Source organism: Atlantibacter hermannii (genome assembly GCF_009907385.1).
GTDB lineage: Bacteria > Pseudomonadota > Gammaproteobacteria > Enterobacterales > Enterobacteriaceae > Atlantibacter > Atlantibacter hermannii_A.
Genome location: NZ_JAAATR010000012.1, coordinates 1 through 43443 on the forward strand (window position 1 = coordinate 1; position 43443 = coordinate 43443).

Below are 43443 nucleotides of genomic sequence, written 5' to 3' on the forward strand. Positions count from 1 at the left end.
CCCGGGCGAACGGAACAATTCCACTGAACGGAACAATTCCACTGAACAGAACCATTCCACCGAACGGAACCATTCCACTGAACGGAACAATTCCACTGAACGGAACAATTCCACTAAACGGAACCTTTCCACTATACAAAAAACTCCGCCCCGTTCCGGCGAACGGAACAATTCCCCCGCCCTCAGCGCCCCAAAAAAAAGCGCGGACTACGCCGCGCAAAGGATAACACAATCGTTTAAAACGTTATTTTCAGGCGGCTTTGCGGCCATACACCAGCCACGTCACCCCCACACAAACAATATAAAACACAAGGAACACTTTCATCGCGTCCGCCGGGGAGCCGGTCAACTCCAGCGAAGTGCCGAACGCTTTCGGGATAAAGAACCCGCCAATCGCGCCAATCGCCGAGATAAAGCCCAGCGCCGCCGCAGTGTCGGTGGCCGATTCGCGCATCGCCTGCTCCTCGCTGCCGCCCGCCGCTTTCACCCGCTCCATGGTCAGCTTGCGGAAAATCACCGAAATCATCTGGAAGGTCGAGCCACTGCCCAGACCGGCAGTTAAAAACAGCATCAGGAAAATGGCAAAGAACGCGATAAAACTGCCGCCCTGGCCCGCCGTCGGCAGGGTGGTAAACAGCAAGGCGCTGAAGATCGCCATCAGCACGAAGTTCACCAGCGTCACCCGAATACCGCCGAGCTTATCGGACAGCGCCCCGCCCGCCGAACGCGCCAGCGCGCCAATCAGCGGCCCAAAGAAGGCGAAATGGAGAATATTCACGTCCGGGAACTGGGTTTTGGTCAGCATCGCGAACCCGGCGGAGAAACCGATAAATGAGCCGAAAGTCGCCAGATACAAAAAACTCATGATCCACAGGTGCGCGCGCTTCAGTACCGGCAGTTGCGAGCGCAGCGACGCTTTCGACGCGGCCAGATCGTTCATGCCAAACCAGGCGGCAACGGTGAAAATCGCCAGCAGCGGCACCCAAATCCAGGCGGCGTTTTCCAGGTACAGCGTCGAGCCGTCCGGCTGTACCACACCGCCGCCGCCGAAGAAGGCAAAAATCGACATCGAAATCGCCAGCGGAGCCAGCAGCTGCATCACGCTGACCCCGAGGTTGCCGAAACCGCCGTTAATGCCCAGCGCGCCGCCCTGCTTCTGTTTAGGAAAGAAGAAGCTGATATTGGCCATACTGGAGGCGAAGTTCGCGCCCGCGAAACCGCACAGCAGAGAAATGATAATAAAGGTGCTGAACGGCGTGGTGCTGTCCTGCACCGCGAACCCTAACCACAGGCACGGGATAATCAGAATACCGGTGCTGAGCGCGGTCCAGCGGCGTCCGCCGAACAACGGCACCATAAACGCGTAAGGCACACGCAGCAGCGCGCCGGACACCGACGGCAGCGCCGTCAGCATAAACAGCTGATCGGTGGAGAAATGAAAACCCACTTTGTTCAGATTGACCGCCACGGCGCTAAAAATCATCCAGACGCAAAACGCCAGCAGCAGGCAGGGAACGGAAATCCACAAATTACGACGCGCAATGTGTTGCCCCTGCTGTTGCCAGAAGGCGGCATCTTCAGGACGCCAGTCGGTAATTAGCGGGCCTGATGTCGAAGTCGGCACGGAGGATTGGCTCATAGATACCTCAGAAACGTGAAATAACTGCCGCCACCTTAGGCGTTCGCGGTGCGTGTAAGTTGATGTAAATCAATGGATAAGCGGACGGTTTAGCGCGTCAAAATCCCCTGTTATCCTTAGGGAGTAGCAAGGATGACTCAAAAAAGTGTGGTTTTTCACTCCAGTGCGCCGGGTAAATCGTTCCGGTGTATGAATGCCCTACCCACCGGCAATAAAGGAGTACCCCCTTGTTGGTATGGGTATACTTAATACGATGTTTGAGAATAACGGCTTACTTACCTGTGCCCCTGTTTGTGCGACCCGTCAGGAAACTGAACGCCATGATAAAACGCCTGTGCGCCCCGCTTACCCTCGCCAACCAACTTGCGCTGGTGGTACTGATGCTTGCCCTGTTGGGATTAGCGGGCATGGCGGTATCGGCGTGGCTGATTCAGGGGATCCAGGGCAGCGCGCACGCCATCAACAAGGCCGGATCGCTGCGTATGCAGAGCTATCGCCTGCTGGCGGCGGTGCCGCTAAAAAGCGATGACCGCGCCCTGATGCGGGAAATTGAACAGACCGCCTGGGACCCGGAACTGCGCCATATCGCCCAGCGCGACGGTGGAGCTCAACGGCTTGACGCCCTGCACGCCTGGTGGCGCGATCAACTGGCACCGGCGCTGCTGGAGGCCAACACCCGCGAGGAGGTCAAACCCGCCGTGGCGCAGTTCGTCAGCCAGATAGACGCCCTGGTGAGCGGCCTTGACCGCACCACCGAACAGCGCATCAGCCGGGTCATTGTGTTGCACTGGACCATGGCGATCCTGACCACCCTGCTGCTGTTGCTGGCGGTGATCTGGCTGCGCAAGCGGCTGCTGCGCCCGTGGCGGGAACTCATGGTGATGGCGACCGCCATTGGCCAGCGCAACTTTTCCCATCGCGTGACGGCCAGCGGGCGCGATGAAATGGCGACACTTGGCCGCGCGCTGAACAGCATGAGCGACGAACTGGCGGAAAGCTACGCCGGGCTGGAAGCGCGGGTGAAAGAAAAAACCGCCGGGCTGGAGTACAAAAACCAGATCCTGACCTTCTTATGGGACGCGAGCCGCCGGATGCACAGCCCGCTGCCGCTGTGCGAGCGCTTAGCCCCGGTGCTGGCGCGCCTGCAACAGCTGACTCCGCTGCGGGATATCGAACTGCGGATTTACGAGACCGGCGATGATGATAACTATCAGGAGTTCGCCTGGCAGCCGGACACGCGCTGCGATGAAAAAGGCTGCACCCTGTGCCCGCGTGAACGACTGAAAGGGGAAGTCAGCGACGCCACCCTGCAATGGCGGCTGGCGGACGGCCTGACCCGCTACGGCCTGCTGCTGGCGCGGCTGCCGGAAAAATCAGCGCTCAATCAGGATCAACAGCACCTGATCGATACCCTGGTGGAACAAATCACCTCGTCGCTGGCGCTGGAACGTCAGCAGGATCGCCAGCAGCAATTGATCGTGATGGAAGAGCGCGCCGCCATCGCCCGGGAACTGCATGATTCCATCGCCCAGTCCCTGTCGTGTATGAAAATGCAGGTCAGCTGCCTGCAAATGCAGGGCGACGCCCTGCCGGCGCAGAGCCAGTCGCTACTGGCGCAAATCCGCAACGAACTGAACAGCTCCTGGCGGCAGTTGCGCGAGCTGCTCACCACCTTCCGCCTGCAACTGACCGAGCCGGGCCTGCGTCCGGCGCTGGAAGGCAGCTGTCAGGAATTCAGCGCCCGGCTGGGCTTCCCGGTGACGCTGAACTATCATCTGCCGCCGCGTCGGGTCCCGGCGCATCAGGCCATTCACCTGGTGCAAATCACCCGTGAAGCGTTGAGCAATGCGCTGAAGCACGCGGGCGCGAGCGAAATTAGCGTTACCGCCACCCTGAACAATCATCAGGTCAGGCTGGTGATTGCCGATAACGGCTGCGGCGTGCCGGAACACGCCGAACGTACCAACCACTATGGTTTAATCATTATGCGTGACCGCGCCCAAAGCCTGCGCGGTGACTGTCAGGTCCGGCGGCGGGAAACCGGAGGCACCGAAGTGGTGGTGACCTTTATCCCCGACACGCCCCAATTATCTGCCCGAGGAGAAGTCCATGAGTAATCAGGAACCGGCAACGATTCTGTTAATTGACGATCATCCGATGCTGCGTACCGGCGTGAAACAGCTGATCAGCATGGCGACGGACATTACTGTCGTTGGCGAGGCCGGGAGCGGCGAACAGGGTATCGATATGGCGGAATCGCTCGACCCCGATCTGATTCTGCTGGATCTCAACATGCCCGGTATGAACGGTCTGGAAACCCTCGACCGCCTGCGTGAAAAAGCGCTTTCCGGCCGGGTGGTGGTATTTAGCGTTTCCAATCATGAAGAAGACGTGGTGACGGCGCTCAAGCGCGGCGCGGACGGTTATTTGCTCAAAGATATGGAGCCGGAAGAGTTGCTGAAAGCGCTGCATCAGGCGGCGGCGGGCGAGATGGTATTAAGCGAGGCCTTAACGCCGGTGCTGGCCGCCAGCCTGCGCGCCAACCGCGCCACCTCGGATCGCGACGTCACCCAGTTGACCCCGCGCGAGCGCGATATCCTCAAACATATCGCCCAGGGCCTGCCGAATAAAATGATCGCCCGCCGTCTCGATATCACCGAAAGCACCGTAAAAGTGCATGTGAAGCACCTGCTGAAGAAAATGAAGCTTAAATCCCGCGTCGAAGCGGCGGTGTGGGTGCATCAGGAACGTATTTTCTGATCACTCGTCCGGCAGCAGCGGATACGTGCGGCTGTCGTCGTTGAGTTCCACCGGCGGCGAGAGTTGCAAAGTAATCAGGTTCGACGTCACGCGCTGCCCTTTGTTGTCCTCCACGATGACCGACAACTGCCAGCGGTTCGCGGCGTCAGGCTGGCTGTTCCAGGCAGGCAGAATAAGGGTCCAGCCGTCGGTGCTGTTTTCTCCGGGCGGTGCGGTCAGGCTCAGCGCCTGCGTGTCGCCCTGCCAGGTCAGCCGTTTGATGCCGTGCACGCTGCGCACCTGGAGTTTTAACGCCACGGTTTCGCCGGGGCTGAGGACCCAGGGCGGCGTCGCCAGATATACCGACAGGGTTTTACGCTGGCGGTATTCCACCACTGGCAGATGATTGCGCACCACGCCGTCGTAGCGGCTGCCGCGCAGCGAGGTGGCGCTGGCGACTTCGCTGGCGGAGAGCTGTTTGCTGAGCGGCACTCCGAAGCGGTAATTAAGCTTCAGACCAAGGTTATTCTGGCTCACCCCGCTCTCTCCCTGCTTGTGCTGGGCGTCGATGGTCACCAGCGGCACCGGCGTATAGCTCACCCCCACCTTCACCGCCAGCGGATCGTGATAGCCGGTGCCGTTATCAAACAGATCCACCCGATCGCCAAAGTAGCGTTCAAAACTGACGCGGGTATTGATGTGCCGGTAAAACGGCAAGCGCGCCTGGGCGGTGAGATCGTAACCCTGGGCGAAGCGCTGAGCCTGCACCGCGCTGCTGTCGCGCCAGCTGCCGAGCGGCTGATAGTAATTGGCGGAAAAGCGCAGATTCTCGCCCCAGGCTTCCGCGCCTACGCTGGCGCGCTGCAAATGATCGTCGAACCGGCTGTCGTAGAAGGTGTTATAGCCCAGCAGCCAGTCGCCGGTGCGCCAGCGCTGGCCGAGGCCCGCGTTGCCGATCAGCCCTTCGCTCTGTTGCGTTAATCCCAGCTGGCTCCAGGTCAGCCCGGCGTCGCGGTCGATAAGCGGCGTGAACAGCGAACCGCGCGTGCCGGTAAACTCCCCTTCGTCGTTGACCTGCACATCCACTTCCGCCTGGCCCCAGGGCGAGAGCAGCGATTGCGCCTCGCGCGCCACCCGTTCACTGACGGCTTCCCGGAACTGGTCGAAAGCATAGGCGCGCGCCTGTTCGCTGATCCCCAGCCCGTTATCGGTCTGGCTGGCCTCGCCGAAGGATTTCGCCAGCTCGGCGAGATGTTTCTCGCCGCTGTTGCCGGTGGGCGTCATGCCGAGATCCGGCAGAGTATCCTGATGGTTATCGAATGGATTGCCGGTTTGCCGGGTATCGCGGCCCTGAACGGCCTGCGCGCCTCCGGTAACCAGGAAGCTGAAAAGCAGAGGGGTGAAGAGTGATTTATACAACGCCATCGGGTAATGATAGCTAAGCTTTGCGCATCGCTGAACCACGAATCGGTTAAGCGTGGCGTTTTTCGCCGCAGCGGGCCTCATTTCCAGATTATCCTCAAACGCTTTCCCCCCGCCTGCGCTACGCTTAATACATCTTCCCGTGTGAGATCCCCCGATGAAAAAGTCACTGCTTTCAGCGCTCTGTTTGCTGTCAGGGCTGGCGATGCCCGTCGCTTATGCCGACAGTCTGTTTATCCTCCAGTCGCCGGATTTCGCCGATAATGCGCTGATGGAAAAAAAATTCGCCGGTAATGCGAAAGACAACCCCAACTGCACCGGCGAAAACGCCTCTCCGGCGCTGGTCTGGAGCCACGCCCCCACCGGCACCAAAAGCTACGCGCTGATCATGCATGACCCCGAAGGCGCGAAAGGCCTCGGCGTCACCCATCTGGTGGCCTACAACATTCCCTCTTCCACCACCGGCTTTGCCGCCAATGCGCTGGTGAAAGAAGAAGGCTTTACCGGCGGGAAAAACAGCCCCGGCACCACCACCTGGTACGGCCCCTGCCCGCCGCCCGGCACCGGGGCGCACCATTACACCTTTACCCTGATCGCCACCGATCGGGATCCCAATCTGAAAGCGGGCATGACCAAAGAAGAACTGCTGGCCGCGCTGAAAGGCCATGCGCTGGCCGCCACCGGCTTAGTGGGCCGCTTTGGTCAGTGACGACGCGATCAGCGCCCGCAGTTCCGGCAGGCAGGAACCGCACTGAGTACCGCAACCTGACTGCTTGCCGAGCGCGGCGGGCGTGTCGCACCCCGCCGCGATAGCCGCGCAAATCGCGGCTTCGCTCACCCCCATACAACTGCATACCGTGCGCCCGCGCGGCGTTGGCTGCGCGCCGCCCCCCGCCAGCAGCTGGTGACGCCGCGCCGGATCGGTGACCGGCGCGTCAAAGCTGGCGACAAGGGTTTGCTCATCCAGCGCGACTTCATGGCGGCTAAGGAACAGCGCCAGTTGCAAAGCCGCGCCCTGCCAGGCCAGCAGATGGACGAAGGTGTCGCCCTGGGCGTACTGCAACTGCCAGCCTTCGCGCCCGGCGAGGGTTTCAATCCAGCCGACGTCTCCGGTGCTCGCCGCCAGTTTCCAGCCCGCGGCCTGCCGCCACCACATCATTGACTGAGGGATCGCCAGTGGGTATCGGCTAAACAGCGATCCCTGCCACGGCGCGTTTATCCGCTGGAGGCGCACCGCCGTTTGTTTGCTCTCGGGTTGCCCGGAGTGCGGATCGACCACCGACGCCACCAGCGTGTTGACCCGGCTCTGGCTGGCGAAGTGATTATTCCAGTGCATCGGCATAAACAGCTCGCCAGGGCGCTGCCCGGCGCTGATGCGGGCAAAGCCCAGCGCCCAGCCGCGCGGCGAAGAGAGCCGCAGCAGGGACTGCTCGCCAATGCCCAGGTGCGCCGCATCGTCGGGGTGGATCAGCACCCAGGGCAGCGGCTGGTGCTGCATCAGGCGCGGCACCGCGCCAGTGCGGGTCATGGTGTGCCACTGATCGCGTATCCGCCCGGTGTTGAGCAACAGCGGATAGTGCGCGGTGGTTTGCGCCTGAGCGTTTTGCGGATCCACCGCAATCAACTGCAATCGGCCCGAGGGATGCCAGCCCTGCCCCGTTTCCAGTAATCGCGCGGTGCCGCGCGGCGCGTCGGCGGTCACCGGCCACTGGATCGGCGCCAGGTTGTCCCACTGCTCAGCATTCAGCGATGCCAGCCCGCTGATATCAAATGCGCGGCTGCCGTGGTTTTCAAAGCCCGACAGCCGGGCGTGTTCGCTGAATACCTCTGCCGGGTGCTGCCAGCTAAAGGCCTCGCTAAAACCCAAGCGCTGCGCCACCCGGGCGACGATCCACCAGTCAGGCCGGGTCTCGCCCGGCGCGGGCATAAACGTCCGCTGACGCGAAATCCGCCGCTCCGAGTTGGTGACGGTGCCGTTTTTCTCGCCCCATGCCTGGGCGGGAAAACGGATATCGGTAAACGCCAGGGTATCGCTGTGCGTGGAGACTTCTGAGACGATCACCAGCGGGCAGCGACGCAGCGCCTCGCGCACCCGGTCGCTGTCGGGCAGCGACACCGCCGGGTTGGTGCCCATGATCCACACCGCTTTCACCTCGCCGTGATACATCGCCTCAAACAGCTCCACCGCCATCAGCCCCGGCGTTTCGGCAATCCGCTCGCTGCCCCAGAAGCGCCCCAGCCGGGCGATATCCTGCGGGTTAAACCCCATATGGCAGGCCAGCTGGTTCGCCAGCCCGCCCACTTCACGCCCGCCCATGGCATTTGGTTGCCCGGTCAGCGAAAAGGGGCCACAGCCTTCGCGGCCAAATTTCCCGCTCGCCAGGTGGACGTTAATAATCGCGTTGCATTTGTCGCTGCCGCTGGACGACTGGTTGATGCCCATGGTGTAGAGCGTCACGGCGCGATCGGCGCTGATGAACCAGTCGTAAAAACGCGCCAGCTCGTCACGCGGCAGATCGCAAAACGTCGCGCAGCGATCCAGCGGCCATGCCGCCGCCGCGTCCACCGCCAGCTGTTGCCCGTCGAAGGTATCCGGCGGGATTTGCTGCGCCAGCAGATTCAGCAGCCCGTTAAACAGCCCGGCGTCGGTGCCGGGCTTCAGCGCCAGATGCAGGTCGGCGATATCGCAGGTGGCGGTTTTGCGCGGGTCGATCACCACCACTTTCATGGCTGGCCGCTGCGCTTTTGCCGCCGCCAGCCGTTGATACAGCACCGGATGCGCCCAGGCGGCGTTTGATCCCACCAGCACCACCAGATCGCTGGTTTCGATATCCTGATAATTGCCCGGCACCGCGTCCGCACCGAACGCGCGCTTGTAGCCCACCACCGCCGACGACATGCACAGCCGGGAGTTGGTATCGATACTGGCGCTGCCGATAAAGCCCTTCATCAGCTTATTGGCGGCATAATAGTCTTCGGTCAGCAGCTGGCCCGAAGCATAAAACGCCACCGCCTGCGGGCCATGCTGCTGGATAATTTCCGCCAGCTGTCCGGCGGCGGCATCCAGCGCGCGATCCCAGGAGACGATTTGCCCGTCGACTTCCGGCGCCAGCAGCCGCCCGTCTAACCCGAGCGTTTCACCCAGTGCCGCGCCTTTCACGCACAGCCGCCCAAAATTAGCGGGATGATCCGGGTCCCCCGCGACGCTGACGCTGCCGTCCGGGGCTTGGGTCACCACCACGCCGCAGCCGACCCCGCAGTATGGGCAGGTGGTTTTAACGCTCATGATGCCTCCGCGCGCAGGATCAGCGCCTGGCTGCTGACCCACACTTTGTCAGCCTCGATTTTCACCGGCCAGGCGCGCACCGCCAGCTGGCTGCTGCCCTGAAAACAGCCGTCGCGCAGGCGAATTTTCTGTTTGTAGAGGGGGGAAATCACTACCGGCTCCCCGGCCACATCACCCAGCAGGCCGCGCGACAGCACGTTGGCGTCGCTGTCCGGCTCGCGGTTATCCAGGGCGTATACCGCGTCATTAAAGCGGAACAGCGCAATCTGCAATGTACCCAGCCGCGCGCCAATGCCCGCATCCGCCGGGATCTCATCGAGGCGGCACACTTCCTGCCACAGGCGCGACGTCGGCGCGGCCTCCTGCTGCTGCGGTACGCTCACCAGCTGCGGCTGATCGCGCAGCATCTGGCGCTGCACCGCTTCGTCCGGCATCTCGCTGTTGACGAAGCTTTTGAACAGCGCCAGCCGATCCGGGCTGTTGAGCGTGGTTTGCCATTCGCACTGGTAGCTTTCAATCACCTGGGCCATTTCGCGCTCCAGTTCGTCGCAGATGCCGAGGCTGTCGTGCAAAATCACCGCCTGTAGGTAGGCCAGCCCGCCCTCCAGGTTGTCCATCCAGGTGCTGGTGCGCTGGAGCCGGTCGGCGGTGCGGATATAGAACATCAGAAAACGATCCACGGTACGCAGCAGCGTGGCGGTATCCAGATCGCTGGCGAACAGATCGGCATGGCGCGGTTTCATGCCGCCGTTGCCGCACACGTACAGGTTCCAGCCCTTTTCGGTGGCGATGACGCCGACGTCTTTGCCCTGGGCTTCGGCGCATTCCCGGGTGCAACCGGAGACCGCCATTTTGATTTTGTGCGGCGCGCGCAGTCCCTTGTAGCGGTGCTCCAGTTCGACCGCCAGCCCGGTGGAATCCTGCACGCCGTAGCGGCACCAGGTGGAGCCGACGCAGGATTTCACGGTGCGCAGGGATTTACCGTAGGCGTGGCCGGTTTCAAACCCGGCGTCCACCAGCTCGCGCCAGATCGGCGGCAGTTGCTCCAGCCGCGCGCCAAACAGGTCGATACGCTGGCCGCCGGTAACTTTGCTGTACAGGTTATAGCGTTTGGCGATCTCGCCGATGGCGATCAGCCCGTCAGGCGTCACTTCCCCGGCGGGCATGCGCGGCACAATCGAATAGGTGCCGTCTTTCTGGATATTGGCGAAGTAGCGGTCGTTGGTGTCCTGCAACGGCAGATGGCCGGGCTTGAGCAAATACTCATTCCAGCACGACGCCAGCACCGATCCCACCAGTGGCTTGCAGATTTCACAGCCGTGACCGCGCCCGTAGCGGCTAATCAGCTGGTTAAAGCTGCGGATAGGGTTAACCCGCACCAGGTGATAGATCTCCTGGCGGGAATACGCGAAGTGTTCGCAGATGTCTTTTTTGACCTCCACGCCCTGCTGTTCCAGCTGATAATCCAGCACCTGTTTCACCAGCGCGCTACAGCCGCCGCAGCCGGTGGCGGCTTTGGTGCAGGTTTTCAGGGCATCAAGGCTGGTTGCGCCGTCGCTGACCGCCTGGCAGATCCGGGCTTTGCTGATGTTATGGCAGGAGCAGATTTGCGCGCTGTCGGGCAACGCCGCCACGCCGGGCCCTTTCACGGCGTTCGGCGAACTGGCGGGCAGGATCAGGGTTTCCGGCCGGGCGGGCAGCGCCATGTCGTTAAGCATCATCTGCAACAGCGTGGCGTAGTCGCTGCTGTCGCCCACCAGCACGCCGCCCAGCAGGCGTTTGTTATCCGCGCTGACCACGATTTTCTTGTAGGTTTGCGCCGGGCCGTTGGTCCACTGATAGCTCTGCGCCCCCGGCGTCGCGCCGTGGGCATCGCCGAACGACGCCACTTCCACGCCCAGCAGCTTGAGTTTAGTGCTCATATCCGCGCCGCTGAACAGCGCGTTTTCGCCGTTAAGCGTCGCCGCCGCCACCCGCGCCATCTGATAGCCAGGGGCGACCAGCCCGAAGATTTTGCCCTGCCACAGGGCGCATTCGCCGATGGCGCTGATGCGCGGATCGCTGGTCTGACAGCGGTCGTCAATCACGATACCGCCGCGCTCGCCCAGCGCCAGCCCCGCCTGGCGCGCCAGCGCATCCTGAGGGCGGATGCCTGCCGAAAACACCACCAGATCGGTTTCCAGGCTCTGCTCATCGGCAAAATGCAGCGCCAGGCCAGTTTCCGTGGCGCGGATCTCTTTGGTGGATTTGCTGGTATGCACGCTGACGCCGAGGGCGCTGATTTTCTCGCGCAGCATCGCGGCGCCGGGGGCGTCGAGCTGCACCGCCATCAGGTTGGGCGCGAATTCCACCACGTGAGTCTCCAGCCCCAGCTGTTTCAGGGCGTTGGCGGCTTCGAGGCCCAGCAGCCCACCGCCGATCACCACGCCGCGCGTGGCGGTTTTCGCCCGCTCGCGGATAGCGTCCAGGTCATCCAGAGTGCGGTAAACAAAACAGCCCGGCAGCTGATGGCCCGGCACCGGCGGCACAAACGGCCAGGAGCCGGTAGCCAGCACCAGCCGGTCCCAGCAGGTTTCCCGGCCTTCGGCATCGCGCACCACCTGGCGTTCGCGGTCGATATCGACAATTTTGCAGCCGGTGCGCAATTCGATGCCGCTGGCGGCAAAGAAATCCCCTTCCACCATGGAAAGCGAGTCGGCGCTACGTCCGGCGAAATACTCCGACAGATGCACCCGATCGTAAGCCGCGTGACGCTCCTCGCCAAACACGATGATGTGGTACTGCTGATGCAGCCCGGCGTTGACGCACTGCTCAAGGAAATGGTGGCCCACCATGCCGTGGCCGATAACCACTAATGTCGCTTTGCTCATTTCATCACTTCCTGCAGCCAGCGGCTGCGGTTGGTCAATATCAAAAAGCAGCCCGGCGTGGAGGTCAACCGGCTGCCGGAACTGGTTCATCAGGCGCGGCGCGGCGTGGGTGTCGCCCATCAGCAGCAGCGCCGAGAGTTTGCCGTCGCGCAGCAGCAAGCGCCGGTAGTGGCCGCTGAGCGGGTCATAGCTGGTCAGCGCCTGGCAATCCGGCGTGGGGTTGATGTCGCCCGCGCTGAACAGATCGATACCGGTGACTTTTAAGCGGGTGCCGCGCGGCTGGTAGTGAAAATCGCCCTGCGGATGGCCCGCCAGCCGGGCCGCCAGCACATCCGCCTGGGCCAGGCAGGGAGCCACTAATCCCCACAAGGCGCCGTTAAATTCGCAGCATTCGCCGATGGCGCTGATCCCCGGCAGCGCGGTTCGCAGCTGGCCATCCACCAGGATCCCCCGATTGCAGGGCACGCCCGCCTGGCTGGCGAGCTGGCTATTGGGCCTGACGCCGGTGGCGATAATCACGCGCGAAGCCGGGAGCGCATCGCCGTTGCTGAGCGTGACGTGATGCTCGCCGATGTCGGTCAACGTCTGGCCCAACACGCAGCGGATACCGCGCGCCTCCAGACGTTCCGCCAGCAGACCGGCTGCCCGATCATCCAGCTGTTGTTCCATCAGCCGGGCAGCCAGATGCACCAGCGTCACCGGCATACCGCGCTGGGCCAGCGCCGCCGCGGCTTCCACGCCCAGCAACCCACCGCCGAGCACCACCGCCGGGCCGTCATGGCGCAAAATCGCCTCCACATCTTTTTGGGTGCGAAACGCGTGGACGTGCGGCTGCTGATGGCCGTTAATCGGCGGGATAAACGGCACAGATCCCGTAGCGAATACCAGTTCATCCCAGCGCAGTTGCTGGCGCGGGGTGGTGACGGTGCGGTGATCGACGTCCACCGCCAGCACCTGTTCATTGCTCAGCACGGTGACGCCGTGGGCCTGATACCACGCCAGCGGATGCAGGGTGGTATCAGCTGCGCTTTTCTCCCCGCCGAGCACCGGCGACAGCAGGATGCGGTTATAGGCTACGCCCGGCTCGTCGCCAATCAGCGTAATGGCGTAACGCGTCGGGGCCAGTTGCAGCAGTTGCTCCACCAGCCGGACCGCCGCCATGCCGTTGCCGACAATCACCAGTTGCGTCGTCATCAGGCTCTCCTCACGCCGCTTTGGGCTGCTTTTCATACAGGAAATGGAAGATTTGATGGCGCAGCTGGTGATAGTGCGGATCGTCCGCCAGTTGCACCCGGTTGCGTGGTCGTGACAACGTCACATCAAGGATTTCCCCTACCGTCGCCGCCGGACCGTTGGTCATCATCAGCACCCGGTCGCACAGCAGCACCGCTTCATCGACATCGTGAGTGATCAGCACGATGGTGGTATTGAGCGCCTGCTGGATGCGCATCACCACATCCTGAAGGTGCGCGCGGGTTAAGGCATCGAGCGCGCCGAACGGCTCATCCATCAGCAACACTTTCGGCTTCATCGCCAGCGCCCGGGCAATGCCGATGCGCTGCTTCATGCCGCCGGAAATCTCGCCGGGACGTTTATCGCGGGCGTGGCCCATCTGCACCTGTTCGAGGTTGTGCATGATCCATTCATTGCGCTCGGCGCGGCTCAGGGTGCGGGCAAAGATGTGGTCCACCGCCAGCGCCACGTTCTGGTAGCAGGTCAGCCACGGCAGCAGGGAATGGTTCTGGAACACCACCGCGCGCTCCGGGCCTGGCCCGGCGATTTCGCGGTTATCGCACAGCAGGCCGCCTTCGCTCGGCAGCGTGATGCCCGCGATCAGATTCAGCAGTGTGGATTTGCCGCAGCCGGAATGGCCGATCAGCCCGACGGTTTCCCCGGCGGCGATATCAAAGGTGACGTTTTGCAGCGCCAGAAAATCGCCGCCCTGGGTGGCGAAACGCTGGCTGACGTTCTGGACCTGAATAATCGGTTTCATGGTGCGCTCCTTATTTTTCCTGCCAGCTAAAACGACGCGCCAGCAACAGCAGCGCCTGCTCGAGCATCAGCCCCACCACCCCGATAATGACGATGGCGATAATGATGTTTTCGACGTTGAGGTTGTTCCACTCATTCCAGATCCAGAAGCCGATGCCCAGGCCGCCGGTGAGCATTTCAGCGGCGACGATCACCAGCCAGGCGATGCCGATGGACAGCCGCACCCCGGTCAAAATCGCCGGCAATACCGCCGGAAACAGAATGCGGCGCATCACCGTCCATTCAGAGAGTTGCAGCACCCGCGCCACGTTGAGGTAGTCGTCCGGGATACGGCGCACCCCGTCGGCGGTGTTGATCACCATCGGCCAGATCGAGCAGATAAAAATGGTCCAGCTGGAGGCCGGTTCGGCGCGCTGGAACAGCAGTAAACCGATGGGCAGCCAGGCCAGCGGGCTCACCGGGCGCAGCAGCGCAATCAGCGGGCCGAACATCCGGGCGAAGAACACGAAGCGGCCCGTCAAAAAGCCGAGCGGAATACCCACCAGCGCCGCCAGCCCGAAGCCGATGCCGACGCGTTGCAGGGACGCCAGCACGTTCCAGCCGATCCCCTGATCGTTAGGCCCTTCGCGGTAGAACGGGTCGGCGAACAGGGTCAGCGCCGAATCCAGGGTGCTGAGCGGGCCGGGAAAGCCTTTGCTGTTAACCGACACCAGCTGCCAGGCCACCAGCGCCAGCCCCAACCCCAGCAGACCTGGCAGCAGGCGCTGCACCAGGCGGTTGGCGGCGACGCGCAGGGCCGGATGGCGCTTGCGCACCTGTACCGGCGGCAGCGCGATCACCTCCGCGCTAATTACTTCTGACGTGACAACGTCACTCTGCGTTACCGTTTGCTGTTTCATGCTTTGCTCCCCTGATGCGAGATATCGAAGCTGGCGGCGTAAGACGCCGGGTCCGCGCCGTTCCAGATTTTGCCGTCCAGCAGACGACTGCTGCGCATGGCGTTTTTCGGCAGGTTGACGCCGGTCGCGCTGGCAGCCTGCTGGTAGATATCGGTGCGGTTGATGCGTTGGGCGATGGCCTGGTAATCCGGCTCCTGTTTCAGCAACCCCCAGCGGCGGAACTGGGTCAGGAACCAGATGCCATCGGACAGCCATGGATAGCTGACCTCGCCGTCGCGGAAGAATTGCATGCCGTGGCGATCCTGCCAGCGGCGGCCCGCGCCGTTGTCGTAATCGCCGAGCATCCGGCCCGTGAGGTACTGCTCTTTGGTATTGAGGTAAGCGCGTTTCGCCAGCACCCGGGCGGTTTCCCGGCGGTTGTCATCGCTGGCGTCGATCCAGCGGGCCGCGTCCAGCGTGGCGGAGACCAGCGCCCGCGCGGTATTGGGATTCTGTTCGACCCAGTCGTGACGGCAGCCGAGCACTTTTTCCGGGTGATCCGGCCAGATATCCTGGGTGGTCGCGGCAGTGAAGCCGATGCGGTCGTTGATTGCCCGGGCATTCCAGGGTTCACCGACGCAAAAGCCCACCATGTTGCCGATGCGCATGTTCATCACCATCTGCGGCGGCGGCACCACCACGGTGCGCACATCGGTAAACGGGTTGATGCCTTCGGATGCCAGCCAGTAGTAGAGCCACATGGCGTGGGTGCCGGTCGGGAAGGTGTGGGCGAAGGTATAGCTGCCCGGCGCGGACTGGCGCAGATAGCCCGGCAGATCGCCCAGCGTGCGGACGCCCTGGTCCAGCAGATCGGTGGAGAGCGTGATCGCCTGACCGTTGTTGTTGAGGGTCATCAGGCTCGCCATGGCCTGCTTTTTCCCGGCGATGCCCAGTTCCAGCCCGTACACCATGCCGTAGAGGATGTGCGCGGCATCCAGCTCGCCGTACACCAGTTTGTCGCGCACCGCCGCCCAGCTCGCCTCTTTGCTGAGATTAAGTTTGATGCCGTAGCGGGCGTCGAAGCCTTTTACCGATGCCATCACCAGCGGCGCGCAGTCGGTCAGCGGGATAAACCCGACGTTAACCTGCTGGCGCTCCGGCTGGTCAGAGCCTGCCGCCCGGATGCTGCTCGCCAGCCCCGGCATCATCATAACGCTGCCCAGTGCGGCTCCCGCCTGAATGAAGCGGCGGCGGGAAAGCCCTCGTTGTGTTTCGCTCATGGCTGCTCCAATAAAAAAAGGCGTCCAACAATGCGTGAACATTGCAGGACGCCTTTATCCTTATCGCCGGGAAGCCGCCGTTGGCTTCTCTGCGCGTTGTGTTGTGGTCATCAACAGAATTGCAATTGCTGTGCCAGAAATACAGGCCCCGTTTGCCGGGGTTTCAGCGCTTTTTTGTGAGCCAACGCACCATAAACTGTCACGCTCTGCCCCGCCGGTGTGCAGCTAACGCTCTGGCGTGACCGACCACAGCGAGGCGCTGAGCAGCAGCGAACGGGCGATATCCACCATCCGCTGATTCTGGTTCATGGCCAGCTTACGCAGTTGCTGCCAGGCCAGTTCTTCACTGATGCCCTGGTGGTTCATCAACAGGCTTTTGGCTTTATCGATGGTTTTACGCTCCTCAAGTGTTTCCTGAAGCGAGCTCAGTTCGCGGCTGAGTTTCTCCAGCTCGCGCGCCTGCTGGCGCACCAGCGGCAGCAGATGACGCTCCACCGGCGCGGCTTTCACGCTGCTCTGCTGCACCACCCACGCGGCAAAGGCCGTTTCACCGGTGTGTGCGTCATCTACTGTATGTTGTAACGAACGTCGCGCCACGGCGGAAAGCGTATCGATCAGCCGGGTTTCGATCAGCCGCAGCGCGTCAAGGCGTCGGGTCTGGATATCAAACCAGCGCGCCGCCGACGGCGGGTTTGCCGGAAGGCGGGTGCAGGCCTCGCGGCGCATCTGTTCGATATCCCGGGTGGCCTCTGCGCTGTCGCGAAACATCGCGGCCTGTTCCGGCTGCGTCAGCGAAAGGAAGGTGGAAAAGCTGTGCTGCTGGGCGTCGATGCGGTCCACCAGCATCTGGCGCAGCGCGGCATCAAACTCGCCGCGGGTAAAGCCAATCGCGCCGACCGCCCGCTCCTGCCCGACCCATTCTTTGCCCTGCATCAGGCTGTACAGCGCGGTCAGCGCCTGGGCGACCTGCGGATCGCTCAGCGCATCGTTGGCTTCCGGGATGATTTCCATCAGCGGCTGTACGGTGCGGTTAAAGCGTTCCATGGCCTGTTCAGGCGTGATGCGCAGGGTGCGGATTTCCTCCCGCAAGGCGCTTAATCCTTCCAGAAACCATAGCGCGCAGGCCAGCTTCGCCGCCGCGTTACCGTTCATCAGGGCGTGGTGTTCGGTTAGCCACTGCTGGAAAGCAACCAGCGTCTCATCCACCTGCCGGGCGCTGTGCTGCAACTGCGGGCCAAACAGCGCGCCCCGGGAACACAGCCAGACGTTGGACGCGCCGCGCTCGCGCTGGAGCGCATGCACCAGTTGGCTAATCAGCGTGGCGAATTCACCCAGCCGCGCGAGATGCTGTAACTGCTGCTGTTGCTGGCGACGGGTATAGTAAAACCATTCCAGCGCGGATTGCGGGCGTGGCCCCTGTTGATTCATGTCATACTCCCGAAGTCATTACCGCTTTACTCTGGTCAGCAATTAACAAAGCAATAACCATGCCCAAACGGCAAAGGAGTTAACGTGCAAAATATCGTGATTATCGCTAACGGCGCGGCCTACGGCAGCGAGTCGCTGTTTAACAGCCTGCGTCTGGCTATCGCCCTGCGCGAACAGCAGGACGACATCAGCCTGAAACTGTTTTTGATGTCGGATGCGGTGACGGCAGGCATTCGCGGCCAGAAACCGGCAGAAGGCTACAACATTCAGCAGATGCTGGAGATCCTCACCGCCCAGAACGTGCCGGTGAAACTGTGTAAGACCTGCACCGACGGGCGCGGCGTGACCGGGCTGCCGCTGATTGACGGCGTGGAGATCGGCACGCTGGTAGAGCTGGCGCAGTGGACGCTGGCGGCGGATAAAGTGCTGACCTTTTAATGGCTGCTCTGCCGCAGTCACCCCGCTGCGGCAGTTTCCAGACGAGTAAGGCGATTCGACACCCGTTGCGAAATAGCTTGCTGAACGCGCCGCAGGTTTCCAGAACTTCCCGCTCCGGTTGTTCACTTTTCAGGCGTAATTCTTTCGGTTCTGAATGTATTACGGGAATTTATAACTAAAGTTTAATGATTATGAAATTCGTTGATCAAAGTCAGCATCCGCGCCCTCCCTCTTTGGTGTTATGCATAAGCGTGATTTGTGAACAGAGTCACGTACGGGGGTAGTCTTTTTTTGGCAGAGGGTAAAGAGATGGCGATGGTAAAAACGAGTCTTACATTGTTTGGTGGGGATACGGTGGTGGTGCGCTGTTCCGATTCCTGTCACATTCATCTGATGAGCGCGAAAGGCGCTGCCAGCAGTACGGCGGATATTTTAAGCGTGCAAAACCGCAAGCACGCTTACCTCACCGTTCCCTACAGCGGCACCTGGAACGTGCTGATCGACAGTCACAGCCAGTCGCTGGAGCACTCCATCAGCTACGTTCCTGCCTGAGTTTATGCAAACCCCGGTTGCCAGTTAGCGTCGGACTGGGGTGCCTGTAACGCGCGAACCGCATTAATCAGTTCATCCAACGTCGGGTCGCGCATTCCCAGTTTGTTGAGTTCCTGCTCCAGTGAAAACAGATACTGGGCATTGGTGCCGAGCGGGCCGCTGGCGGCGGCAATCAGCGGGGCGATGATCGCGGCGCGGGTGTCGGATTCATACAGCGAATGGCGCGGATCCATGATAAACACCAGCGCGTTGACGGTGCGGCCATCGTCCAGCTCAAGCTTGCACCAGGTAGGCAGATAGCAGCCGGTGATCATCTCACGCTTCCAGAGCAGCTCCAGTTCCTGATCGAGCGTGGCTTCCGGCAGACGGTACGCCACGCCGGTGGTGCGGCCGCCCTCTTTCAGCGCCAGCATTCGTCCCGGCTGGCAGGCGGTGCCACGGCCTGCGGTTAAGCGCAGGCAAAACGCCCGATGCCAGCCCGGCAGCGTACCGGTGGCGGACTCTTCATATTCCAGCGCCGGGTTCCACATCAGCGAACCGTAACCAAAAATCCATACCGGGCCATCATCAGGCCGACAGGCCAGCGTCGCCGCAAGAGATGCCGCGCGCTGCTCAGATGACCACAATAACGATTCCTCAATGGCTCCAAAAGCCGTCTTACAATCCGCTTTCATTAAGAAATCACGTGTTAGCACTTCATACCTCCGCCACTGCCACGCTTCCCTGACACCCTCTTGTCCTGTCTGCTGTTCATTTCGAAAGCCATTATCAGCAGACGATAGGCAATTAACCCAACGCTGGCAAGAGTTGAAAAATTGATTTGGCACAATTTCGGCGCAATGGAGAGGATATTGCAGGGCGCTGGCGACGCAACGCCCTGGATTATCAAACGATTAGCAGTGGATTTATTTTTTCTTATGCCACTTTTCATCATCGCCTTTTTGGTAATCATGTTTTACCGCCGCCCAGGCCACGCGGTGCGCGGTTTCTTCACGGCTGGCGTCGCCGCGCCGGTCATCGGCATCTTTATACTGATCCCAGGCGCTGTTGAACGCTTCTTTGTAGATATCCTGCGCGTGGGCAGGCAGAACGTTAGTGACGTTTTCGGGTAAGTCGCTACGGGATTTATACGGCATACACACCTCTCTTTTCAGGGACAACTTTACAGTGTGGAACAAGATGCCAGGGTTTGCCAGCCAACAGGATAAGTGTCAGAACCTTCTTATTAATTGATTGTTAGTTAAATGAATTCTAAACAAGATAACGATTTATTGCCTTCTCAGGAGAAAAATCGACACAGGCCGTAAAACTTCGTAAATATTCCCGGTGACCATACGCTTTTTTGCTATTTTATTGACCTTTCTCACAATGACTATAATGACAATACCTGCTTCTCTGGAGTAAAAAAATGACAAAAACAGTACATGAGGCGGTGAAAACCCGCCATAAGGAGTCCTCTCTCATTTTCCCGGTGATAGCACTGGCGGTGCTGGCATTTTGGGGAGCCAGCCAGTCGCTGCCAGTGGTTATCGGCATCAATGCGCTGGCGCTGGTTGCGATCCTGAGCAGCGCATTTAGCGTGGTGCGCCACGCCGATGTGCTGGCGCATCGCCTGGGCGAACCTTACGGCTCGCTGATCCTCAGCCTTTCCGTGGTTATTCTTGAAGTCAGTTTGATCTCCGCGCTGATGGCCACCGGCGATGCCGCGCCGACGCTGATGCGCGACACGCTGTACTCCATCATTATGATCGTCACCGGCGGCCTGGTGGGTTTTGCGCTGCTGCTTGGGGGACGGAAATTTGCGACGCAGCATGTGAATCTGTTCGGTATTAAGCAGTATTTGATCGCCCTGTTCCCGCTGGCGGTGATTGTGCTGGTCTTCCCGATGGCGCTGCCAGAGGCCAACTTCACGGTGGGCCAGTCGATTCTGGTGGCGCTGATTTCCGCCGCCATGTACGGGGTGTTTTTAATTATTCAGACCAAAACCCATCAGAGCCTGTTTGTTTACGAGCATGAAGATGAAGGCGACGATGACGACCCGCATCACGGCAAGCCCTCCGCGCACAGCAACGTGTGGCACGCGGCCTGGCTGGTCGTGCATCTGATTGCGGTGATTGCGGTAACCAAAATGAACGCCAGCCCGCTGGAGTCGCTGCTGACCACGCTGAATGCGCCCGTTGCCTTTACCGGCTTCCTGGTGGCGCTGCTGATCCTCTCTCCGGAAGGATTAGGGGCGATTAAAGCGGTAATGAATAATCAGGTGCAGCGCGCCATGAACCTGTTTTTCGGCTCGGTGCTGGCGACCATCTCCCTGACCGTGCCGACGGTCACGCTGATTGCCATTCTTACCGGCAACGAGCTGATTTTCGGCCTCGGCGCGCCGGAGATGATTGTGATGCTGGCCTCGCTGGTGCTGTGTCAGATTTCGTTCTCCACCGGGCGCACCAATGTGCTTAACGGCACCGCCCATCTGGCGCTGTTCGCCGCCTACCTGATGACGATATTCGCCTGACCGCCTGAACAAAAATGCCCTGCAATGTGCAGGGCATTTTTTTATCACAGCGGGAAATTAGTTTTCCGTATCCAGCTCTTCGAAGCTCTTCACCAGATCGTCAATCGCTTTCATTTGTCTGAGGAACGGCTCCAGCTTCGCCAGCGGCAGCGCGGACGGGCCGTCGCATTTCGCGTTGGCGGGATCCGGATGCGCTTCGATAAACAGACCGGCAATGCCGACCGCCATACCGGCGCGCGCCAGTTCAGTAACCTGGCCGCGACGGCCACCGGACGCTGCGCCGAACGGGTCGCGGCACTGCAGCGCGTGGGTAACGTCGAAGATCACCGGCGAGTTGCCGGAGACTTTCTTCATGACGTTGAAGCCGAGCATATCCACAACCAGGTTGTCGTAACCGAAGTTGCTGCCGCGATCGCACAGGATCACGTTGTCGTTGCCGCCTTCAATGAACTTGTCGACGATGTTGCCGACCTGGCCCGGGCTGACGAACTGCGGTTTCTTGACGTTGATTACCGCACCGGTTTTCGCCATCGCTTCCACCAGATCGGTCTGGCGAGCCAGGAACGCCGGCAGCTGGATCACGTCAACCACATCGGCCACCGGCTGCGCCTGGGAGGCTTCGTGAACGTCGGTAATCACTTTCACGCCGAAAGTCTGTTTCAGCTCCTGGAAGATTTTCATCCCTTCTTCCAGGCCCGGTCCGCGATAGGAGTGAATCGACGAGCGGTTCGCTTTATCAAAGGAGGCTTTGAATACGTAAGGGATACCGAGTTTGTCGGTCACGGTGACGTAATGTTCGCAGATGCGCATCGCCAGATCGCGTGATTCCAGAACGTTCATACCGCCAAACAGAACGAACGGCAGGTCGTTCGCTACCTTGATATCGCCAATACTCACCACTTTTTGTTTCATACGTTCGCCTTATCAGGTGTAAATCAGAAACGTGCTGCCATTAATGCAGGGTAATCTGCTTGTGAGAAATCGAATTGATTTGCGCCCGGATCATTTCGCTGATTGGGTCTTCAGGACACTGCTCAACGAAATAACTCAGATCGGTCAGGGCAATATGGTCACAGTCCAGTTGGGCATAGATCAGCCCGCGATCGCGGATTTCGTAGGGATCTTCCGGGTTGAACTGCAACAGCGCTTCGCTGGTGCGCAGCGCCAGCAGCATCTGCCGCTCTTCCATCAGCGCCGATTTCAGGGTGTCGAGCAGTTTGCGGATCACTTCCGCGTTCTCGGACTCATCAAGATCGTCAACAAACAGCTCCGCCACCGGGCTGATGTTGCCTTTGAGCCACACTTCCAGCGTATGCTCGTCGAGCGTTTCGCCGTTGAACGGGTTGATCAACCACATTTCGCCGTCCATCCAGTCGGCGCGCAGGATCAGCTGGGTCGGGAAAATCACCGGCATCAGCGGAATATCCAGTTGTTCGGCCACCCACAGCAGGATCGCCCCCAGCGCGACGGCGCTACCCTGGCGGTTCTCCAGCACTTTATCCAGCCACAGCGCGTCGGAAAGCTTGTAGACGCCCCGGGAATCCTGGAAGCCCCACTCGCCGTAAAACAGCTCCAGCAGTTTTTCCAGTTGGATATCCTGGTGCAGCCCGCCGCTGATCTCTTCACGGGCGAGCGCCACCAGCGATTGCAGCCGATCGTAGACGTCCTGCGTCGGGAAGTCGTCGCGGATCAGCTGGGAAATCAAAATCATGCCGTCGCATAACGGCGCTTTATTAAACTCGAAATCGGCTAACGACTTCATACAAACCCCAATAACGGTATCTTGGTGGTGGCCAGCTTAATCACAATGTAAATAACCACCAGGCCCAGCAGAAAGGCTATCCAGCGCACCTGCTGGCTACGCGGGCGTCGGCCCAGCGCGATAAAACCTAAAACGATGTAGATGATAACGCCAAAAAGCTTCTCAGTCAGCCATGCGCCTTGTGGGGTGAATGGGTAGAAATGGGTGATCATCACCAGCGCCACCCCGGTCACCAGCAGCAGCGTGTCGTTCACGTGTGGGACAATACGCACCCAGCGTTTGGTCGACATGGCTGACCCGCGATATTGCCACCAGTAGCGCAGAATAAACAGACTCACGGAAAGGAACGCGGTGAGAATATGCACGTGCTTAAGCGCAAAATAGGTCGCCATGACTTACTCCTGTGATGTTATTTGTCCCATGGTCAGGCGTTCGTTGCCGCCATAATCCAGACCGGTTTCTACTGCCAAAAATCCTGCTTGATGAAACAAAGCGCGTACCGCCTCGCCCTGCTGCCAGCCGTGCTCCAGCACCAGCCAGCCGCCAGGTTCAAGAAACGCGCGCGCTTCCCGAATTAAATAGTCGATATCGGCCAGCCCTGCATCAGACGCCACCAGCGCAGTCAGCGGCTCAAAGCGCACGTCGCCCTGCCGGAGGTGCGGATCTTCGCTGTCGATATAAGGGGGGTTGCTGACGATAAGCTGAAAACGGTCGCCCTGAACGGCGCTAAACCAGTCGCTTTGCCGGATATCGATATTCGCAATGTTCAGACGTGCGGCGTTACGCTGCGCCAGATCCACCGCGTCCGGCACGTTATCCACCGCGACGACCCGGCAGTCCGGGCGTTCGGACGCCAGCGCCAGCGCAATCGCGCCGGTGCCGGTCCCTAAATCGAGAATGCGGCAAGGTTCAGCGGGCAAGCGGGCCAGCGCCTGTTCCACCACGCACTCGGTATCCGGACGCGGGATCAGCGTCGCCGGGGAGACCATCAGCGGCAGCGACCAGAACTCCCGAACGCCAGTAAGATAGGCCACGGGTTCTCCCGCTGTGCGCCGGGCTAACAGCGCGTCAAGCTCGGCAAGCTGCGCCTCGGTTAGCTGCGTTTCGCCGAAGGCCAGAATAAAGGTGCGCGCTTTACCGGTTACCAGGCTCAGCAGGATCTCCGCGTCGCGACGCGGAGACTCGCTATTCACTAAGCGTGCGGCGGCCTGGCGTAACCAGTGCTGAAACTCCATTAGTCCTGCTCGGAGAGTGCGGCAAGCTGATCGGCCTGGTATTCCTGAACAATAGGCTCGATCAGCATATCCAGTTTGCCTTCCATCACCTCATCCAGACGGTACACCGTCAGGTTGATGCGGTGGTCAGTAACGCGGCCCTGCGGGAAGTTATAAGTGCGGTTGCGATCGCTGCGATCGCCGCTGCCCAACAGGTTGCGGCGAGTCGAGGCTTCCGCCTGCTGGCGCCGGGCCATTTCCGCCGCGTGGATGCGCGCGCCAAGCACCGACAGCGCTTTGGCTTTGTTTTTGTGCTGAGAACGCTCGTCCTGGCACTCCACGACAATGCCGGTCGGCAGGTGGGTAATGCGGATAGCGGAATCGGTGGTGTTGACGTGCTGACCGCCCGCACCCGAAGAGCGGAAGGTGTCGATACGCAAATCCGCCGGGTTGATATCCGGCAGCTCGGCATCCGGCAGTTCCGGCATCACCGCCACGGTACAGGCGGAAGTGTGGATACGGCCCTGGGATTCGGTGGCGGGTACACGCTGGACGCGGTGGCCGCCGGATTCGAATTTCAGACGGCCATAGACGCCGTCGCCGCTGATTTTAGCGATCACTTCTTTATAACCGCCGTGCTCGCCGTCACTGGCGCTCATAAGCTCGACCCGCCAGCGGCGTGATTCGGCGTAGCGGCTGTACATGCGGAACAGATCCCCGGCAAACAGCGCGGCTTCGTCGCCGCCGGTTCCGGCGCGCACTTCGACAAAGGCGTTGCGCTCGTCATCCGGGTCTTTCGGCAGCAGCAGAACCTGTAATTCCTGCTCCAGCTGCTCGCTTTTTTGTTTCGCTTCGTTTAACTCTTCCTGCGCCATGTCGCGCATTTCCGGGTCATCCAACAGCATCTGTGCCGTTTCGATGTCTTCCTGAACCTGTTGCCAGAGCAAAAAACAGCGCGATACATCGCTCAACTGTGCGTATTCACGGGAGAGCGCGCGAAAGCGATCCTGATCCGCGATAGTCGCAGCATCGCCAAGCAGGGCCTGAACTTCTTCATGGCGCTCCTGCAAGGCTTCTAGTTTGGCAACGATAGAAGGCTTCATAGGCGGTGTTTCACCTTATAATATGTGTTGTTGTGCTACTCCAGCCCAAGGCTGTTGCGCAGAATATGCAGGCGATCGTCATCCCCGTCACGGGCAGCCTGCTGGAGAGATTTGGTTGGCGCATGGATCAGCCGGTTGGTTAACTTCCAGGCTAAATCCTGCATGATGGCTTCGGCGTCGCCGCCTTGTTGCAGCGCAGCAATGGCACGGGCGGTGAGATCGTCACGCACCTGTTCGGCCTGACTGCGATATTCGCGAATGGTCTCACTGGCGCCCTGGGCGCGCAGCCAGGCCATAAACTCGCTGGCCTCCTGGGCTACGATGGTTTCAGCCTGCACGGCGGCGGCTTTGCGCTGCGCCAGGTTATGCTGAATGATCGATTGCAGGTCGTCCACGCTGTAGAGATAGGCGTTGGCAAGTTTGCCCACTTCCGGCTCCACGTCGCGCGGCACCGCGATATCCACCAGCAGCATCGGTTGATTGCGGCGGGCTTTTAACGCGCGCTCCACCATGCCTTTGCCAATGATGGGCAGCGGGCTGGCGGTGGAGCTGATAATAATGTCGGCTTCTTTCAGGCGTTGGTCGATCTCGCTGAGTTCAATCACGTCTGCGCCTACCTCATCCGCCAGACGCTGAGCGCGCTCGCGGGTACGGTTGGCGATGATCATTTTCGAGACGTTATGTTCGCGCAGATGGCGCGCCGCCAGTTCGATGGTCTCCCCCGCGCCGACCAGCAGCACGGTGACTTTCGAGAGCGATTCAAAGATTTGCCGCGCCAGGGTACAGGCGGCGAAGGCTACCGATACCGCGCTGGCGCCGATTTCGGTTTCGGTACGCACCCTTTTGGCCACGGAAAACGACTTCTGGAACATACGCTCCAGTTCGCTGGACTGGGTATGCCCGCGCTGGGAATCCGAAAAGGCTTTTTTGACCTGGCCAAGAATTTGCGGCTCGCCGAGCACCAGCGAATCCAGCCCGCTGGCAACGCGCATCAGATGGCTGACGGCGTCGTTGTCGTGATGCCAGTACAGGCTGTTGCGCACTTCGGCTTCATCAAGCTGGTGGTAATCGCACAGCCAGCGCACCAGACGCTCGTGAAGATCGTCCTGCTGCTCAACGCTTAAATAGAGTTCGGTACGGTTGCACGTGGATAACACCACCCCGCCCTGCACCATCGGCTGCGCCAGCAGGCTTGCCAGCGCCTGGTCGAGCGTTTCCGGCGAAAACGTAACGCGTTCTCGCAGTGAAATCGGGGCCGTTTTGTGGTTGATGCCGAGTGCTAAAAGGGTCATGTGTGCGGGAATAGTACCAGCGTTGATAAGGTTGAACCTGGTGCATCATACAGGATGAGCAGGGTCAATAAAAGAGAAGTACCTCTTTTGAATCAATCGGCGAACCGATCATTTAAGATAACTTGACCGTAGACGCATTTCTCGCTGACAGCTAGCATGAAAGGTTATCAAGCTAACCTACTTTCAAGGATTTGCCGCTATTATGATTCGCTCCCCGTTCCCGCTCATTCGACTTTTACCGCTGGCAAGCCTGATCCTGACGGCCTGCGCCGTGACAACACCAAAAGGTCCGGGGAAAAGCCCCGATTCGCCGCAATGGCAGCAGCATCAGCAGCAGGTCGCGAAGATTTCGCAGTACCAGACCCGCGGCGCATTTGCCTATCTGTCTGACCGCCAAAAAGTGTATGCGCGCTTTTTCTGGCAGCAAACCGGCCAGGATCGCTATCGCCTGCTGCTGACTAACCCGCTGGGCAGCACTGAGCTGGAGCTCAACGCGCAGCCGGGCGTGGTGCAGCTGGTGGATAGCAAAGGCCAGCGTTACACCGATACCGACGCCGAAGATATGATCGGCAAACTGACCGGGATGCCGATCCCGCTCAATAGTCTGCGCCAGTGGATCCTGGGCATTCCGGGGGACGCCACCGATTACAAGCTGGATGAAAACTATCGCCTGCGCGAGCTGAATTACAGCCAGAACGGTAAAAACTGGACCGTGACTTACGGCGGTTACGATACCCAAACCCAACCGGCGCTGCCCACTAACATGGAGCTGCGCGAAGGCGATCAGCGCATCAAGTTGAAGATGGATAGCTGGACGGTGAAATAATGCGTCGCTGGCCCTCTCCTGCAAAACTGAACCTGTTTTTGTATATCACTGGCCGTCGTCCTGACGGCTATCACGATCTCCAGACGCTGTTTCAGTTTCTGGATTACGGCGACACGCTGGATATCGACCCGCGCGCTGACGACCAAATCCGGCTGCTGAGCCCGGTGGACGGCGTGGCGGATGAAGCTAACCTGATCGTGCGCGCCGCGCGGATGCTGGCCGCCCACGCGCGCGATAACGGTTTTACCGGCCCGCTGGGCGCGGATATTGCTGTCGATAAACAACTTCCGATGGGCGGCGGGCTGGGCGGCGGGTCGTCCAACGCCGCGACGACCCTGGTGGCGCTGAACCATCTGTGGAAAACCGGTTTTAGCGATGAACAGTTGGCGCAACTCGGCGTGACGCTGGGGGCGGATGTGCCGGTATTCGTGCGCGGGCGCGCCGCGTTTGCCGAAGGCGTGGGCGAGCTGCTGACCTTTGTCGAGCCTGCTGAAAAATGGTATCTGGTGGCGCATCCTGGCGAGAGCATTTCCACGCCAGTGATTTTTGGCGATCCGGATTTGCCACGCGACACCCCGAAACGACCACTGGAAGCGTTACTAAAATGTGAATTCAGCAATGATTGCGAGGTTATCGCAAGAAAACGTTTTCGTAAGGTTGATGCCGCGCTTTCCTGGCTGTTAGAATACGCGCCGTCGCGCCTGACTGGCACAGGGGCCTGTGTATTTGCTGAATTTGACACAGAATCCGCTGCTCGCCAGGTGCTTAAGCAAGCCCCGGAATGGCTGCATGGCTTTGTCGCCAGGGGAGTTAACCGCTCTCCGCTGCATCAAGCGCTTGACGTAGTTGTTGACGAATAGCGCAGGAATTCCGGGCATACTGAGTTATGGTGACAACGTCACCCTGTTCCAGATGTTGCGCCATGCTCTTTAAATACACCGCCTGGATGGCGAGCTTCACCCGCTTAGATGCCGTCATCCACCACTGGACGCATGCCTGAGGTTCTTCTCGTGCCTGATATGAAGCTTTTTGCTGGTAACGCCACCCCGGAACTAGCACAACGTATTGCCAACCGCCTGTACACCTCCCTCGGCGACGCTGCTGTCGGTCGCTTTAGCGACGGCGAAGTCAGCGTACAAATCAATGAAAATGTACGCGGTGGTGATATTTTCATCATCCAGTCCACCTGTGCCCCCACCAACGACAACCTCATGGAACTGGTTGTGATGGTAGATGCCCTGCGTCGCGCTTCCGCAGGCCGTATTACCGCTGTGATCCCCTACTTTGGCTATGCCCGTCAGGACCGCCGCGTGCGTTCCGCGCGTGTGCCGATCACCGCAAAAGTGGTTGCTGATTTCCTGTCGAGCGTCGGCGTTGACCGCGTTCTGACGGTGGACCTGCACGCAGAACAGATCCAGGGCTTCTTTGATGTGCCGGTAGACAACGTCTTCGGTAGCCCGATTCTGCTCGAAGATATGATCCAGAAAAACCTCGACAACCCGATCGTGGTTTCCCCGGATATCGGCGGCGTAGTACGCGCACGCGCTATCGCTAAACTGCTCAACGATACCGACATGGCGATCATCGACAAACGTCGTCCGCGCGCTAACGTGTCCCAGGTGATGCACATCATCGGCGACGTGGCTGACCGCGACTGCGTGATGGTTGATGACATGATCGATACCGGCGGCACCCTGTGCAAAGCGGCGGAAGCGCTGAAAGAGCGCGGCGCGAAACGCGTCTTCGCTTATGCGACTCACCCGATTTTCTCCGGCAACGCAGTGGAAAACATCAAGAACTCCGTGATCGACGAGTTCATCGTATGTGACACCATTCCGCTGGCACCGGAAATCAAAGCGCTGGAAAAAGTCCGCACCCTGACCCTTTCCGGTATGCTGGCAGAAGCGATTCGTCGTATCAGCAACGAAGAATCCATTTCTGCAATGTTCGAACATTGATAGACATGCGTTCAGAAACCCGCTGCGGCGGGTTTTTTTTATTGCATGATGTATTTGTATGACTAATGCCTCCTTCATCTGACATACACTCAACAGATGATGCGCTCATGGATGAAACACAGTGAAAACATCTTCAATCGCCCATTTCCTGCCATTTCGCGCCCTCATCGACGCCTGCTGGCGGGAAAAATACACCGCGTCGCGCTTTAGCCGCGACGTCATTGCCGGGATCACCGTCGGGATTATTGCTATTCCGCTGGCGATGGCGCTGGCCATTGGCAGCGGCGTCGCGCCGCAGTACGGCCTGTACACTTCCGCTGTGGCCGGGATCGTCATTGCCTTAAGCGGCGGCTCGCGCTTTAGCGTCTCCGGCCCCACCGCCGCCTTTGTGGTGATCCTTTACCCGGTGGCCCAGCAGTTCGGGCTGGCGGGCCTGCTGATGGCGACGCTGATTTCCGGGCTATTTCTGGTGCTGTTCGGCCTCGCGCGCTTTGGCCGATTGATTGAATACATCCCGCTGTCCGTGACGCTGGGCTTTACCTCCGGTATCGGTATCACCATCGCCACTATGCAGATCAAAGACTTCTTTGGCCTGGAAATGGCGCATGTGCCGGAACACTATTTGCAGAAAGTCGGCGCGCTGGTGATGGCGATGCCGACCCTGAACATGGGTGATGCGGTCATCGGCATTGTGACCCTCGGCGTGCTGGTGTTCTGGCCGCGCTTCGGCATTCGCCTGCCGCCGCATCTGCCCGCGCTGCTGGCGGGCTGCGCCGTGATGGCCGTCGTGAATATGCTCGGCGGCGATGTGGCCACGATCGGCTCACGCTTCCATTACGTGCTGGCGGACGGCACCCAGGGTAGCGGCATCCCGCAACTGCTGCCGCAACTGATGCTGCCGTGGAACATTCCTGATTCCGGCTTTACGCTGAGCTGGTCATCGATTCAGGCGCTGCTGCCCGCCGCGTTTTCCATGGCGATGCTGGGCGCGATTGAGTCGCTGCTGTGCGCGGTAGTGCTCGACGGCATGACCGGCACCAAACATAACGCCAACAGCGAGTTGATCGGCCAGGGGCTGGGCAATCTGATTGCGCCGTTCTTCGGCGGCATCACCGCCACCGCGGCGATTGCCCGTTCCGCCGCCAACGTGCGCGCCGGGGCCACGTCGCCCATCGCGGCAGTTATCCATTCCCTGCTGGTGATTATGGCGCTGCTGGCGCTGGCTCCATTGCTCTCCTGGCTGCCGCTGTCGGCCATGGCGGCGCTGCTGCTGATGGTGGCGTGGAACATGAGCGAAGCCCATAAAGTGGTTAGCCTGCTGCGCCATGCGCCGAAAGACGACATTCTGGTGATGCTGCTGTGCATGTCGCTCACCGTGCTGTTCGACATGGTGATTGCCATCAGCGTCGGCATTGTGCTGGCCTCGCTGCTGTTTATGCGCCGGGTCGCGCGCATGACGCGGCTTGCGCCGCTCAACGTGACGGTGCCGGATGATGTGCTGGCGGTACGCGTTACCGGCCCGCTGTTTTTCGCCGCTGCTGAAGGGGTATTTGGCCCGCTGATGCAGCAGGCCGAAGGGAAACGTATCATCGTAATGCAGTGGGATGCGGTGCCGGTGCTGGACGCAGGCGGTCTGGATGCCCTGCAACGCTTTATCGCCCGCCTGCCGGAAGGCTGCGAGTTGCGCATCTGCCATCTGGAATTCCAGCCGCTGCGCACCCTGGCCCGCGCTCACGTCAAGCCCATCCCCGGGCGTCTGGCGTTCTTCCCCGACCGCGAGGCGGCACTCGCCGAACTGTGATCCATTACGCTGATGCGGGCCGCTGCGCCTGCATCAGCGCGTTGCGTTACAGTCAAAAAAAAACGGCCCCGCATGCGGCGCCGTCCTTTAAAATTGAGTGATTAGCTATGACGATGTTCGTCGCGGCGGCAGCGCTTATCGAAATGGCGCACCCACCAGTACCGGTCGCAAACCTGTTCATGCCCGCCAACGCGCGCGCCGGCAAGCCAGAGCACGGCACCAACGAAAATGCTTAATACCGCTCCATGGGCGAAAAACTGTGGCAGGTTGAGCTGAGGCAGCTGATTGAGGATGGAATACGCGACGCCAACGACCATGACAACTAAGCCCAACCCCATAAGAAAGTTACCGAGTAACGAAGCGTTTTTGCGTTTCATATGTCACCTCCGGAACGAAAGGGTGTGTGGGAATATCCCCATTCCTTGTGTGTAAAGTATAGACAACAGTTATGGTTCTCTGTTGCGTCTGGGATCACATTTACGCGCCTGAGCTCACAAAACTTGACATATAACTTGCTGAACTGAATGAAATTCTAATGGTTCAGCTTAGTTATTATTCAATATCTTTGCGTCACAAGCGCAGCGCTTTGTCATCACGACCTGAGCGAAGTAAACTACCCGGCGATTAACGGGCAACCTGGAATAATAACGTGACGATAAAATTGATTGTCGGCCTGGCGAACCCTGGCGCTGAGTATGCGGCGACCCGCCATAACGCCGGGGCATGGTATGTGGATTTACTTGCGGAGCGCCTGCGCGCGCCGCTGAAAGAAGAAGCCAAATTTTTTGGCTATACCTCACGGGTCTCCCTCGCGGGTGAAGATGTACGATTGCTGGTTCCCACTACCTTTATGAACCTGAGCGGCAAAGCGGTGGCGGCGATGGCGGGCTTTTACCGCATTGCGCCGGATGAGATTTTAGTGGCGCATGACGAGTTAGACCTGCCGCCCGGCGTCGCCAAATTTAAACTCGGCGGCGGCCACGGCGGGCATAACGGCCTGAAAGACATCATCAGCAAGCTGGGCAATAACCCGAATTTTCACCGCTTACGTGTGGGAATTGGTCATCCCGGCGATAAAAACAAAGTTGTTGGATTTGTACTGGGCAAACCGCCTGTCTCCGAGCAGAAATTAATTGACGACGCCGTAGACGAAGCGGCGCGCTGCACCGAGATTTGGCTGAAAGAAGGCCTGACCAAAGCCACTAACCGTTTACATGCCTTCAGGGCGCAATAGTCGGCTTTTTATCGGGGGGCGGGGTGAAATACGCCCCGAATAACGCCCGTTCGATGTATAATAGGCAAAGTTATTTATTTCCGGTCGTTGAGCCTGTTTTAACTCAATGATAATCAAGCAATTAAGGTGATCTAAACCATGGGATTCAAATGCGGTATCGTCGGCTTGCCGAACGTCGGTAAATCCACTCTGTTCAATGCGCTGACCAAAGCCGGTATTGAAGCGGCTAACTTCCCGTTCTGTACCATTGAGCCGAACACTGGCGTGGTGCCAATGCCCGATCCGCGTCTCGACAAACTGGCGGAAATCGTTAAGCCTCAGCGCATTCTGCCGACCACCATGGAATTCGTGGATATCGCGGGCCTGGTAAAAGGCGCGTCCAAAGGCGAAGGCCTGGGTAACCAGTTTCTGACCAACATCCGCGAAACCGAAGCTATCGGCCACGTGGTGCGTTGCTTTGAAAACGACAATATCATCCACGTGGCGGGTAAAGTGGATCCGGCGGAAGATATTGACGTTATCAATACCGAGCTGGCGCTGTCTGACCTGGAAACCTGCGAGCGCGCCATTCACCGCGTGCAGAAGAAAGCCAAAGGCGGCGATAAAGACGCCAAAGCGGAGCTGGCGGCGCTGGAAAAATGCCTGCCGCACCTGGAAAACGCCGGGATGCTGCGCGCGCTGGACCTGACGGCGGAAGACAAAGCGGCCATCCGCTACCTGAGCTTCCTGACCCTGAAGCCCACCATGTACATCGCCAACGTTAACGAAGACGGTTTCGAAAACAACCCGTACCTGGATAAAGTGCGTGAAATCGCCGACAAAGAAGGTTCTGTGGTGGTGCCGGTATGTGCCGCTGTGGAATCTGATATCGCCGAGCTGGACGACGCCGACCGCGAAGAATTTATGGCCGAACTGGGCATTGAAGAGCCGGGCCTGAACCGCGTGATCCGCGCCGGTTATGCCCTGCTGAACCTGCAAACCTACTTCACCGCTGGCGTGAAAGAAGTGCGCGCATGGACCATCCCGGTTGGCGCGACTGCGCCGCAGGCGGCGGGTAAAATCCATACCGACTTCGAGAAAGGCTTTATCCGTGCCCAGACCATCGCTTATGAAGATTTCATTGCTTATAAGGGTGAGCAAGGCGCTAAAGAAGCGGGCAAAATGCGCGCTGAAGGGAAGGATTACATCGTGAAGGATGGCGATGTGATGAACTTCCTGTTCAATGTCTAAGCTATTGACTGAAAACAAAAATCCACGCTACGGCGTGGATTTTTTTTACCGTTATTTTTTATTGAGCATCGACTTTAAATCGGCGAACGGATTATAGGTGGCGACTCCCACGTCTTTCTGGGCGTCCTCCCCGGCCACTACGTTGGTGCCGTACTGGTCAGCTTCGGTGTACTTCGAGTGTTCATGATCATGGCAAAACAGGCACAACAACTCCCAGTTACTGCCGTCTTCCGGGTTATTGGTGTGGTCGTGATCGATATGATGGACCGTTAATTCGCGAAGGTTCGAGTAAACAAACTCCCGCGAACAACGCCCACATACCCAGGGATAAATTTTTAACGCTTTCTCACGGTAGCCGCTTTCCAGCCGCGCGTAGTTTTTGGGGATCAGAGCCATTGTCGATGTAACCTGTAATAAAAAGAGAGAATATAACGTTGATTTTAGCAGGCTCGCGTTGTGAACAGGGAGCACTAAGTTCAACAATCGGCCCAGCGCAGATGCTGATAAAAATGCTATGCTCCAGCCCATGCTTCTTTCTCAAAGGAATTCACAATGACGTCTTCTATTCCACTGAAGTTTTATGACATCGCCGACGAGTACGCGACAGAAACAGAAATCGCCGTCACCGAAACCGAACGGGACGCCCTGGCGCACTATTTCCAGTTGCTGATCACCCGCCTGATGAATAACGAAGAAATCAGCGAAGAGGCCCAGCAGGAGATGGCTGTTGAAGCCGGGATTAATCAGGGACGTATTGATGAGATCGCGGATTTCCTCAACCAGTGGGGCAACGAGTAACGCCTGTTGGCGGCGTTATCCCGGACAGGCAAGATACTTTTCCCCGGAACGACGCACAGCCCGATCGGCATTGTATTCAAACGCGCCGTCGAGTTTTACGAATGTCACGGCGCTCAGGCGGCGCAGGATTTACTCCTCGCCCCCTTCCCTCTGCTTCTGCAAATTATCCCGCCCCACGCCGCCGATAAACGGCAATCTCAGCTTCAGCGGCGATACGTCCAGGCCGACATTCAGGCCCAGCACGTTCACCTCAAACCCCTCTTCAACCCCCAACGTCACCCCGGCAACACCCAGCACGGAAACCTGCACCCCGCGCCCTGACGGCGGTAAGCCCACCACATGGCGCAGCGAGCGAAAATCTTTGCCGATCGCATTGGCAGGCATATCCAGCTTCAGCGCCGGCACTTCGCGCCCGATATGGGCAATAAAAGTATTGCTGTTCGGTCCGGGCCAGACGCGATAGCTATCCGGCCAGGGATAAGAAGCAATCGCCGCTTCGATCTGCGGGATCATGGCTTCGGCCGTCGCCCCGCGATGCTCCACCAGCAGGCGTGGCTTCGAGCCGTACCAGTAGCCGTCCGGCGCATTGCGGTTGCGGCGCACTTTCTCACCCGAGCCCCAACTAATCACCTCGTAGCGGTTGTACTGAGTTTCTCCGGCACGCTTAAAGATGATCCACGGGTGTACCGCCACCACCCCCTTCCAGCCCCAGGTGGGCGCGGCGTAAACCTGCACCACCGCCAGCGCGGCGTTTTTACGCGGATCGGGGGCCATTCCGGCGGAATCGCTGCGGGCCGCCCACCACCCTCGCTGCGCCTGAGGATCGTGGTGATACATCGCCTGGCCGACGCTGGCGACCAGAGAGAGCAGAATGATACACAGCAGGCTGAGCGACAGCGTTTTAATCAGGATCATGGGCATCCGTTATGAAAAGGTTTTGCCTATTGTACTGGTGATTTTTTGCACAGCAATACGTGCTGCGCCGCGAATTGTCCTGAAACGCCGCCAGCCCGCGAATCTATGCCAGGCTTTAGAGGCAGTTTCTGTTAAGGAGCCTCGCCTTCTTGCTTATCTGGCATACAAGACAATATGGGGAAAGCATGACTGAAACCAACCCACTCTCCGATAGTGAAATCCAGTTAATCGATCGCTACTGGCGAGCCGCGAATTATCTTTCCGTCGGGCAAATCTATTTAATGGATAACCCCCTGCTGCGCGAACCGCTCAAACCCGAACACATTAAGCCGCGTCTGCTGGGCCACTGGGGCACCACGCCGGGCCTGAACTTTATTTACGCGCACCTTAACCGCGTCATCCGCCAGCGCGACCTGGATATGATCTATATCTGCGGACCGGGGCACGGCGGGCCAGGCATGGTCGCCAACACCTGGCTTGAAGGCAGCTACAGCGAAATTTACCCCGATATCAGCCCTGACGCCGACGGCATGAAAAAGCTGTTTAAACAATTTTCGTTCCCCGGCGGCATCCCCAGCCACGCGGCCCCCGAAACGCCGGGCTCGATCAACGAAGGCGGCGAGCTGGGCTATTCCCTGTCCCATGCCTTCGGCGCGGTGTTTGATAACCCGTCGCTGATCGCCGCCTGCGTGATTGGCGACGGAGAGGCGGAAACCGGCCCGTTGGCCTCCAGCTGGTACGGCATCAAGTTCCTGAATGCGGCACGCGACGGCGCGGTGCTGCCGATTTTGCACCTCAACGGCTATAAAATCGCTAACCCCACTATCCTCGGGCGCACCAGCGACGAAGATCTCCAGCAGCTGTTCCGGGGTTACGGCTATCAGCCGCTGATCGTCTGCGGCCATGAGCCGGAGAAAATGCACCGCCAGATGGCGGAAACCCTGGAGCACGCGCTGGAGAGCATTCGCCAGTACCAGCAGCAGGCGCGCAGCGGCAATCCCCCCGATCAACTGCCGCGCTGGCCGATGATCGCTTTGCGCAGCCCGAAAGGCTGGACCGGCCCGCAAACGGTGGACGGCAAAAAAGTCGAGGATTTCTGGCGCGCCCATCAGGTGCCGATTTCATCGTGCCGCGAGAATGACGACCACCGTCAGATCCTCGAACGCTGGATGCGCGGTTATCAGCCGGAAGATCTGTTTGACGAGCGCGGCACGCTGAGGCCTGAACTGCGCGCGCTGGCACCGGAGGGCGATAAGCGCATGGGAGCGTCGCCCTGGGCCAACGGTGGCCGTCTGCGTCGGGAGCTGGTCACCCCGGCATTACGGGACTACGCCGTGGATGTCGTTAAGCCAGGGGAAACCCAGGCGGAATCGACGTCGGCGCTGGGCGCTTATCTGGCGGGGATTTTCCAGCGCAACCCGGATAACTTCCGCCTGTTTGGCCCGGATGAAACCGCATCGAACCGCCTGAGTAAGGTGTTCGATGTCACCAGCCGTACCTGGCAGGAGCCGGTGAAACCCTATGATGAACAGCTGGCAGCGGATGGCCGGGTGATGGAAATTCTCAGCGAGCACCAGTGCCAGGGCTGGCTGGAGGGCTATCTGTTGACCGGGCGGCACGGCCTGTTTAACTGCTATGAGGCTTTTATCCACATTATTGATTCGATGTTCAACCAGCACGCCAAATGGCTGAAGATCACCCGCAAGCTGCCGTGGCGCGAGCCGGTTTCGTCGCTTAATTATCTGCTCTCCTCGCATGTCTGGCGTCAGGATCACAACGGCTATAGCCATCAGGACCCCGGTTTTATGGATCATGTGGCGAACAAAAAGGCCGATATTGTGCGCATCTATCTGCCGCCGGACGCCAACACGCTGCTGTGCGTGGCCGACCACTGCCTGAAAACCTGGGACCGCATTAACGTTATCGTGGCCGGTAAACAGCCCGCGCCCCAGTGGCTGACGCTGGACGATGCGGCGCAACACTGCGCTGCCGGGATGGGCATCTGGCAATGGGCTGGCACCGTGGCGCCAGGAGAGTCCCCGGATGTGGTGATGGCCTGCGCGGGAGACGTGCCGACCATGGAAACGCTGGCGGCGGTGGATTTACTGCGCGAGTACCTTCCCGGGCTGCGTATCCGGGTGGTCAACGTGGTGGACTTGATGGCGCTGCAAACGCAGGATGAGCATCCGCACGGGAAAAGCGAACAGGATTTCGAGGCGATTTTCACCCCCGACAGGCCGGTGATTTTTGCTTTCCACGGCTACCCGAGCCTGATCCACCGCCTGACTTACCAGCGCAACAGCCATCGCAACTTCCACGTGCGCGGGTTTATGGAAGAAGGCACCACCACCACGCCGTTTGATATGACGGTGCTCAATGAGCTGGATCGCTTTCACCTGGCGCAGGCGGCAATCCTGCGGGTGCCATCGCTACAGGGCAACGCCGACGCCATTCTTGACGCGTTGCAGGAGAAAATCGCCGCTCACCATCAGTACGTGCGCGAGCATGGCGAGGATTTACCCGAAGTACAAAACTGGAAATGGCCTTCCCAACAGGGGGAAGGCCAGGCGCCGGAGTAAGCCTGTCGTCAAAGCGTAAACGGTCTTGCTTTGCAGGCGGTGGCGCAGCCCGGGAACCATGTCATCCACCGCGCCACTACCCGCAGGGTGCCGGTGCCGCCGATTGCGGCATCGGCACTCACCCAGCCTGGTGGCCTGCTCAAATTAGCGCGGCTGGCAAAAAGCCGCGTCTCACGACTGAAAACGCCGTTTGACTTCTTTTGTAAAAAGTCTACATTTCAGGCCATGAAAACTATCCTGATTATCGTTCCTGATGGCGGCATGCTGTTCGAAGCCGCCGGTATCGCCGACATTCTGATGCAGGCCAACCGGCTGCATCCCAATACTTCCGGCGCGCCGCGCTACCGCATCACCATCGCAACCACCCAACCGCACCAGGTGATCCACGGCCAGTCGGGTCTGAACCTGCTGGCGGACCATCGTCTCACCGAGCTGGACCCGTTTGAAGCGCGCGATACCATCATGATCACCGGGCGCGGCACCCACCTGGACGAGCGCGACGCGGTGGCAAGCTGGGTGCGAATGGCTGCGCCCCATGCCCGGCGCGTGGCGTCGATTTGCGGCGGCGCGATGCTGCTGGCGCAGGCCGGTCTGCTGGATGGCCGCCGCGCCACTACCCACTGGCGTCTGCTGGAAACCATGCAGGCCACTTATCCGCAGGTGAAGGTGGAAGGCGGCCCGCTGTACGTGCAGGATGGCCCGATGTGGTCGTCCGGCGGGGTCAGCTCCGGGTTTGATTTAACCCTGGCGCTGGTGGAAGAGGATTACGGATTTACCCTCGCCCGGGACGTGGCCCAGGATATGGTGATGTACCTGCGTCGTCCCGGCGGGCAGTTGCAGTTCAGCCGCTATAAACTGGATCGGGCCGAACATGACGGTCCGGTGGGCGATCTGCAAAACTGGATCCTGGCGAACCTCGCAGAAGATCTGTCGGTGGAAAATCTGGCCCAGCGCGTGGCCATGAGCCCGCGCAACTTTACCCGGGTATTCACCCGGGAAGCCGGCGTCTCCCCTGCTCGTTACGTGGCGGAAGCGCGTCTGGCTGCGGCCCGCGACCGGCTGGAGCAGACCACCGAAACCCTGGAGCGCATCGCGCACATCACCGGTTTCGGCAGCAGCATCAATCTGCGCCGCATCTTTGAAAAACAACTGCACCTTACCCCCGGCGAATATCGCCAGCGCTTCCACTGCCGTAAAATGGCGTAAAGTGATCCTTTTTTGTCATTTACGCCAAACCGGCCGCTGACTATTCTGATGGCAGAAACGGCACATCAGGAGGTAACTATGTTAAAGATCGGCATCAACGGCTTTGGCCGCATTGGGCGCAACGTATTCCGCGCAGCACTTAACGATCCGCAGGTCGACATCGTGGCGATTAACGACCTGACCGACAGCAAAACCCTTGCGCACCTGCTGAAATATGACTCTCTGCTCGGCACCCTGCCGCTGACGGTTGAGGCAGGCGAAGGGGAACTGCGCATCGACGGCAAAGCCGTGAAAGTGTTCTCCCAACGTGACCCGGCAGACATCCCGTGGCGAAGCGTCGGCGTGGATATTGTGATTGAGGCCACCGGCTTCTTTACCGAGCGCGAAAAGGCGGCGGTGCATATCACCCACGGCGGGGCAAAGCGCGTGATTATTTCAGCCCCGGCGAAAAACGACGACATTACCCTGGTGATGGGCGTGAACCATCAGCACTACGATCCTGAAAAACATTTTGTGGTCAGCAACGGCAGTTGCACCACCAACGGGCTGGCGCCGGCGGCACAGGTACTGCACCAGCAGTTTGGCATTGAGCACGGCCTGATGAACACCACGCACGCCTACACCAACAGCCAGGCGCTGCATGACCAGCCGGAAAAAGATCTGCGCGGCGCGCGTGCCGCCGCCCTGTCGATTGTTCCCTACTCCAGCGGCGCGGCCAAAGCGCTCGGCAAAGTGATCCCGGAACTCGACGGACGGCTGACCGGCTATTCGCTGCGCGTCCCGGTGCCGGTGGTCTCGATTGTCGATTTAACCGTGACGCTGAAGCGCGATGTCACTGCTGAAGAGGTTAACGCCGCCTTCCGCGCCGCCGCGACTGACGGCCCGTTGCAGGGGATTTTGGGTTACAGCGAGGAGCCGCTGGTTTCCAGCGACTATCAGGGCGATGCCCGCTCATCGATTATCGACGGTCTTTCAACCCTGGTGATTGGCGGCAATCTGGTGAAAATCCTCGCCTGGTATGACAATGAATGGGCGTTCTCGAATCGCCTGATTGACCTGGCCCGCCTGATGGAACAGCGCGGTCTGTAAACCGTTAACCGTCGCCATCTGATTCCGCGTCAGATGGCGTTTTTCTATCGGCAGCCCAGCCCCTGTCCCGCCTGAGCCGGTTATTGCAAACTTGTACATCGTAAAGTTACAAACTTGTACACTGCTTTACTGGCAAACCCCCGCCGCGCAGTCTACGGTTAAACAAACACTACAGTCTGTTTCCATGGCGGTCCCTCATCAATGAGCGAGAATCAAAACACCCTGTCCGGTGGCGTGTCTGTCCACGAAATCAAAAGCACTATCGAGCATCACCTCAGCGGATTACTGAAGAGCTGCGACAGTAATACTGCAGTGGGCATGGCGATGCAGGAGAGCGTCTTAGGCCAGGGTAAACGGATCCGCCCCCTGATGATGATGCTGATCGCGCACGATCTGGGGTATCCGGGCGAAGAGAAGACTTTACTCGACCTCGCCTGCGCCGTGGAGATGATCCATAGCGCCTCGCTGATCCTTGACGATATCCCCTGCATGGATAACGCCGACATGCGGCGCGGCAAGCCGACCATCCACAAGAAATATGGCGAAAGCGTGGCGATCCTCGCGGCGATTGGGCTGCTCACAAAAGCCTTTGCGCAGGTCTCCGCCGCCAGCGGGCTGAGCGGCGAGCAGAAAGCGCGGGTCGTGGGCGAACTGGCAAACGCCGTGGGCGAACAGGGGCTGGTGCTCGGCCAGTTTCGCGATCTGGCGGGCGTCGGGCGTCCTCAGAATATCAACGATATTACCGCCACTAACGATTTGAAAACCGGCGTATTGTTTATTGCCATGCTCCAGGTGATCGCCCTGGCCGCCAGCGCCAGCGACGCCACCCACCAGCGGCTGTCGGCGTTCGCCACCGACTTTGGCCAGCTGTTTCAACTGCTGGACGACCTGTCAGACAGCCACTTCACCACCGGCAAGGATCGCAACAAGGATGCCGGTAAGCCTACGCTGGTGAACGTGCTGGGCCGGGAGCGGGTCTGCGATCGGGTCTATCACCATTTTCACTCCGCCAATGAGCACCTGGCCGCCGTGTGCGTGGCCGGGCAGGAAACCCGTCAGTTTATTCATGCCTGGTTAACCCTGACGCTGGCAGGTGAGAAACCCGCCATGAAAAGCGCCTGAATGTGTCCATTTGTGTATCGTTTACCAGCCAGGTTGGAGGAATACCATGGCGTTGAAACAGCAGGGAATTGTACAGAGGAAAAACGATCATCTGGACATTATCCTTAACTCCCCGCAGGACGTGACGGGGACATCCACCGGCTTTGAACACTGGCGCTTTGTGCATTGCGCCCTGCCGGAAATCGATTATCAGGCCATTGATATTTCCAGCCGGTTTCTCGGCAAAACCCTCAACGCCCCGCTGCTGATCAGTTCCATGACCGGCGGCGCGCAGCGCTCGAAATTTATCAATCACCATCTGGCGGAAGCGGCCCAGGAGCTGCGTGTGGCGATGGGCGTCGGCTCCCAGCGCATCGCCCTGGAAGGCAAGTCCGACAGCGGCATCGACAAATCGCTACGCCGACTGGCGCCGGACATCCCGCTGATGGCGAATCTGGGCGCAGCGCAGCTGGCGGGCGATAAAGGCATCGACGATGCGCGGCGGGTAGTGGAAATGATCGAAGCCGATGCGCTGATCGTCCATCTCAACCCGCTCCAGGAAATGCTGCAAGCCGATGGCGACCATGACTGGTCAGGCAAGCTTGACGCCATTGCCCGTGTCGTGCGTTACCTGGAAGTGCCCGTGGTGGTGAAGGAGGTGGGCGCAGGGATTTCAGCCGCCGTGGCGGGCCGGCTGATTGACGCAGGCGTCAGCGCCATTGACGTGGCGGGCGCGGGCGGCACCAGCTGGGCGGCGGTAGAAGGAAAGCGCGCCCAGGATGCCCATCTGCGCGCGCTGGCGATGGCGTTCGCCGACTGGGGTATCCCCACCGCCGACGCGGTCAAGGCGATTGCCGAATCTTATCCGCAAATCCCGCTTATCGCTTCCGGCGGCATCCGCAGCGGTATCGACGCGGCGAAAGCGCTACGGCTTGGGGCCAGTCTCGTCGGACAGGCGGCGGCGATCCTCGATAGCGCGACCGAATCCAGCCGGGCGGTGGTGGAGCGTTTCACCGTCACCATCGATCAGCTCAAACTGGCCTGTTTCTGTACCGGCAGCCCCAGTCTGGAGGCCCTGAAGCACGCCGACATCGTCTGGTGCGGCCGCTGACGATGAGCCATTTTGCGATTATCGTCCCGCCGCTCTACAGCCATATCCGGTCGATGGAAGCGCTGGCGCTGCACCTGAGCGGCAAAGGGCACCGCCTGACGTTTATTGCCAGCCCGGAACTGATCGCCCGCGATAATCCGCGCATCAGCGGCTGCCCGTCGCTGCCGGAGGCGATCGCGGCGGCGCAGCGGCGTTTCCGCGACCCCGCCGCCCGCACCTTTTTCCGCATCGCCGGCACGCTGGCCGGGCATACCGAGGCGCTGTGCCGCGAACTGCCGGGCCTGTTAAAGCGCTTGCAGGTTGACGGCGCGATCGTCGATCAAATGGAGCCTGCGGGCGCGCTGGTCAGCGAGTATCTGGGTCTGCCGTTTGTATCAGCGGCCTGCGCCCTGCCGGTCAACCGCGAACCGGATTTACCGCTGCCGGTGATGCCGTTCAACTATGCCGAGGATGACACCGCACGCAAGCTTTACGCGGGCAGCGAGCGGGTCTACGACCGGCTGATGCAGGCGCATTATCGGGTCATCGACCATTACAGCCGCCGCTTCGGGCTGACTGCCCGTTATCGGCTGGATCACTGCCTGTCGCCGCTGGCCCAGGTGGCGCAAGGCTCTGTGGCGTTTGATTTCCCGCGCCGCGCCCTGCCCGACCATTTTCACTATATCGGCGCGTTTCAGTCGGTGGACGCCACGCTAACCCCGCCGCGTAATCCCAAACCCGTGGTGTACGCCACCCTGGGGACGCTGCACGGGCACCACTATTCCCTGATGCGCACGCTGGCCCGCGCCTGCCATCTGGCGGGCGCCGAGGTGACGATATCCCACTGCGGCGGGCTCGACGCCGCGCAGGTCGACGGGCTGTACCGTAACGGCGCGCATCGGGTAGAAAGCTTTGTTCCCCAGCGCGAGGTGATCCTCCAGGCGGATATGATCCTGTGCCACGCCGGGTATAACACCGTGCTGGAAGGCATCGCCGCCCGACGACCGCTGCTGGTGATGCCGGTGGCGTTCGATCAGCCCGCCGTGGCGGCGCGGGTGACGTATCACAATCTGGGACGACGGGTTTCCCGGCTGGCGACCGCTTCCACCCTCGCCCGGGAAATCACCGCGCTGCTGGATGATAGCCACGGCGTCGGCAAAAACCTGGCGCAGGCCAGCCAGGCGCTGCGCGACGCGGGCGGCGCGGCGC

General features: G+C 60.0%; 38 protein-coding genes. 19 read left to right on the forward strand and 19 right to left on the reverse strand.

Annotated features, from left to right (window positions below; genetic code table 11):
- Positions 1 to 250: 250 nt before the first annotated feature.
- On the reverse strand, positions 251 to 1639 hold the full coding sequence (locus tag GV764_RS03915; protein WP_161659074.1) for a NarK family nitrate/nitrite MFS transporter: 1389 nt from the start codon (positions 1637 to 1639) through the stop codon (positions 251 to 253).
- 320 nt (positions 1640 to 1959) lie between these two features.
- On the opposite strand from GV764_RS03915, the gene narX reads away from it, so the two are divergent.
- A complete protein-coding gene (narX, locus tag GV764_RS03920) occupies positions 1960 to 3756 on the forward strand; it encodes a nitrate/nitrite two-component system sensor histidine kinase NarX (RefSeq protein ID WP_161659075.1) in 1797 nt (598 codons plus the stop codon).
- Complete coding sequence (gene narL, locus GV764_RS03925; RefSeq protein WP_161659076.1) at positions 3749 to 4399, forward strand: two-component system response regulator NarL; 651 nt, start codon at positions 3749 to 3751, stop codon at positions 4397 to 4399. Before narX ends, narL begins: the two co-directional genes overlap by 8 nt.
- Here narL and GV764_RS03930 read toward each other — a convergent pair whose 3' ends face one another.
- Positions 4400 to 5803 carry a YchO/YchP family invasin gene (locus GV764_RS03930; RefSeq protein WP_161659103.1) on the reverse strand — a complete coding sequence of 468 codons (1404 nt, stop codon included), beginning with the start codon at positions 5801 to 5803 and terminating at the stop codon, positions 4400 to 4402. It abuts the gene before it with no gap.
- Between the two features lie 154 nt (positions 5804 to 5957).
- Between GV764_RS03930 and GV764_RS03935 the strand changes: the two genes are divergently transcribed.
- Positions 5958 to 6509, forward strand: a complete 552-nt coding sequence (locus tag GV764_RS03935) for a YbhB/YbcL family Raf kinase inhibitor-like protein (RefSeq protein WP_161659077.1) — start codon at positions 5958 to 5960, stop codon at positions 6507 to 6509.
- On the opposite strand, the gene GV764_RS03940 is transcribed toward GV764_RS03935, so the two are convergent.
- From GV764_RS03940 to GV764_RS03965, 6 genes are all read right to left on the reverse strand, one after another.
- Positions 6486 to 9086 carry a nitrate reductase gene (locus GV764_RS03940; RefSeq protein ID WP_201743057.1) on the reverse strand — a complete coding sequence of 867 codons (2601 nt, stop codon included), beginning with the start codon at positions 9084 to 9086 and terminating at the stop codon, positions 6486 to 6488. The genes GV764_RS03935 and GV764_RS03940 overlap by 24 nt on opposite strands.
- Positions 9083 to 13150 carry a nitrite reductase large subunit NirB gene (gene nirB, locus GV764_RS03945; RefSeq protein ID WP_161659078.1) on the reverse strand — a complete coding sequence of 1356 codons (4068 nt, stop codon included), beginning with the start codon at positions 13148 to 13150 and terminating at the stop codon, positions 9083 to 9085. Before nirB ends, GV764_RS03940 begins: the two co-directional genes overlap by 4 nt.
- A 10-nt stretch (positions 13151 to 13160) precedes the next feature.
- Complete coding sequence (locus GV764_RS03950) at positions 13161 to 13949, reverse strand: ABC transporter ATP-binding protein (RefSeq protein ID WP_161659079.1); 789 nt, start codon at positions 13947 to 13949, stop codon at positions 13161 to 13163.
- A gap of 10 nt (positions 13950 to 13959) precedes the next feature.
- On the reverse strand, positions 13960 to 14847 hold the full coding sequence (gene ntrB / locus GV764_RS03955; RefSeq protein ID WP_161659080.1) for a nitrate ABC transporter permease: 888 nt from the start codon (positions 14845 to 14847) through the stop codon (positions 13960 to 13962).
- Entirely contained in the window at positions 14844 to 16106 is a 1263-nt protein-coding gene (locus GV764_RS03960; protein ID WP_161659081.1) for a CmpA/NrtA family ABC transporter substrate-binding protein, read from the reverse strand. Before GV764_RS03960 ends, ntrB begins: the two co-directional genes overlap by 4 nt.
- 225 nt (positions 16107 to 16331) lie before the next feature.
- Complete coding sequence (locus tag GV764_RS03965; RefSeq protein ID WP_161659082.1) at positions 16332 to 17534, reverse strand: nitrate- and nitrite sensing domain-containing protein; 1203 nt, start codon at positions 17532 to 17534, stop codon at positions 16332 to 16334.
- An 84-nt stretch (positions 17535 to 17618) separates the two neighbouring features.
- Between GV764_RS03965 and GV764_RS03970 the strand changes: the two genes are divergently transcribed.
- Both GV764_RS03970 and GV764_RS03975 read left to right on the forward strand, forming a co-directional pair.
- Complete coding sequence (locus tag GV764_RS03970; protein ID WP_161659083.1) at positions 17619 to 17972, forward strand: DsrE/DsrF/TusD sulfur relay family protein; 354 nt, start codon at positions 17619 to 17621, stop codon at positions 17970 to 17972.
- Between the two features lie 309 nt (positions 17973 to 18281).
- Positions 18282 to 18524 carry a DUF1883 domain-containing protein gene (locus tag GV764_RS03975; protein ID WP_161659084.1) on the forward strand — a complete coding sequence of 81 codons (243 nt, stop codon included), beginning with the start codon at positions 18282 to 18284 and terminating at the stop codon, positions 18522 to 18524.
- 2 nt (positions 18525 to 18526) lie between these two features.
- Here the strand turns inward: GV764_RS03975 and GV764_RS03980 are convergent, their stop codons facing one another.
- Together GV764_RS03980 and chaB are read right to left on the reverse strand one after the other, a co-directional pair.
- Positions 18527 to 19219, reverse strand: a complete 693-nt coding sequence (locus GV764_RS03980; RefSeq protein WP_161659085.1) for a gamma-glutamylcyclotransferase — start codon at positions 19217 to 19219, stop codon at positions 18527 to 18529.
- 210 nt (positions 19220 to 19429) lie between these two features.
- On the reverse strand, positions 19430 to 19660 hold the full coding sequence (chaB, locus tag GV764_RS03985) for a putative cation transport regulator ChaB (protein ID WP_144129267.1): 231 nt from the start codon (positions 19658 to 19660) through the stop codon (positions 19430 to 19432).
- Positions 19661 to 19932: 272 nt separating this feature from the next.
- Here chaB and chaA point away from each other — a divergent pair, with 272 nt between their 5' ends.
- Entirely contained in the window at positions 19933 to 21036 is a 1104-nt protein-coding gene (gene chaA, locus GV764_RS03990) for a sodium-potassium/proton antiporter ChaA (protein ID WP_161659086.1), read from the forward strand.
- Between the two features lie 57 nt (positions 21037 to 21093).
- Here chaA and kdsA read toward each other — a convergent pair whose 3' ends face one another.
- From kdsA to hemA, 6 genes are read right to left on the reverse strand one after another with little or no spacing between them, the layout of a single operon-like run.
- Positions 21094 to 21948, reverse strand: coding sequence for a 3-deoxy-8-phosphooctulonate synthase (kdsA, locus tag GV764_RS03995; protein ID WP_161659087.1), 855 nt, complete (start codon positions 21946 to 21948; stop codon positions 21094 to 21096).
- Positions 21949 to 21988: 40 nt separating this feature from the next.
- Positions 21989 to 22798, reverse strand: coding sequence for an invasion regulator SirB1 (gene sirB1, locus GV764_RS04000; protein ID WP_161659088.1), 810 nt, complete (start codon positions 22796 to 22798; stop codon positions 21989 to 21991).
- Positions 22795 to 23190 (reverse strand): SirB2 family protein, encoded by a 396-nt coding sequence (locus tag GV764_RS04005; protein WP_125295391.1) that lies wholly within the window; start codon positions 23188 to 23190, stop codon positions 22795 to 22797. Before GV764_RS04005 ends, sirB1 begins: the two co-directional genes overlap by 4 nt.
- Positions 23191 to 23193: 3 nt before the next feature.
- Complete coding sequence (prmC, locus tag GV764_RS04010) at positions 23194 to 24033, reverse strand: peptide chain release factor N(5)-glutamine methyltransferase (protein WP_161659089.1); 840 nt, start codon at positions 24031 to 24033, stop codon at positions 23194 to 23196.
- Positions 24033 to 25115, reverse strand: a complete 1083-nt coding sequence (gene prfA, locus GV764_RS04015) for a peptide chain release factor 1 (RefSeq protein WP_161659090.1) — start codon at positions 25113 to 25115, stop codon at positions 24033 to 24035. The genes prmC and prfA overlap by 1 nt, the downstream gene beginning before the upstream one ends.
- 35 nt (positions 25116 to 25150) lie before the next feature.
- Positions 25151 to 26407 carry a glutamyl-tRNA reductase gene (gene hemA / locus GV764_RS04020; RefSeq protein ID WP_161659091.1) on the reverse strand — a complete coding sequence of 419 codons (1257 nt, stop codon included), beginning with the start codon at positions 26405 to 26407 and terminating at the stop codon, positions 25151 to 25153.
- A gap of 202 nt (positions 26408 to 26609) precedes the next feature.
- Here hemA and lolB point away from each other — a divergent pair, with 202 nt between their 5' ends.
- The 4 genes from lolB to dauA all read left to right on the forward strand — a co-directional run bounded on the left by lolB (position 26610) and on the right by dauA (position 30992).
- The gene (gene lolB / locus GV764_RS04025; RefSeq protein WP_161659092.1) at positions 26610 to 27233 is read left to right on the forward strand and encodes a lipoprotein insertase outer membrane protein LolB; all 624 of its coding nucleotides are present in this window, start codon (positions 26610 to 26612) and stop codon (positions 27231 to 27233) included.
- Complete coding sequence (gene ispE / locus GV764_RS04030) at positions 27233 to 28093, forward strand: 4-(cytidine 5'-diphospho)-2-C-methyl-D-erythritol kinase (protein ID WP_201743058.1); 861 nt, start codon at positions 27233 to 27235, stop codon at positions 28091 to 28093. Before lolB ends, ispE begins: the two co-directional genes overlap by 1 nt.
- 150 nt (positions 28094 to 28243) lie before the next feature.
- Positions 28244 to 29191 carry a ribose-phosphate diphosphokinase gene (prs, locus tag GV764_RS04035; RefSeq protein ID WP_002437209.1) on the forward strand — a complete coding sequence of 316 codons (948 nt, stop codon included), beginning with the start codon at positions 28244 to 28246 and terminating at the stop codon, positions 29189 to 29191.
- Between the two features lie 121 nt (positions 29192 to 29312).
- Positions 29313 to 30992 (forward strand): C4-dicarboxylic acid transporter DauA, encoded by a 1680-nt coding sequence (dauA, locus tag GV764_RS04040; protein ID WP_161659093.1) that lies wholly within the window; start codon positions 29313 to 29315, stop codon positions 30990 to 30992.
- Positions 30993 to 31093: 101 nt separating this feature from the next.
- Here dauA and ychH read toward each other — a convergent pair whose 3' ends face one another.
- Complete coding sequence (gene ychH, locus GV764_RS04045; protein WP_125295384.1) at positions 31094 to 31369, reverse strand: stress-induced protein YchH; 276 nt, start codon at positions 31367 to 31369, stop codon at positions 31094 to 31096.
- A gap of 272 nt (positions 31370 to 31641) precedes the next feature.
- On the opposite strand from ychH, the gene pth reads away from it, so the two are divergent.
- Complete coding sequence (gene pth / locus GV764_RS04050) at positions 31642 to 32226, forward strand: aminoacyl-tRNA hydrolase (RefSeq protein ID WP_161659094.1); 585 nt, start codon at positions 31642 to 31644, stop codon at positions 32224 to 32226.
- Positions 32227 to 32364: 138 nt separating this feature from the next.
- A complete protein-coding gene (gene ychF, locus GV764_RS04055) occupies positions 32365 to 33456 on the forward strand; it encodes a redox-regulated ATPase YchF (RefSeq protein ID WP_161659095.1) in 1092 nt (363 codons plus the stop codon).
- Positions 33457 to 33507: 51 nt separating this feature from the next.
- Here the strand turns inward: ychF and yajD are convergent, their stop codons facing one another.
- Positions 33508 to 33852 (reverse strand): HNH nuclease YajD, encoded by a 345-nt coding sequence (yajD, locus tag GV764_RS04060; RefSeq protein WP_161659096.1) that lies wholly within the window; start codon positions 33850 to 33852, stop codon positions 33508 to 33510.
- Between the two features lie 156 nt (positions 33853 to 34008).
- Here yajD and GV764_RS04065 point away from each other — a divergent pair, with 156 nt between their 5' ends.
- Positions 34009 to 34254, forward strand: coding sequence for a DUF2543 family protein (locus tag GV764_RS04065; RefSeq protein ID WP_161659097.1), 246 nt, complete (start codon positions 34009 to 34011; stop codon positions 34252 to 34254).
- Positions 34255 to 34383: 129 nt separating this feature from the next.
- Here GV764_RS04065 and GV764_RS04070 read toward each other — a convergent pair whose 3' ends face one another.
- On the reverse strand, positions 34384 to 35169 hold the full coding sequence (locus GV764_RS04070) for a DUF3750 domain-containing protein (RefSeq protein ID WP_161659098.1): 786 nt from the start codon (positions 35167 to 35169) through the stop codon (positions 34384 to 34386).
- A gap of 185 nt (positions 35170 to 35354) precedes the next feature.
- On the opposite strand from GV764_RS04070, the gene GV764_RS04075 reads away from it, so the two are divergent.
- The 6 genes from GV764_RS04075 to GV764_RS04100 form a co-directional block, all read left to right on the forward strand.
- Entirely contained in the window at positions 35355 to 37748 is a 2394-nt protein-coding gene (locus GV764_RS04075; RefSeq protein ID WP_161659099.1) for a phosphoketolase family protein, read from the forward strand.
- A 225-nt stretch (positions 37749 to 37973) separates the two neighbouring features.
- Positions 37974 to 38954, forward strand: coding sequence for a helix-turn-helix domain-containing protein (locus GV764_RS04080; protein WP_161659106.1), 981 nt, complete (start codon positions 37974 to 37976; stop codon positions 38952 to 38954).
- Positions 38955 to 39032: 78 nt separating this feature from the next.
- A complete protein-coding gene (gap, locus tag GV764_RS04085) occupies positions 39033 to 40043 on the forward strand; it encodes a type I glyceraldehyde-3-phosphate dehydrogenase (protein ID WP_161659100.1) in 1011 nt (336 codons plus the stop codon).
- Positions 40044 to 40244: 201 nt separating this feature from the next.
- Positions 40245 to 41165 carry a polyprenyl synthetase family protein gene (locus tag GV764_RS04090; RefSeq protein WP_161659101.1) on the forward strand — a complete coding sequence of 307 codons (921 nt, stop codon included), beginning with the start codon at positions 40245 to 40247 and terminating at the stop codon, positions 41163 to 41165.
- Positions 41166 to 41217: 52 nt separating this feature from the next.
- Complete coding sequence (fni, locus tag GV764_RS04095; protein WP_161659107.1) at positions 41218 to 42255, forward strand: type 2 isopentenyl-diphosphate Delta-isomerase; 1038 nt, start codon at positions 41218 to 41220, stop codon at positions 42253 to 42255.
- A 2-nt stretch (positions 42256 to 42257) separates the two neighbouring features.
- Positions 42258 to 43443: glycosyltransferase (locus tag GV764_RS04100; RefSeq protein WP_161659102.1), on the forward strand; the 1186-nt coding region annotated here is incomplete at its 3' end.

What these genes read in the sequence shown, in the direction of transcription:
- GV764_RS03915 (WP_161659074.1), bottom strand. Translation starts at nt 1,639, where the DNA reads ATGAGCCAATCCTCCGTGCCGACTTCGACATCAGGCCCGCTAATTACC.
- narX (WP_161659075.1), top strand. Translation starts at nt 1,960, where the DNA reads ATGATAAAACGCCTGTGCGCCCCGCTTACCCTCGCCAACCAACTTGCG.
- narL (WP_161659076.1), top strand. Translation starts at nt 3,749, where the DNA reads ATGAGTAATCAGGAACCGGCAACGATTCTGTTAATTGACGATCATCCG.
- GV764_RS03930 (WP_161659103.1), bottom strand. Translation starts at nt 5,803, where the DNA reads ATGGCGTTGTATAAATCACTCTTCACCCCTCTGCTTTTCAGCTTCCTG.
- GV764_RS03935 (WP_161659077.1), top strand. Translation starts at nt 5,958, where the DNA reads ATGAAAAAGTCACTGCTTTCAGCGCTCTGTTTGCTGTCAGGGCTGGCG.
- GV764_RS03940 (WP_201743057.1), bottom strand. Translation starts at nt 9,086, where the DNA reads ATGAGCGTTAAAACCACCTGCCCATACTGCGGGGTCGGCTGCGGCGTG.
- nirB (WP_161659078.1), bottom strand. Translation starts at nt 13,150, where the DNA reads ATGACGACGCAACTGGTGATTGTCGGCAACGGCATGGCGGCGGTCCGG.
- GV764_RS03950 (WP_161659079.1), bottom strand. Translation starts at nt 13,949, where the DNA reads ATGAAACCGATTATTCAGGTCCAGAACGTCAGCCAGCGTTTCGCCACC.
- ntrB (WP_161659080.1), bottom strand. Translation starts at nt 14,847, where the DNA reads ATGAAACAGCAAACGGTAACGCAGAGTGACGTTGTCACGTCAGAAGTA.
- GV764_RS03960 (WP_161659081.1), bottom strand. Translation starts at nt 16,106, where the DNA reads ATGAGCGAAACACAACGAGGGCTTTCCCGCCGCCGCTTCATTCAGGCG.
- GV764_RS03965 (WP_161659082.1), bottom strand. Translation starts at nt 17,534, where the DNA reads ATGAATCAACAGGGGCCACGCCCGCAATCCGCGCTGGAATGGTTTTAC.
- GV764_RS03975 (WP_161659084.1), top strand. Translation starts at nt 18,282, where the DNA reads ATGGCGATGGTAAAAACGAGTCTTACATTGTTTGGTGGGGATACGGTG.
- chaB (WP_144129267.1), bottom strand. Translation starts at nt 19,660, where the DNA reads ATGCCGTATAAATCCCGTAGCGACTTACCCGAAAACGTCACTAACGTT.
- chaA (WP_161659086.1), top strand. Translation starts at nt 19,933, where the DNA reads ATGACAAAAACAGTACATGAGGCGGTGAAAACCCGCCATAAGGAGTCC.
- kdsA (WP_161659087.1), bottom strand. Translation starts at nt 21,948, where the DNA reads ATGAAACAAAAAGTGGTGAGTATTGGCGATATCAAGGTAGCGAACGAC.
- sirB1 (WP_161659088.1), bottom strand. Translation starts at nt 22,798, where the DNA reads ATGAAGTCGTTAGCCGATTTCGAGTTTAATAAAGCGCCGTTATGCGAC.
- GV764_RS04005 (WP_125295391.1), bottom strand. Translation starts at nt 23,190, where the DNA reads ATGGCGACCTATTTTGCGCTTAAGCACGTGCATATTCTCACCGCGTTC.
- prmC (WP_161659089.1), bottom strand. Translation starts at nt 24,033, where the DNA reads ATGGAGTTTCAGCACTGGTTACGCCAGGCCGCCGCACGCTTAGTGAAT.
- prfA (WP_161659090.1), bottom strand. Translation starts at nt 25,115, where the DNA reads ATGAAGCCTTCTATCGTTGCCAAACTAGAAGCCTTGCAGGAGCGCCAT.
- hemA (WP_161659091.1), bottom strand. Translation starts at nt 26,407, where the DNA reads ATGACCCTTTTAGCACTCGGCATCAACCACAAAACGGCCCCGATTTCA.
- lolB (WP_161659092.1), top strand. Translation starts at nt 26,610, where the DNA reads ATGATTCGCTCCCCGTTCCCGCTCATTCGACTTTTACCGCTGGCAAGC.
- ispE (WP_201743058.1), top strand. Translation starts at nt 27,233, where the DNA reads ATGCGTCGCTGGCCCTCTCCTGCAAAACTGAACCTGTTTTTGTATATC.
- ychH (WP_125295384.1), bottom strand. Translation starts at nt 31,369, where the DNA reads ATGAAACGCAAAAACGCTTCGTTACTCGGTAACTTTCTTATGGGGTTG.
- ychF (WP_161659095.1), top strand. Translation starts at nt 32,365, where the DNA reads ATGGGATTCAAATGCGGTATCGTCGGCTTGCCGAACGTCGGTAAATCC.
- yajD (WP_161659096.1), bottom strand. Translation starts at nt 33,852, where the DNA reads ATGGCTCTGATCCCCAAAAACTACGCGCGGCTGGAAAGCGGCTACCGT.
- GV764_RS04065 (WP_161659097.1), top strand. Translation starts at nt 34,009, where the DNA reads ATGACGTCTTCTATTCCACTGAAGTTTTATGACATCGCCGACGAGTAC.
- GV764_RS04070 (WP_161659098.1), bottom strand. Translation starts at nt 35,169, where the DNA reads ATGATCCTGATTAAAACGCTGTCGCTCAGCCTGCTGTGTATCATTCTG.
- GV764_RS04075 (WP_161659099.1), top strand. Translation starts at nt 35,355, where the DNA reads ATGACTGAAACCAACCCACTCTCCGATAGTGAAATCCAGTTAATCGAT.
- GV764_RS04080 (WP_161659106.1), top strand. Translation starts at nt 37,974, where the DNA reads ATGAAAACTATCCTGATTATCGTTCCTGATGGCGGCATGCTGTTCGAA.
- gap (WP_161659100.1), top strand. Translation starts at nt 39,033, where the DNA reads ATGTTAAAGATCGGCATCAACGGCTTTGGCCGCATTGGGCGCAACGTA.
- GV764_RS04090 (WP_161659101.1), top strand. Translation starts at nt 40,245, where the DNA reads ATGAGCGAGAATCAAAACACCCTGTCCGGTGGCGTGTCTGTCCACGAA.